This window comes from Leifsonia sp. CL147, assembly GCF_900114565.1.
GTDB lineage: Bacteria > Actinomycetota > Actinomycetes > Actinomycetales > Microbacteriaceae > Leifsonia.
In genome coordinates this window covers 55493-112703 of the sequence record NZ_FOTM01000012.1, presented here as the reverse complement: position 1 = coordinate 112703, position 57211 = coordinate 55493, and the positions used below count along the sequence as shown (strand labels likewise).

Below are 57211 nucleotides of genomic sequence, written 5' to 3'. Positions count from 1 at the left end.
TCCCGCGCTCGTAGCGCGCAGCGAAGTTGTAGACGTTCTGCGCGGTCGGCAGTGCTGCGAGCGCGACGGCGGCGAACAGCGTCTGACCGTGCAGTCCGAACACGAAGCGGGCGACGGCGAAGGCCAGGAGGGGCGCTACGGCGGACTTCAGGATCACCGCCGTGACGATCGGAGCCCGTCCGGTGCCCGGCCGCAGCGGACGGGAGCCGACCAGCGACATCCCGAACGCCATCAGCACGAGCGGGACGGCCGCCCCGCCCAGCAGCGCGAACGGCTGGAACACCGCATCCGGAAGCTTCAGCCCGCTCACATCGATGAGGATGCCGAGCAGCGAAGCGATGATCATCGGGTTGCGGACGGGCTGCGTCAGGATCGAGCCGACGGACACCGCTGCGCGCGTCGTCGTGTCGAGGACGGTGAGCGCGATCGGCGCGAACACGATCAGCTGGAGCAGGAGGACGGGCGCCACGAAGGACGCGCTTCCCAGCACGTAGACCGCGACCGGCAGGCCGATGTTGTTCGCGTTGACGTAACCGGCGCCGAGGGCGCCGACCGTCGTCTCGGGCGCGGGCAGACGGAAGAACAGCCGCGACAGCACGACGAACACGCCGGCCGAGACGAGCGCCGCGACGGCGGCGACCAGCAACTGCGTCGAGAACACGACCCGCAGGTCGGCATGGGCGAGTGTGACGAACAGCAGAGCCGGGTTCGTCACGAAGAACGCGATCCGGTTCAGCACGAACGGTGCCGTCGGCCCGCCGATCCGCAGCCGTGCCGCGACGTACCCGACGACGATGACGAAGGCGATGATGCCGAACCCGGTCAGTACGCCGCCCACCCGTCCACCCTAGAGGACCCGCCCCCTGCGCCCCCGCCCCCGCCTGGCGCTCCCGCCTCGCGCCCCACCGTCGAGTACACACAGACTGCACGCAAACTGCGCCCAAAGCGTGCAGTCTTCGTGTACTCGACGGTGGGGCGCGAGGCGTGGACGCGGGGGGCGCGAGGCGCGGGGGGCGCGAGGCGCGGGGGGTGGGGGCTAGCGGCGGCGGGTGACGCGGACGGCGAGCGCCACGAGGAGGGGAAGCGCGGCGGCCGCGAAGGCGGTGACCGCCACCGGCGCCGAGGGGAGGGAGCCGGTCAGGCGCGCGACGCCGATCCAGGCCAGCCCCCACGCGGACGCGATCGCGGGGGTGAAGCGCCCGCGACCCGCCAGCGCGAGGACGCATCCCACGACCGCGAGAAGCGCGAGAGCCCCCATCGCCCAGGCGTGCGGGTTCCCGCCCAGACGGAGCAGGTCGGAGGTGAGCAGCCAGGCCGCGACGTCGGCGGCCGTCGCCACGATGACCCAGCCCAGGTACAGGCCGACGACACCGTCGAGCAGGACCGCATCCACCCGGGATTCGGCCGGGTGGCGGCGAAGGACGGCGAACGCAGCGAGCAGCACCACCAGCAGCGCGGCGATGACGACGACGGACACGCCGAGCTGCCCGGCCTGAACCGAGAGGATCCATGCGGCATTGAGCAGAAGGGAGGCCAGCATCCAGAAACCGGCGCGGCGCTGGCGTTCGCGTGCCGCCTGCGAGGGCAGGGCCTGCCAGATCGCGTAGGCGATGAGTCCCGCGTAGATCACCGACCAGATGGCGAAGGCCGGCCCTCCCGGCGCGAGCAGGGTGGCATCCGGCCCGAGGGCGCCGCCCGCGACCTTCGGGATGGGCGTGCCTCCCGCCAGTCCCGAGCCCACCACGGCGCCGATCACCGCGACGACGGTCCCCGCGATCACCAGCGTCTGACGGACGCGATCGGCCGGTGCGGGCCGCGCGGCAGCGAGCGTGCTCATGTCGCGCACGGTAGCCCTGCAGGCCCCGCCGGTGAAGGGATGCGCTAGCCGGCGCCGGCCGAGGCGATGACCACCGTGGCGCCGGACTCCTCGTCCGACTCGATGCGCGCATCCAGGCCGGAGGCTGCGAAGAGCGCGGCGGAGACGGGCGCCTGCTCCTCACCGGCTTCGATCAGGATGGTCCCGCCGGGCGCGAGCCACGCGGAGGCCTCCGCGGCGATGCGGCGGTGGAACTCCAGCCCGTCCGCTCCTCCGTCGAGCGCTGTGGCCGGCTCGTGGTCGCGCGCCTCGGGTGGCATCAGGGCGATGGCCTCCGTCGGGACGTACGGGGCGTTCACGGCCAGCACATCCACTCGATGCCGCAGTCCGACCGGCAGCGCGGCGAAGAGGTCGCCCTCGAAGACCCGGTCGGCCGGAAGGTTCCGCCGGGCGCAGGCGACCGCGAGAGGATCGACGTCCGCCGCATACACGTCGGCCGTCGGCACCCGGGCGGCCACAACCGCGCCGATCGCGCCGACGCCGCAGCACAGGTCCACGACCACCGGCCGGCCGGGACGGCGAGCAGCGCGAGCGGCGAGCGCGGCAGCCCGCCCGGCGAGCAGTTCGGTGCGCCGCCTCGGGACGAACACCCCCGCATCCACGTGGATGCGCTGCCCGCAGAACTCCACCCAGCCCAGCAGCGGCTCCAGCGGCTCCCCGGCGACGCGGCGCGCGACGAGACGCTCCAGCTCGGCATCCGACGCCGCGGCCTCGGTCAGCAGGCGGGCCTCGTCCTCGGCGAAGACGCATCCCGCCGCGCGCAGGCGCCCGACGAGTCGGGGATCGGGTTCCAGCACCCGGCCATGCTAGCGGTGGTGAGGGCGGCCCCCGGCACCGGTCAGTACGGCCGCGCGACGAGCAGCCGGGCGAGGTGCGCCGCGTTGTTCGCGACCGTCGCGTTAGTGCGTGCGACCGCCTCCGGCGTCTCCTCCAGATCCTTGTAGTCCACGGAGCCCATCGCCTCGCCGTTCCAGTAGGTGCTGCCCTGCGATGGGATGCTGAAGCCCACGTCGTTGAGCGCCTGGAACACGTCCGCGACGATCCCGTGCGCCCCGTCCTCGTTGCCCACGACACCCACGACGGCCACCTTGCCCTCCACGAGCGGGCGGCCGTTCTCGTCGGTCTCCGACAGCTCGGCGTCGAGTCGCTCGAGTGCCCGCTGAGCGACCGACGAGAGGTGCCCCATCCAGGTCGGTGTGACGATGACGAGGATGTCGGAGGCGATGATCTGCTCGCGCAGGTGCGGCCACTGGTCGCCGCCGCCCTCGTCGAGGCTCACCCCCGGTTTGATGTCGTAGTCCACCAGCCGGACGGCCGTGCCGGTCACATCGTGGGTGGCCAGCTCGTCCAGCAGCTGCCGCGCGAGGAGCTGGCTGCTCGACTCGTTCGGCGAGGGCTTGAGGGTGCAGACGAGGGCGAGCGCAGTCAATGTTCGCGTGTCATCGGTCATGCCGCGAGTGAACGCGCGGACGCTCCGATCCGCAAGGTCCGATTGTGCACGGTCTTGCCCTGCGGTCTTGACCTCTCGCCCAGGTGATCGTATGGATAGGTGATGAAGCGCATCCACTACGCGAGCGGTTCCCTCCTCACCGGGGACGACATCGCCGACGTCATCGTGCGCTTCGCAGCGGCGCTTGCGCACAGCAACGGAGCCGCGGAGGTGCGCGCCCCCGTCGTCCGCGACGACGGCGGACGGGGAGAGGTGCTGCTCCTGCTGGGGCCTGCCAGCCAGATGCTCGCGGAAGCCGAGACGTACGCCGGCGGGGAACTCCGCGACGAGCCCTTCGTCGCCGAGTTCGAACACCGGATCGCGTCCCTCGGGCCGCAACGGGCCACCTTCGTCGAGAACGGCACTGAGGACCTGCCCGACGTCGACTTCGACCTGCTCTGACCTCGGCCGGTGTCTCCTCGGATGGCCGCTGCACTGTAACAACCGGGATGGCCGCGTACTATCGGGCGAGAAACGGACAAGCAGGAGCGGTTGATGCAGGTGTTCCACGTGTATATCGACGACCTCAGGTTCACCTTCGTCGACCGTGCGCCCGTGGAAGAACTCAAGGCTCGCGTCGTGAAGGCGAGCAGGAGCGACGGCGACTTCGTCTCCATCGCCCAGTCCAGCCGGCCGCCCAGCGAGATCTTCGTGACCGCCCAGACCCGCGTGCGCATCGAGACCGCCACGATCCCGCGCGATCCCGTGGCCTCCGGCTCGGCGTCCGGCGAGGACGACGACGACGCATTCTGGTTCGACTTCGACTCCCTGGCGTGACCTCCCCCGGCCCGACGGGGGCCTGACCCGGGGGCCTGACCGGGGCCTGATCGCGCCCGCCCTGCCGCGGTAACGGCCTCACGTCACCGCTTCCCCCCGGGCCTTCGACGGGGGATGCTCGTCTCATGCCGCCGACCTCGCTCTGGATCGACACCTCGCCCGCCATCCCGACCGACGCCTTCGAGTGGGACGGCCACTACGACACGATCGTCGTCGGCGCCGGCCTGACGGGCCTCGCGACCGCCCTGATGCTCGCCCGCTCCGGGATGCGCGTGCTCGTCCTCGAGGCGCGGACGGTCGGGGCGGTCACCACCGGCAACACCACCGGCAAGGTCAGCCTGCTGCAGGGCACGACGCTGTCCGGCATCCGCCGGCACGCGTCCGAGGCGGTGCTGTGCGCCTACGTCGACGGCAACGCGGCCGGGCAGGGCTGGCTGCTCGACTTCCTCGAGGAGCAGGGGGTGCCGTACCAGCTGCGGGACGCGGTCACCTATGCCACCACGCTCGACGGACTGGACCGATTGGATGCGGAACTCGCGGCGGCCCGCATCGCCGGCCTCGACGCGGTCGAGGAGCGGACCACGGAGCTGCCGTTCCCGGTCGAGGGCGCGCTGACGCTGGCGGGCCAGGCGCAGATCCATCCGATGGAGGTGCTGGCGGCACTCGCCGCGGAGTTCCGCCGGCTGGGCGGCCGGATCGTGGAGGGCGAGCGCGTCACCGATGTCTCCGCTGCGAAGCCGGCGGTGGTCACGAGCACGTCGGGCACGTCCCGGGCCGGCCAGGTCGTCCTCGCGACCGGGACGCCCATCCTGGACCGTGGACTCTACTTCGCCAAGGTGGAGCCGTCGCGCTCGTACCTCACGGCCTTCCGGGTGCCGGGCGAGCTCCCGCCGGGCATGTACCTGTCGGCGGAGTCCCCGGGCCGGTCGCTCCGTAGGGCGCCGGCGGCGGACGGCAGCGAGCTGCTCCTGGTCGGAGGCAACAGCCACCCGCCCGGACGCGCCGACTCCCCCGCCGGGAAGGTGGCCGACCTCACGTCCTGGGCCGAGCAGTTCTTCCCCGGCGCACAGCGCACGCACTGGTGGGCGGCGCAGGACTACCGGTCGGCGAACCGCATCCCCTTCGTCGGCTGGCTTCCCCGCGGACGGGGACGGGTCTACCTCGCGACCGGGTACGACAAGTGGGGCATGACCAATGCGGTCGCGGCAGCGCTCAGCCTCACCGCCGACCTGACCGGCGAGACCCTGGAGTGGGCGCGGGTGATGCATCGCCGGGTGACCCGCCCGGTCGACATCGCCTCCGGCGTCGCCATCAACGCCGGCGCCGGCAAGGCGGCAGTGACCGAATGGGCGGCCGCCGAGACGGGACCCGAGCTCGGGGACGAACCGGTCTCCGAAGGCACGGGGACGGTCGGACGCCGCGGCCGGACCCCGGTCGCCGTCTCCACCGTCGACGGGACGACGTGCGCGCTCACGGCGATCTGCAGTCACCTGGGCGGCGTGGTCCGCTGGAACGACGCCGAGCTGTCCTGGGATTGCCCGCTCCACGGGTCCCGGTTCGCACCCGACGGCACCGTGCTCGAGGGGCCCGCGACGCAGCCGCTCGCCGAGGCGCCGGGCGTGCGGGAGGAGGGAGCGGCCGAGGCCTCCGCCTGAGCGGTGGGGCGCGCGTGAGCGCTGGGCCCGCGGGATGCCCGGCCGCGCCGTCTGCTCCGGCCCGTCGCCGCATCCCCGCGTAAGCCCTAGTCAGGCCGATCGAGGCGGGGGTAGGGTCGCCGCATGAGCACTCCTGACGACGAGAGCACGCCGCGACCCGCCGAACCGTCCGGCGCCGGCGAGCCGAGCACCCCGCCGCACGCTGCCGGGCCCGCGGGGCCGGCCGAGCCGCCCGCCGCTCCGGCCGCTCCGGCCGCTCCGGCCGCTCCGGCCGCTCCAGCCCCGCCGGCCGCCGACCAGGGCTTCCCGGCCGCGCCGCCGCCGCCGCCCGTCGACCGGGGCTTCCCCTCGGCGCCGCCTCCGCCTCCCGTCGGCTACGGCGCACCGGCGTGGGGCGACGGCGCACCCGTCGTCGCGCCCACCGAGCCGCCGCGCACGGTCGCCATCGCGTTCTGGCTCTACATCGCCGGTGCGGTGCTCAGCGTCATCAGTGGGATCATCACGATCGTCATCGTGAGCGGTTCCCGCGACCAGTTCTTGAGCGCCTTCCAGCGGCCGGGCATCAACCTGGGGGGTGCTTCTCCGCAGCAGGCGGCGGATGCGGCGCTCGCGCTGGCCATCGTCTTCACCATCGTCACCCTGTTGTTCTGGGCGATCACGCTGGTGCTGTTCGCGTTCTTCCTGCGGCGCGGCGCCAACTGGGCGCGCATCGTCCTGACGATCCTCACCGTCCTCTCGCTGCTGAACATCATCAACGGGTACGGTGCCGGCTTCCTGGAGTTCGTGCTCGCGGTCGTCGCGGTGGTGCTGATCTGGCTGCGCCCCTCGAACGAGTACTTCGCCGCGGTGAAGGCCGCCAAGATGCCGCGCACCTGAGCCGGTCCTGACACGCGGCCGTGCCACGAGGCACGGGGGCATGCCACGGCGCCCGGCGCGTACACTCGCGGCATGGACGTGCGGGAGGTGGCCGGCGAGCTCTACGCCACCGAACCCGGCGACTTCATCGCACGGCGCAACGCCGCCGCAGCCCAGGCGGATCGCTCGACGGCGAAGCAGATCAAGGCGCTGCGCAAGCCGTCGGCCTCCGCCGCCGCGATCAACGCCCTCGTGCGTGACCAGCCGGACCTGATCGGCGACGTGCTCGAGATCGGCGCCAGGATGCGCGACGCCTTCGCCTCGCGCGACCGCGCGGAGATCCGGTCCCTCACCCAGGAGCGGCAGCGCCTGCTGCAGCGCGCCACGGAGGGTCTGGGCCTCAGCCCCGCGGTGCAGCGGGAGGTGGAGGAGACGCTGCAGGCGGCCGTGATCGACGCCGCCGCCGCAGCAGCGGTGCGCAGCGGCATGCTCGTGCGGGCGCTGGAGTCGACCGGGCTCGAGCAGGTGGATGTGACCGACGCGGTCGCGCTGCCGGTGGAGATCGAGGCCTTCCCTCCGGCCCGGGCACGCAGGCGGGCCGCACCGGAGACGCGGGCGAAGCGGGAGGAGGCTGCGGAGCCTTCGGAGTCGGGCGCGGCCGCGGAGCTATCGGAGCCCGCCGAACCGGCCGAGCCCACCGAGTCGCCGAGCGAGCGGCGGGAACGCAAGCGCCTCCTCCGCGCCGCCGAGAAAGCCGTCGAACGCGCGCACGCCGATGCGGAGGCGATCGACGACGAACTCGACGAGGCCGTGGACCGTCGCGGCGACCTCGAGGCGGAGCGCGAATCCCTGCAACGGCGGCTCCAGCGGGTCGTGGACGACCTCGCCGAGGCGCGGTCCGCCGAGCGCGACCTGCGCCGGCGGCTCTCCGAGGCCCAACGCGCCGTCCGCGAGGCCGAGAAGGACCTCCGCGACGCGCGCGAGGACTGACCCGCCCCGTCGGCCGCCCCCGCCGGCCGCCACCGCCGGCCGCCACCGCCGCGCCGCCGTCTCCACGCGGGCGACCGGCAGCTCAGCCGACCCAGCTCGCCAGCAGCTCGTCCCAGTCCGACTGGAACCGTGCGAGGCCGAACCGCTCGAGCGCCCACTCCCGCGCCCGAGCCCCCGTCTCGGCGCCGCGTCCCGGGTCGTCCACGAACGCGCGCACGGCATCGTGCAGCTCCGACACGTCGGTGGAGACCACGCCGACACCCGGGACCACGGCGCGGCGCGCGTCGGTCGCATCCAGAGCCACCACGGGGACGCCCGCGGTCATCGACTCCAGCAACGACAGCCCGAGCGATGTCCACCGGTTGGGATGGACGTAGACCCGCCGCCGTCCCACCTCGGCGAACAGTCGCGGCGCCTCCACGTCCCCGGCGGCCACGACGCGGTCGGGCGGCGCCCCCAGCGCCTGCGCGAGCCCGTCCGCCTGCATCCCGAACACGTCCACCGGTGCGATGGAGGCGAACCCGCCGAGCAGGTCGGAGCCGGTCACCCGCCAGCGGCGCACCGGCTCGTTGATGACCGCAGCTGCGCGCGGCAGCTCGCCGGTGAAGAAGTTCCCGTAGTCCACCACGCCGTGCTCGATGACCGCCGTTCGCGTCGCACCGGTGTCCCAGAAGAGCGCGTTGAAATGGGTCACGTGCGCGATCAGGAGGTCGCGCCGATCCGCGAGGGGATGCCGCGAGTCCGGCACGCCCTGCTTCGGCGTGTTGTGCTCGACGAACACGACGGGGACGTCGATGCCGGGTGTGCGTCCGGTCAGCCGCTCGACCAGGTCGAACTCCTCCAGCCGTTGCAGCACGACCGCGTCGAACGGCGTCTCCGCCAGCTGCTTCTCGGGCACATCCACCACGTTCGCCGGCCAGTCGCGGTCGCCCACCCCGCCCTCGCCGGCCGCATTCACGGGCAGCAGGTAGGTGTGGCGACCCCGCACGAACGCATCCATCCAGCCGCCGTGCACCTGCCAGACGAGCAGCCGCAGAGCACGGCTCACAGTTGCGCCCCGGCGCCGTGGTGACCCCCCACCTCCAGCGGGCCGGTCTGCGGCGCCGGGCCCCCGTCGTCCTGGCCCGCGGTGACGCCGGCGTGCGTGTGACCGGCCACGCCGTGCGCCGCGGTGTGCGGCTCCTTCCGCGGGCACAGCTTGCCGCAGTACGGGCAGATGTAGCCCTCGCCGAAGCGTGCCTCGCCGTCGAGGCGGTACTCCAGAACGTCCCCGTCGCCCTCCCCGTGCAGTGCGAACTCCACGAACGCCGGCCGCTGGAGGGAGGGGATCGGCACGCGCATCCGTCCGAAGGGGCGGCCGTCGTCGTCCAGCGGCACCCACAGCTTCTCGGGCTTCGGACCGAAGATCGACCCCGCCTTGTCGACGCGCGCAGGACGGTGATCGCCGCGGACATGGAGGATGTGGCCGTCGCGCAGCATGTCGCGCGGCATGGCCTGGTACAGCTCGGCGACACCGTAGGCGATCGCGCCGCGCCGGAGCCGCGAGAACCCCTCCTCGGTGTCGTCGCCCATCACGACGAACGGCGGCGCCTCCGGGCGGCGCAGGACGATCGCCGTTCCGCCCGACGGGGTGTCGGAGATGAGCTGGAGGATCGCGGTGCCCTCGAGCAGGGTGCGCTCAGGCATGCGCCACCGACACCTGCTCCGCCTCGCGGCGGCCGAGGACCGCGTCGAATCGCTCCGCCCAGAGGCGGTCCGCCTGCTCGATGAGGCACTCCGCCAGGCGGCCGACCACGTGGACGTCCGCGACGAGGACGTCGCCCTCCGGGCCGTGGCCGACCTCCCGTCCGCGCAGCAGCCAGGCGAACCGTTCGGGTGCGACGCCCTCCCGCGGTGCGTGACGCGGTGCGGGCAGGCGGGTGAGCTGCCGGGCGATCCACTCGGCGCGCGGCAGCGTCCACCACGATTCGGGATCGAGTGGATGCGCCGGCAGCCCGGGCAGCGGCAGCCCGCTCTCGGCGTCGGCCGGCCCCGCCTCGAGGTCGGCCGCAAAACCGGCCGAGAAGCGGACGTAGACACCAGGACCGCCGTCGTCGAGCAGCCGCTCGATCTCAGCGAGCCGATAGAGCATGGGATCCTCCTCCCGGATCGGCGTCCCCGAGGTCGGGGATGCGGTAGCGGCACTCCATCCGGGTGCGCGAGACCAGCTCGTACTCGTGCCACGAGGGCCGGTCGAGGGACGGCACCGGGACGCGGATGCGCGCGGATGCCTCCCCGTCCTCGTCGAGCGGGACGAGCACGATGATGTCGGACGCTCCGAACACCGACGCCGAGTAGGCGAAGCGAGCGTGGGCATAGCGGTCGGAGGTCACGATGAGCGCCGGCTCCGACTCGGCGGGGATGTCGTCCCGGGGCTGCTCCCGGTAGGGCTCCGCGAGTCCGTGGATGGCAACGCCCCGGCGCATCCGCACGAACAGCTCCCGGCCGCCGAAGACATCCAGACGCAGGGACGACGGGACGGCGCCCTCCACCAGCACGGCGACCGGCGTGTGTGCGCGCCGCGGCAGCATCATCAGCACGGCGCTCGCCGTCATATCGCCCATGCAAGCAAAGCTATGTCGGTACTGAGGAGGAAGGCACGGGCTTGACGCGATGCGCAGGACGTGCGGTGCGTGCAGCGCGGTGGGCGTGGAGCGCGCGACGGGCGGTGCGCGGGGTGTGCGCGTGGCCGTGCGCGACGGGCGGTGCGCGCCTCCCTTCGGTGCACTCCCTACCCGAGGTGCCGTGCCAGCTCGTCCTCCGGCATGACGACCATCCCGCCCGTGCGCTGCGAGGTGTGCATCAGGGCTTCGAGCCACTGCGGGTTGATCGCGGGCGGACGGCTGCCGCTGAACTGGAAGGCGAGGGGCACCTCGCGGCTGATCCAGAGGGAGACGCGCCCCGAGCCCTGCTCCACGGGAACATCCCAGTTCAGCAGGAAACTCTCGTGACGGCGGAGCTTGGCGACGATGGCGAGCTTGACGTGGCTGAGCACGCGGTCATCGAGGTCGTACTCCTGTCCCGCTCCGTAGACGAGTTTTCCCATGTCCACATAGTGCCTCACCCGAAGCACCGGGTTCCTCTCCCGTCATGGGGATTGACACGGAACCCGTTTCATGGTCGTCCGATGCTCAGGATCTGCCCTGCTTCGCGCAGCCGCGCGGTGAGCTCGCCGATCGGCACGTCCTGGACGGCGACTCCAGAAGCCGCGGCGAGCGCGGCAGCCGCCCCGGCCGCCTGGCCCAGCATCAGGTACTGCGGTTCCATGCGCACGGACGCGAAAGCCACCGCCGACGCCGACAGGCAGACGGGGACCAGCAGGTTGGCAGCGTGCTCCCGCTGCGGCAGGAGCGCCGGGTACGGGATGCCGTACACGGGCACCGGCACCGACAGGTACCCTTCCGTGAAGATCGTGCCGATCGGCCGCGGATGCTCGTACACCCACCTCCACACGCGCTGCACCTCCCGGATATCGATGTGATAGGAGCCGAGGGCGACGGTGTCGCCGGGGATGGACCCGGCCAGCAGATCATGCTCGGTGAGGATGCGCTCGCCGACCATGCGCCGCGCCTCGCGCACGTACAGCTGGTGCGGAAGGTGACCGGTATCGGCGAACTCGCCCGGCGGGAGTCCCCACCGCGACAGCTCCCGGCGGACCGCCGCCGGGACGGCGGGGTCGTGGGACAGGAAGTACAGGAACCCGCGCGTGTGATCCACGTGGTGGCGCCGGAGCTCGGCGCGGCGCTCGGGCGATGCGTCCGGATACTCCCAGGCCGATCCGTCCAGCACGCTCAGGGACACGGGGCCGAGGGAGTTGCCGTCCGCCATGCCGCCGGGCAGGTTGGGCTCGAGGCCGATCATCCAGCCGGCCGGGCGCTCGACGCCTTCGCGCTCGTCGCGTGCGAACAGTCGCCGCCCGAGCTCCCAGTACTCCTCGTCGTAGCCGTCGGGACGCTCGAACGGGATGCGGTCCGGCGCCGTGGTCAGGCACACCCGGAACCCGTACGACATCACGCCGCCGTCGCCCTCGCCGAGTCCGGCGAGCGGCGCATCGTGCAGCTGCGCCAGGATCGGGCCCTCGGTCAGCCCCGTGGGATCGTTCGCGAACGGAGACACCCACGGCGGCATGTTGTGCATTCCGGGAAGCAGTTCCTGCCGGCCCGCGAACCGCTCGCCATGGAGGCTGCGGTCCTCCCGCCCCACCCGGTACGGAACGCCCGCCGCAGCGAGGAGGTCGCCCTCGTAGCTCGCGTCGACGAAGACGGCGGCCTCGATGCGCTCGGCGGTCGCGACGGTGAGCGCTCGCAGGGCGCGGCCCTCGGCGGCATCGGCGGTCTCGACCGCGGTGAGCCGTGCGCCGAAGAGGACGTCGACGCCCGCCTGCTCCAGCCAGCGCCGGAAGATCCCCTCCGCGACGTGGGGCTCCGGTCCCGCGTAGTGTCCGGGAGCCGTGCCGTAGTGCTCCGCGATATCCGCACGCAGCCGCGCGGCGGCACCGCCCAGCGCGCGCACATCCCCGACGTCGGTGTAGCCGAGCCCGCCGGAGGTCATCCCGCCCAGGTGGTGGCCGGGCTCCACCAGGAGCGTGGCGGCCCCCGCCTCGGCGGCCGCCACCGCTGCGGCGACCCCTGCTGACGTCGCACCGTAGACCACGACCTCGACGGACCAGCTCATGCGCGCACGTCCGCGAACTGCGGCAGCAGCTCGCCCGCGGACTCGAACAGCCCCTTCTCGAGTGCTGTCACGAGGTCCCACTGACCGACGAGTGGATGCGCGAGCAGGGCCATCCGCACCAGCCGGCGGTGACCGGTCACGGCGGCCCGTGCCGCGAGCCGTTCGTAGGCGCTGACATGCTGGATCAGCCCGAGCAGCTCCGGCTCGACCGGGTCCTGGGGAAGTGGCGCGGCGCCCGACGCATCCACCCGGCACAGCGTCTCGATCACGTCGTCGTCCGCGAGTCCACGGATCAGACCGTCGTTGCGCACGTTCACGACATGGTTGTCGCCTGTGCCCGCCACGAGCGAGGCGAGCAGCGCCGTGGCCGCCTCGCTGTAGTACGCGCCGCCGCGCGCCTCCAGCTGCGGCGGCTTGGTGTCCACCGCCGGGTCGGCGTAGAGCCGGAGGAGCTCCCGCTCGACGTCGGCCACCACGGTCGCTCGAGGCGTTGCCGCCTTCAGCTCCCGGACCGCGGCATCGTGCCTGTAGTAGTACTTGAGGTAATAGGAAGGCAGGACGCCGAGGTCCCGGATCAGTTCGCCGGTGACGCCGCCGCGCCGGCCCAGTTCGTCCGAACGCTCCGCGATCATCCCGGGCAGCACATCCACCCCGTCGACACGGATGTGGCGCACCCACGACAGGTGGTTGAGGCCGACCGGGTCCACCTCGACGCGGCGCGGCTCCACGCCCTGCTCGCGGGCGATCCAGCGCTGCACGCCGATCGCGAAGTTGCACAGGCCGATCGCTTTGTGCCCGTCGTCGAGCAGGGCCCTCGTGTTGATGCCGACGGGGTTCGTGAAGTCGACGACCCAGGCGCCCGGTGCGGCCCGCTCGCGCGCCTCCCGCGCGATGTCGAGCACCACCGGGACCGTGCGCAGCGCCTTGGCCAGCCCGCCGGCGCCGGTCGTCTCCTGACCGACGCAGTCGCACGCGAGCGGGAACAGCTCGTCCCCCAGCCGCGCCTTCTGCCCGCCGACGCGCAACTGGATGAGGACCGCGTCCGCGCCCTCGATCGCTGCCGTGCGGTCGGTGGTGAGCGTGACCGGGACGTCCGCGCCCTGCCGCGCCAGCATCCTGCGCACCATTCCGCCGACGATCTCGAGTCGCGGTCCGTCGATGTCCATCAACCAGAGCTCGTCGACCGTGAGTCGCTCGCGCTCGTTCCACAGGCCCGAGACGAGCTCGGGCGTGTAGGTGGAGCCGGCGCCGATGACCGTGATCTTCATCGGGAATCCCCTTCTTGTCGGTGGTCGGTAACCGCGTGGTCGGTGCTCGGGTGGTCGGTGCTCGCGTGGCCGGTACCCGGGTGGTGGGTTCTCGAAGCGCTCGCGCGCTCGCGCAGCGCGCGTACCAGACCGTCGACCGGGGGGAACTCGAGCGGTCGCGGCTCGAAGCCGCGCTCGCGGAGACCGGCCGACACGCTGTCGCGGAAGCCGGGGTCGGCGAAGAGTCCACCGGCCAGGATCGCGGGGGTCCCCTCGGGGACGGAAGAGCCGTCCCACGAGCGGCGGACGACCACGTCGGCCAGCAGCAGGGCTTCGCGGGCCGAGTCCGCGAGCAGCTCCATCGCCACGGGGTCGCCGTCGGCTGCGGTCCGGGCGACCGTGGCCGCGAGCGCGCCGACCTGCCGCATCGACACTGCCCCGTCCCGGATGGCCCTCCCCAGTTCGGCGGTATCGGAGGCGACGGTCTCGGCCAGAACCCGGCCGAGGAGGAGGGTGGACGGTCCGCGGCCATCCTCGGCGCGGGCCGCTGCACGGACCGCCGCCCGCCCGAGCTCGTCGCCGCCACCCGAGTCGCCGCTCAGCCAGCCGAGCGCGGGCACGGTCGCGAGTCCCTTCGGACCCCGCGCCACGGCGTTGAGACCCGCACCGCACACGATCGCGAGCGCCTCATCCAGGCCGGCGGCCGCCTCCAGCACGGCGACGGCGTCGCCGACGACGTCCACGACCGCCCGGGGGAAGAGCTCCGACAGCGCGGCACGATATCCTGCCTCGTCCCCCGGGAAATCCAGTCCGGCCACCGCTGCGGACACCGAGCCGACGCTCGCGGGGTCGGTCCCCGTCTCGCGCAGCACGGCCGAGACGGCAGAGGCCACGGCTTCCGGGCCGGCCCCGCTCCCCGGCCCGATGGCGCGGGCCCGCTCGGTCAGCTCGCCGCCCGCCTCTGCGAGCACGACGACCTCCGTCTTGGAGTTGCCTCCGTCGATCGCCACCACCAGCGCGGGCTGTATTCCTGTGTGCGTGGATCTCACCTCGGTTCCTTCCGCCGCGCCCATCCTGCCCCATTTGTGGGATCGTTTCCACCGTTCTCGGCGAGCGGCCGCCAAAGTGCTCGTTGTTGCATCCGACACGCCGCGAGCGAGTGCAACAACGAGCACCTCGGCGAGAGGGCGGCCCGCCCCCGGGGACGCGGACTTCGCGCAGGCGGACCGCTACAGCGCGCGGGGGGCGGCCGTGGAGCCGCGCGGCAGCACCTCCGCGTCGAGCACCGTCGTCTGGGGCTCGGCCATCGGATCCTGCAGCCGCTCCAGCAGGCGGTCCAGCGCGGTCTCGCCGAGCGACACGGCATCCTGCGCCACGGCCGTGATCCCGGGACTCACCATGCTCATCCACTGGGAGTCGTCGAACGAGACGACACTGACATCCTCGGGGATGCGCAGACCCAGGTCGTTCGTCGCCCGCCACACGCCCTCGGCGAGCAGGTTGTTGGCGGCGAAGATGGCGGTCGGATGGTCGCGACGGGCCAGGATGTCGATCGCCGCCTTGCGGGCGCCGTCCGCATCCCAGCCGGCGGAGATGACGAGCGAGGGATCCGCGGGGAGGCCCGATCCCTCCAGCGAGCGGCGATAGCCCGCCGCGCGCTCGCCACCCGTCGTCCACGTCGTCTCGTCGATGAAGAGGGCGATGCGGCGGTGCCCGAGGTCGATGAGGTGGTCCGTCATCCGCTTCGCGACACCGGCGTTGTCGATGATGACCCCGTCGCAGCGGCCGGCCGAGAACTGCCGGTCGGCCTCGATGACGGGGATGTGCTGGCGCATCAGGTAGGCCGAGACCTCCCCGGACAGCGGTGTCACGATCACTCCGGCCACCCGGGTCGCCACGAAGGCGCGTGCCGCATCCATCTCGGCGTCGGTCGAGCCCTGGTCGTCGACCAGCATCATCGTGTAGCCCTCGCGGCGCGAGCGGGAGGCGATCCCGGCGGCGAGGTCCGCGTAGAAGGCATTCCGCAGGTCGGAGACGAGGACGCCGATCGTGCGGCTGTCCTGCTTGCGCAGGCTGCGTGCCATGGCGTGCGGCACGTAGCCCAGGGATTCGGCGGCGGCCAGGACACGGTCCCGCACGCCGCCCGCCACGTAGCCTTCGCCGCTGAGCGCCCGCGACGTGGTGGACTGCGACACCCCGGCCGCCTGGGCGACATCTTTCAGCGTCGCGCGCCGCGGAGCGCCGTCCGCGTCGTTCTCGATCATGGCACCCTTCCCACCCACGGGCGCCGGAGCGCCGGACGCCCGGCGCATCCACCCTAACGGTCACCGCCCCCTCCCGCTGCCCAGGCCCGTGACGAGGCGGCCAACCGGGTGTACCGTTCCGGGCACAACAGGCAGTTCCCCCGCCGGCACCGCCGCACCAAGCGGCGACCGCTCCGCCCTCGCGCCGGCGACCGCGGCCCGCGCCGAAAGGCCGGGCTCGGTTGCACCGTTCGCCCGGAAGGACTTATAGTCGCAGCTATGTGGTAACGATGCCACACCGCGCCGGCGAAGGCGGGGCATGGATCGAAAGGGTGGCGATGAGGATCACCGAGCTCGGTGGCGGAGCAGAGGGAGGCCGGTGATGGCCCTCACCGATGCGTCGCGCAGCACGACCCGAACGGGCGACGACGGTGCTGCGAAGAAGAAGCGGGCCAGCAAGTACAACCGGCGCGAGGCGATCGCGGGCTACCTCTTCATCAGCCCGTGGATCATCGGCTTCCTGGTGTTCACCCTCGGCGCCATGCTGTACAGCCTCTACATCTCGTTCAGCAACTACAACCTGGCCACGAACAGCGCCAGCCCCGCCGGATTCGACAACTACTCCGAGCTGTTCAACGACCCGAAGGTCGCACTCTCGCTCAGCAACACGCTGTTCTACGCGGTCATGGCCGTGCCGCTGGAGATCATCTTCGCGCTGCTCCTCGCGCTTCTGCTCAACTGGGTGGGACGCGGCGCCGGCGTGTTCCGCACCATCTACTACCTGCCGAAGATGACGCCCGCCGTGGCGACCGCATCCATCTTCCTGCTGCTGCTCAATGGGAACACGGGGGCGATCAACCGGTTCCTCGCGATCTTCGGCATCCAGGGCCCGCAGTGGCTGATCGACCCGAACTGGGTGAAGCCGTCCATCGTCCTGATGACCCTGTGGGGCGTCAGCGGCACGATGGTCATCTTCCTCGCGGCCCTCAAGAACGTGCCACGCGACCTGTACGAGGTGGCATCGCTCGACGGCGCCGGAGCCATCCGGAAGTTCTTCACCATCACCATCCCGATGATCTCGCCGGCGATCTTCTTCAACGTGGTGGTGCTCACCATCGCCGCCCTGCAGGTGTTCGATCAGGCGTACCTGCTGTTCTGGCGGGATCAGACGAACGCCTCGCCGGACTCGTCGCTGTTCTACGGCGTCTACCTCTTCCAGCAGGCGTTCCGTCAGTTCAACTTCGGCTTCGCGGCCGCCATGGCCTGGCTGCTGTTCATCATCATCCTGCTGATCACCCTGGTCCAGGTGAAGATCAGCAACCGGCTCGTCTACTACGAAGGAGACAAGTGATGTCGTCCGCGACCCAGTCCGCTCCGGCCTCGGCCGCACTGGTGGCCACTGAGCTGGAGGCGACCCGGCCCGGCGGCGGGACGACCCCGACCGGACCCAGCCGGCCGAAGCCGGTCGGTGACCGCTGGTACAAGCCCAAGTCGATCATCGGCAAGACGCTGCTGTGGATCGTCGCGATCGGCATGGCCCTGCTGTTCATGTACCCGTTCGTCTGGCTGCTGGCAGCAAGCCTGAAGCCCCGCGAGGAGGTCTTCGACAACTCTCTCTGGCCGAACACCTTCTCGCCGCAGAACTACATCGAGGTCTGGAACCAGCTTCCCCTGCTGTCCTGGATCGGCAACAGCGTCATCATCGCGATCCTCGCTGCGGGGCTCGTCGCGATCTCCAGCTCGATCGTCGCGTTCGGGTTCGCGTACTTCAAGTTCCCCGGGCGGAAGATACTGTTCGGGCTGATTCTGGCCACGATGATGCTGCCCGGCGCCGTCACGATGGTGCCGCAGTACCTGATCTGGAAGAACCTCGGGCTCATCGGCACCTGGATACCGATGTTCGGCATGAACCTGTTCGGGTCGGCCTTCTACATCTTCCTGCAGCGCCAGTTCTTCCTGGGGCTGCCGCGGGAGCTGTTCGAGGCGGCCCGTCTCGACGGCGCGAGCTACTGGAAGCTGTTCACGAAGATCGCCATGCCGCTCAGCATCCCGTCGTTCATCATCATCTTCCTGTTCGAGTTCCAGGCCAGCTGGAACAACCTCCAGGCTGCCCTGATCTACCTGAACGCGGGAGGCGTCGACGGCTTCACGGTCCCCCTCGGCATCTCGTACGCGATGACGACCTTCAGCCCGACGAACGGCGGACACGGAGACTACCAGTACGTCATGGTCGCCGCGCTCATCGTGACGTTGCCGATGCTGCTGCTCTTCGCCTTCGGGCAGCGGTACTTCATCGAAGGGGTCGCGTCGCAGGGCCGCAAGGGCTGAGTCCGCTCGGAACCGGGCGCGGATGGACATCGTCCACCGCGCCCGGTAATGTTTAACCCCCCTAGCGACGATTTCGCATCGAGCCGGCGGGTGGGAGGACCACCTGTTCCCGACTCGAAAGGCCGCCGTGGCATCCACTTCTCCCTCTCCCTCTCCCTCGCTGTTCGCGTCACGCGACTTCCGGCTGCTGCTCGCCGGGCAGACCACGAGCCAGCTGGGCGCGCAGGTATCGGGCGTCGCCGTGCCCCTGCTCGCCGTCGTCACATTGCATGCGACAGCGCTGGAGGTCGGGATGCTCGGCGCAGCATCCACCATCGCGTTCGCCGTCCTCGGTCTTCCCGCCGGGGCCTGGGTGGACCGGGTCCGGCGGAGGCCTCTTCTGATCGCGAGCGATCTCGCCCGCGCGGCACTCCTGGCGACCATCCCGCTCGCGGCCGTGTTCGGCATCCTGTCGCTGGGCCAGCTGCTGGCGGTGTCGTTGCTCGCCGGTGTCGCCCGCGTCTTCTTCGACGTGGGGTACCGCAGCTACCTGCCATCCGTGATCGGACGGGATCGGGTGCTCGCCGGCAACTCGTCGCTCGAGTTCGTGCGTGCTTCGGGCCAGGTCGCCGGACCTGCGCTCGGCGGGGTGCTCGTCACGCTCATCGGGGCGGCGTCCGTGCTACTCGTCCAGGCCGGGACGTTCCTGGTGTCCGCCCTGTGCCTGCTCGGGATCCGGGCCCGCGAGGAGGCACCGCCGCCGTTCCCCGCCGCCCACCCGCGGCGGATGCGCGAGGAGATCGCCGAGGGCCTGGGCTTCGTCTTCCGCTCGCGGGTGCTGCGGGCGACGGCGGTCGCGAGCGCGCTGAGCAACTTCTCGTTCGCGATCGCATCCGCGGTCAACATGGTCTTCCTGTCCCGCACTCTCGGCCTGTCGCCAGCGCTGATCGGCGTGGTGATCGCCGTCGGATCGGTCACGGTCATGATCGGCGCCGCCTTCACCACGCGGCTGTCGCGCGCCGTCGGCTCCGTGCGCATCGTGTGGCTGTCGCTCGCTTTCACGGCCCCGCTGGCGCTTCTGGGGGCGTTCGCCCAGCCGGGATGGTGGACGCTGCTGATCGTCGTCGGCATCGCGGCCGGCGAGTTCGGGCAGATCGTGTACGCGATCACCCAGGTGAGCGTCCGGCAGCAGGTCTGCCCGGACCGCATGCTCGGACGCGTGAACGCCACGATGCAGGTTGTCGTGATGGGGCTGTTCCCGCTCGGCGCGATCGTCGGAGGCGTCCTCGGCGACGCCCTCGGCGCCCGCTCGACGCTCATCCTGGCGGGCGCGCTCCTGCTCCTCTGCCCCGCGCTGCTGTGGCGGGCGCTCCGCGGCGTCCGCGACGTCTCCGAGCTTCCCGGGGTCTCCGACGTCTCCGACCTCCCCGGGGCGGTCCCGCCCCGCTGACCCGCCTCCTCTGTCCGATTCCCCCGCCGAAGTGCTCGTAGTTGCGTCCGACACGCCGCGCCTGACTGCAACAACGAGCACCTCGGCGAGGGGCTCCTCGCGGGAGCGAGCGGGACGCGGGCGCGCGACGGGGGCGCGCGCTGGCGCGCGGGCGGGGCCCCGCGGACTGGACGGCGCGGAGGCACGAGCGCGGCACACCCCGCCGAAGTGCTCGTGGGTGCATCCGACACGCCGCGACTGACTGCAACAACGAGCACCTCGGTGAGGAGTTCCTCGTGGGGCAAGCGAGGCGGGGGCGCGCCGCGAGCGGGACCGGGGCGCGGCGGCGCGAGCGGCACGGGGCGCGCGCCGCGCGAGCGGGGCCCGCGCGGACTGGACAGCGCGGAGGCACGAGCGCGGCACACCCCGCCGAAGTGCTCGTAGGTGCATCCGACACGCCGCGCGCGACTGCAACAACGAGCACCTCGGCGAGAGGTTCCTCGCAGGGGCCAGCGAGACGGAGGCGCGGGGGCGCGCCGAGACGGAGGCGCGGGGGCGGGGGGGCGCCGGGGCGGAGGCGCGCCGCCGCGCAGCGCGCGTCCGGGGACGCGGAAAGGGGCGGCCTCCCGGAGGAGACCGCCCCTGGCGGGAGCCGCGGTTACTTGCCGCTCTTCGTGGCCTGCTGGTAGGCCTTCATGGCCGCGGACTGCGCGTCCTTGAGGGCCTGGCTGGCCGACTTGTTGCCGAGGAGGTACGACGTGATCGCGTTCTGCAGCTCGGTCTGGATCTGCTGACCGGCCGGCGACGCTCCGAACGACTTGCCGTTGCCGACGACGTCGTAGTACGTCGAGATCGCCTTGTCGAAGCCGGCGTTGCCGGACGGCTTCACGTACTTGCTTCGGAGCAGCTTGTCGGCCTCGGGCGAGCCGGTGAAGAGGCCGGTGTTGATGGCACCCGGGGTCTTTGCGATCGTCTTGGCGCGGGCGGCGCCGGCGGCCTCCCATGCCTGCAGGCTGGTGAGGTCGAGCGCCCAGGCGCAGGCCGCATCCTTGTTTTTCGAGCCGGCCGGGATGACGAACGACGTACCGGACGCGACCGTGAACGGCTTGCCGGAGCTGTCCTTGAACGGAACAGCGCCGATGTCGACGCTGCTGACGAACGGGGTCAGCACGTTGACGTACCACTGCGCGTCGACCTCGGCACCGACCTGATCCTTCACGTACTGGTTGTCCTTTCCGAAGAAGTCGAACGAGTCGGTGAAGCTCTTCATCTTGGCGTAGCCGCCCTGAGCGTCCGTGATCTGCTTGAGGACCTCGAGGCCCTTCTCGTTCTTCGGGTCGTCGAGCGTCGGCTTGCCGTCGCTGCCGATGACCTCGCCGCCGTAGGCGAGCAGCCACAGGCCCGCCTGGCCGGTGGCCTGCGGGTCGAAGCCGAGGGTCGTCGGGTTGCTGCCCGACGCCTTGTACATCTTCTTGATCGCTGCGACCAGGGTGTCCGGCTTCGAGGTGTCGATGTCGGCGTCCGTGACGCCGGCCGCCTTCATGACGCGCTCGTTCGTGATGATCGCCGGCGGCTGGTAGAACTGCGGCACCGCGTAGATCTTGCCGCCGTAGGTGATGTCATCCATCACCGAGCCGTAGTACGTCGTCTTCGGGTCGACGTTGTGCGTCGAGTAGCACTGGTCGAGCGGCTGGATGAGGCCCTGCGCCGCGTAGGTCGCGACGAACTGCCGGTCCATCTGCACGACGTCCGGGACGTTGCCGCCGGCGACGCGGGTGGTGAACTTCTGCGCGTCGAACGGCGTCTGATCGATCTTGATCGTGACGCCCTTCAGCTGGTCCTTGGCGTAGGCCAGCCGCGAGGTGCCGACCTCGTCGGCGTTGTCGAATCCCCAGGCATTCAGGCTGCCCTTGACATCCTTCGAGAAGCCGCCTCCGGACGAGGTGCCGCCGCTGGAGCTGCATCCGGCGAGGAGCGCCACCGACGCGGTGATGGCCAGCGCGGCGAGGGCGGTGTGCCTCTTGTTCATCTGATTTCCCTTCAGTGGAGTCGCAGCGGGCGTCCTCGCCCGTGCGAAGAGGTAGGGGATCCCCTACTGCCGGGGTTCAGTGCGACAGTATGGAAACCTTCCCACATCGCACGCTAACGCAGCGATGCGGCTCTTCACAAGGGGACCTGCTCCCTGGGGCCTATATTCGTTACCCGATTGTTTTGTACGCTCGAACGGGGTGCTTCTCAAGCCCTCGTGTCGTATGGCAACGATGCCAGCTTTTCCTCCGAAGGGACCCGATGTCACGCATCCGCCGCTTGCTGCTGCTCGGCCGCGCTCACTTCACGAACTCCGCGGTACGGCAAGATCTCAGCGAGACCCTGCACTATCGTGTCCGGCCGGCGTCGGCGACCGCCGCCGCTAGGCTGGCCCGCGGGGTTCGACCACAGCGGGCGAACGGGGAGGGGCGCGCATGACGGGGGACGACGGCCTGGCGATCAGGATCCGCGGGCTGCACAAGCGGTTCGGCGAGAAGTATGCCGTGAACGGTATAGACCTGGATGTGCCGTCCGGCAGCTTCTACGGCCTGGTCGGCCCGAACGGCGCCGGAAAGACGACGACGCTCAGCATGGCCACCGGGCTGCTGCGGCCGGACGCCGGCGAGGTCCACATCCACGGTGTCGACATGTGGCGGCAGCCGCTCGTCGCCAAGGCGATGGTCGGCGTGCTCTCGGAGGGCGTCCGCCTGTTCGACCGGCTCACGGGCCAGCAGCTCGTCGAGTACGCGGGGCTGCTGAGCGGGATGGACCGGCCGACCGCTCAGGAGCGCACGCACGATCTGCTTCAGCTGCTGGACCTCGAGTCCGCCGGCGGGACGCTGGTCGTCGACTACTCGGCCGGTATGACCAAGAAGATCGCGCTGGCCACCGCGATGGTGCACGCGCCGCGCGTCCTGGTGCTCGACGAGCCGTTCGAGTCGGTCGACCCGGTGTCGGCGGCGAACATCCGCGACATCCTCCGCACCTATGTCGACGGCGGCGGGACGGTCGTGGTCTCGTCGCACGTGATGGACCTGGTCGAGCGGATGTGCGATCACGTCGCCGTCATCTCTGCCGGCCGCGTCCTCGCCGCCGGATCGGTGGATGAGGTGCGCGCCGGATCGACGCTGGAGGACCGCTTCGTGGAGCTCGTGGGCGGCCGCCGGGTCGGGGAGGGACCGGAGTGGTTGCGACACTCGTAAAGCTGCGGCTCCTCGTCCTCCGCAACTCGTTCCGGCGCAGCACCAGCCAGCTGGTGGCCGTCATCATCGGCGCGCTGTACGGATTAGCCGGGCTCCTCGTGGTGCTCGGCGGGCTGCTGGCGCTCTCCCTCGCGCCGGCCCAGGTCGCCACCACCGTCGTCGTGCTCGGCGGGTCGGCCGCCGTGCTCGGCTGGGCCGTGTTCCCGCTGCTGCTGTCGGGTGTCGAGCAGACGCTGGACGCCGCGCACCTCGCCGTTTACCCGATCCCGCTGCGTCCGCTCATGCTCGGGATGCTGCTGAGCGGGGCGGTCGGCGTCGCCGGCGCAGCCACCACCATCGCCGGGATCGGAACGGCCCTGCCGTGGCTGCGGTCTCCCGGTGTCGCGCTGATCGCGGCGGTGACGGGCGTGCTCGGTGCCGCGACCTGCATCGTCGTCTCGCGCGCCGTGACGTCCGTTGCGAGCGGTCTCGCATCGGGCCGGCGCTTCCGGGAGGCGAGCGGGCTGCTCATCCTCGTCCCGCTCATCCTGGCCGGGCCGATCGTCATCGGCATCACCCGGGGTCTGCGGTCCTCGGCGGATGCGCTGCCGGGAGTGGCAGCGGGCCTCGGCTGGTCGCCGCTCGGCGCCGCGTGGGCCGTTCCCGGGGCCGTCGCCGCCGGCGACGTCACCGGCGCTGCACTCCGGCTGCTGATCGCGCTCGCGACCTTTGCGCTGCTCTGGATGGTGTGGCGCTGGGGTCTCGCACGCTCGCTCGTCACTCCGGCACGCGCCTCCTCCCGGGTGCGGGCTCCGGGAAAGTCCGGGCTGTTCGGCGTGCTGCCGGGCACGCCGGCCGGCGCGATCGCCGCCCGCTGCCTGACCTACTGGTTCCGCGACCCGCGCTACCTCCGTCAGCTGCTCGTCGTGCCGCTGCTGCCCGCGGTCATGTGGTTCTACTCCAGCCTCAACCATTCAACCGGATACTTGTTCGCGGCGGGGCCGGTCGTCGCGTTCGCGCTCGGGATCGGGATGATCGCCGACGTCTCGTTCGACTCGACGGCGTTCGCCCTGCACGTCTCGAAGGCGGTCCCCGGCCGGGCCGATCGCTGGGGACGCGCGTCGGCCCTGCTGATCTTCGCGGTGCCGGCGGTCGCGCTCATCGGTGTCGGAGCCGCGGCCGTCAGGGACGACTGGCTTCCGGCGCCCGGACTGCTCGGGCTCTCGTTCGGGATCCTGCTGAGCGGCGTCGCGGTGTGCTCGGTGACCTCCGCGCGGTTCGTGTTCCCCGTCCCCGAGCCGGGCGACAACCCGTTCCGGTCCCGTCCGGGTGCGAACATCTCGCTGCTCGGCCCGACGTTCGCAGCCTGGGGCGTCATCGCGGTGCTGTGCCTTCCCGAAATCGCGCTCCTGGTCGTCTCCCTGGTCACCCGCCAGGCGGTGTGGGGCTGGCTCGGGCTTGCGGTCGGCGTGGTGCTGGGCGCGGTGTTCCTGGTGCTGGGGGTGCGGCTCGGGGGTCGCGTCCTGGATGGGCGCGCGCCGGAGCTGCTGCTGCAGCTGCGCAAGGACGGCTGAGGCGACATTCGTGACGAATGTCTCCTCTCGCCGCCTCCAGGGCGACATTCGTGACGAATGTGGCTTTTCACGGCATCCAGGGTGACATTCGTGACGAATGTGGGCGGGGCCAGGGACGGGCTCAGCCGGCGAGGGTCTGCTCGCAGGCGAGCAGGGTCACGCCGACGCTCCAGGCGTGGGAGAGCGTCAGCAGCATCCCCTTCGGCTGGAAGCACTTCGTCTGGTAGTACCGCTCGCTGACCATTCCGCGGTAGGCGTTGAAGTCGCCGTCCTCACGGGCGATGAACTGCCGGAAGCAGGCGAGGGTCTCGTCGGCGCGCCCGGCGTAGTGGGGGTCGCCGAGGGCGGCCGAGAGCTCGCGCAGCTCGCCTGTGCAGACGAGTCCGTACGCGTGGAGGTGCTGGTTCGACGGCGACGCGTTGTCCGCGCCGCGGGAACGGAAGCCGTACGCCCCCAGGAGCGTGTGCTCGGGGAACGTGACGTCGTAGCTGTAGCGGAAGGTCAGCATCCAATCGGCGGCGCGCCGGGCGACGTCCAGCCAGCGCGGGTCGCGGGTCGCGCGGTGCAGGGCGACGTAGGCCATCACCGCCGCGTAACCGTCTTCGGAGGTCGGCGCGAGGTCGACGTCCTCCGGGGCGCCGTGGAGGAACTCCCGGTCGACGAACTGCTCGTAGTAGCGGCCTGCGGCGAGCGCGGCCCGGAGGTAGCGGCCGGAGCGGCCGGCGGCCTCCACGAGTGCGGCGATCCAGGTGAGCCCGGACGCGCCCGACCACGACAGCACCTCACCGGTCTCGGCGTGATGCACCGAGCCGAGGTTGCCATCGGCGCGCTGACGTCGCACCACGGCGTCGAGGTTCGATCGGATGGCGTGCTCCCACTGGTCGTGCGGCGTCAGCGCCTGCGCGCGCACCAGGAACAGCGTCGCCTCGGCGAGCGTCCGCGAGTGCAGGCCGCGCTTCAGCTCGGTCCAGCTCTGCGTCCAGCCGTGGTCGCGGTACCAGACGCCCCAGAAGGTGCCCGAGGGCGAGAGGGATGCGGTGATGAAGTCGATGACGCGACGCGCTGCCTCCACCTCTTCGGCGCGCGCGGTGCGCAGACCATGCGCCAGCAGGGCGTACGCCCAGGGGATGCCGCTGACCCAGCCGACGTGCATCGCCTGCCGGTCGACGGTGAGTCCGTCGCGGCCGCTCACCTCGCGGTCGAAGCCGACGGTCTCCAGCAGGACTCCGGGATCGGGGTCGTAGTGCCAGGTGAGCAGTCCGTCGGCCGTGAGGTCTGCCGCGGTGGCCACATCCACCCAGGGCTCGAGGGGCGCGGCCGGCACCGACTCGGCGTGCAGGGCGCGCAGGATGGGCGCATAGGCGTGGCGGGACGGCTCCAGCTCGAAGACGCGCAGTTCGAGCTCGACGACCTCATCCGGCTCGAAGCGATGGGTCGCGGCGTCGGCCGGCCGGGGACGAGCATCGCCGTAGTACGTGACGGGGTACTCCCGGTAGGGGAAGCGGATGCCCAGGGTGGCGTCGCCGGTGGCCGGGTCGTGCGCGAGACCGAGTCCGGTGAGCCCGAGGGGTGACGTCTCGGCGGCGGCGAGCGCGAGGCCGCCTCGTCCCGAACCCGCCCAGGCGAACACGGCCGGCGTGGCGGCCCGGTCGGCGCGGAACTCCCAGGCATCGCTGACCAGAGCGGCCTGCTGCTCGGCGGAGTCGGCGCCGATCTCGAAGCGCGGGAACGCGCGCGCGTTCCCGGCCGGCCGGTTCTCGCCGTAGAACGCACCCGGGATGAGCCACCACGGATCGTCCGCGTCAGCCACCACGGCTTCGGCCAGCACCGACGCATCCACCGCCTCGCCGCCGCCATAGGAGACACGCAGCCGCAGCGTCCATCCGATCTCCGCCTGCTCCCACTCCTCCTGCACCTCGAACGCGCCGACGGGTCCGGGGACGGTGCCGGGGACGGTGCCGGGAAGGGTGCTGGGCACGACGGTCACGCGGATCCGGGGATGCGCGCTCACGAGAGGGGGCGCTCGATCAGGTCGACCTCGCGCACCGGCTCCGCGGGGTCGGCCGGCACCACGAACGTCCGCAACTGGGACGGACCGAAGTCCTCCTCGATCGTGCGTCCGAGGAGGGGCAGCTCGATGCGGGAGCGTCCGCCTTCGCCGCGCGTCTCGACGGCGCGCACGACCACGTCCGCTCCGCCGGGAGCAGCGGTCGCATCCTCCGTGCCCTTCAGCGCGGTGACCATGACCGCAGATCCGCCGTCGCTCGCGAACGAGTTCACCGGAGGCAGCATGCCGTCGTGGAACGACTCCTGCATGGCTCGCACCGGATTGCCGAGGACGAGCGCACGACGGACCGGGTCGGCCGTGCGCCAGTCGCCGCCGTGCGGCACGAGCTCGTACCGGAAGCGCTGGATGCCCTGATCCTGGAACGAGTAGATCCCGTCCGGGTCGAGCAGCCGCGGGTCGTGCCACGAGTAGACCGGGCTGCGAACCGCCGTGACGCCGATGCTCGGCTGCCGGCCGTTCTCGTCGGACCCGGGCGACACGTCGTAGGCGTGCTTGTTCGTCGTGACCACGGTCAGGCCCGCGGGCGTGCCGTCGACCGTGCCGCTGAGGTCGACCCACGACTGCGCCGGCTCCTCCGCGCCGTCCACGGGACGCTCCAGGTGCCCGAACGGGATCTCGTACGTCGCCGCCGGGTCCTCCAGGACGGTGGGGAAGCGCAGCTTCAGCAGGTGCGCCCGCTCCCGCCAGTCCAGCGTCACGTCGACGCGGAGGACGGGCGAGTCGTGGTCCAGGAGGAGCTCCTCCACCAGAGTGGATGCGCCCCAGCCGCGCTCGATCCGCACCCGCGATCGCAGCGGCCCCGTCTCGCGCACGACGATCCGCTTCAGCTCCATGGTCGCGCCCGGCCACGCATAGGAGATGACGCGGTGTCCCCAGGTGTCGGTCGGATCGTCATTGACCTGGGTGTGCTGCGCGCCGTCGACCCCGGCCATCAGATCCACGCCGGTCGCTTTGTCGAGGTAGGACGAGATCCAGCCCGTCCCCTGGTCGATGCGGATGCGGACGTGGTCGTTCTCGAGCGTGTGCCCGGTGACCGTCAGCGCACCCGAGGCGGCACCGGGACCGGCGCCCGGCCGTAACCGGTACAGGCGGTAACCGAGCGCCGGGACGTCCGCCCGGAACACCACGGCGCCGCGCGAGACGTCGTCCGTCGTCGCCGTCGACTGGGAGCTCTGGAAGAGGACCGCGTCGCCCTTCTCGTCGACCACGTGCACGCCGGCGCGCTGGCCGCCGTACTGGAAGTCGACATCCACCGACACCGGCCAGGGGTGCGGATTGAAGACGATGACCGGCTGCGTGCCGTCCTCGCGATCGACCTGCACCTGGCGGGCGATGACGTTGTGCGCCCGGGTGACGATCCGCTTGGAGATGGCTACGGCCTCCCCCAGCTGGTCGCGCGCGTCGTCGTACGACGGCTCGATCGCCGAGCCGGGGAGGATGTCGTGGAACTGGTTGAACAGCACCTGCTTCCACGCCGTCTCCAGCTGGTCGCGCGGGTACGCGACGCCGTCGCTCGCGGCGACGACGGCCGCCCAGCGCTCGGCGTTCAGCACGGCGAACTGGGCGCGGCGCTGCCAGGCCTTGATCCCGGAGTGCGACGAGTAGCAGCCGGGCGCGTGGTGCTGCAGGTCGTCGCGGTGGACCGGGAGCGCGTCCAGGAACGCCTCGCCCCGGCCGAGCACCTCGTCGAAGTAGGTGCGTGGTGAGGACATCGTCATCCTTCCGAAGGAGCCCATCCGGTCGTACCGGTGGATGGACTCGATGTTGGCGATCGTCGGCCCGCCGCCGTGGTTGCCCACCCCGTAGAAGACCATCGCGGCTGCGTTCTCGCCGAAGCCGACCCTGCGGTCGAGCGCCGCCAGCGACTTCTCCGTCTGGCCGTCGACGGAGCCGCCCGGGCTGCCGTATTCGAACGGGATGCGGTAGGCGAGCACCCGGGAGCCGTCCGGCGCCTCCCACCAGAACAGCGACAGCCCGAAATCGGACTCGTGCGGGCCCGGGCGCAGGAACGTGTACGAGTCCATGCCCTGCCCTCGGAGGATCTGCGGCAGCATCGCATTGTGGCCGAACGGATCGACGTTCATCCCGACCGTCGCAGGGATGCCGAAGCGCGACTCCAGGTAGCGCTGGCCGTACAGCCCCTGCCGCACGAAGCTCTCGCCCATCGGCATGTTGTTGTCCGGCTCGACCCACCAGCCGCCGACGTTGACCCAGCGGCCCTCGGCGACGCGGCGCCTGATCTGCTCGAACAGCTCGGGATCGGACTCCTCCACCCAGCTGAGCAGCACGATCTGGTCGCAGGTGAAGACGAAGTCCGGGTACTCCTCCATCCGCTGGATGGCGGACCGGAACGTGGCGCGCGCCTCCTGGTAGCCCTCCTGCCACGGCCAGAGCCAGACCGGGTCGAGATGGGCGTTGCCGATCATGTGGAGGGTGCGCTGGGGAGTCGCCGTGGGCCGCTTCTCCCGCGGGAGGTCGCGCGGCTGGCTCCCGGCGGGCGCGTTGGCGACGGGGGCGGCGGGGGCGACCGGGGCGACGGGGGCGGCGGCGTCCGCCGAGCTCTGCCCGGGAACGCTCTCCCGCGGGTGCTGCGCCGCATCCACCGCGACCTTCTCCGGCGTCTCTCCGCCGGCTCTCGGAGTGTCGACCGGAGAGCTGCCGGAGCTCGTGGCGCGGGTGTCCGGGGTTGTCACAGTGCGTACTCCTCGTCGCCGTCGGCCCACGCATCCACGATCTCAGAGAGCACGTGGAGCATGAAGGTGTGGAATTCCTGGATCCGCGGGGTGGTCGTGGATGGGCTCAGCAGCGCGTAGTCGGCGAACGCCCGCGCCGGCCCGCCGTCGCCTCCACCGAACAGCACCGTCGTGGCTCCGGCGGACTTCGCCGCTTCGAGCGCTGAGACGATGTTCGCACTCCGCCCGCTCGTGGTGAAGGCCGCGACCACGTCGCCCGGGCGGGCGAGGCCCAGCACCTGGCGGGAGAAGACGTCGTCGTAGGAGTAGTCGTTGGCGATGCAGGTCATCGTGGTGGGGTCGGTGCTCAGCGTGACGGCGCCGAGCGGCCGCCGGTCGCGCTTGTAGTGCCCGATGATCTCGCCCGTGAAGTGCTGGGCGTCCGCGGCGCTCCCGCCGTTGCCGAACGTGTACAGGATGTGTCCGCCGGCGAACGCGTCGCAGAGCAGCCTCCCCACTTCGCGCAGCGTCGGCAGCACCTGCTCGCCCTGCTCGGCGACGTGGATGTGCGCCTCCAGCTGTTCATGCATCCACTCAGCCACGGTGGTCTCCCTTGCGGTCGGCTGCGCCGGCACCGGCGAGCTGGTCGAGTCGGTCGAAGGCGACAGCCCCGGCGCCGACGACGCAGACGACGTCGCCGAGGCCCGCGAGGACGACGGTGGATGCGGCGGCCGCCGGCGCCATGGCGGCAGCCGCGACGCGCTCCCGCACAGGGACGACGAGGGCGTCGCCGGAGCGGGTGACGCCTCCGCCGAGGACGACGAGGTCGGGCTCGAACACGTTGACGAGGTCGGTCAGGGCGATGGAGAGCGCGTCGACCGTCTCGTCCCAGAGCTCGGTCGCCAGCGCGTCGCCCTGGGCTGCGGCCGCGACGACGTCCTCCGCGCGCACCTCGGCCAGCTGCGCGAGCGAGGAGTCCGCACCCCGCTCGGCGACGGCCTCGCGGGCGCGCTGGGCGATCGAGGTGCCCGACGCGTACCCCTCGAGGCACCCGCGCCGGCCGCAGAGACACGGACGGCCGCCCGTGCGCACGAGGACGTGGCCGAACTCGCCGCCGTTGCCCGCAGCACCGCGGTGCAGCCGGCCGTCGATGACCGCGCCTCCGCCGATCCCCGTGGAGATCGTGAGATACACCATCGTGTCCGCGTCGCGGGCGGCTCCGTACCGGAACTCGCCGAGTGCGCCTGCCGTCGCGTCGTTCTCGAGCACGGCCGGGACCCCGAACTCGCGCTCGGCGAGCTCGACGATCGGCAGATCGATCCAGCCGGGAAGGTGCAGCGGCCCTGTCAGGACGCCGGTCTTGGCGTCGAGCGGCCCACCGCAGGAGATGCCGACGGCGTCGACGCGCCGGCCGGATTCCGCGATCGCCCGATGGCCCATCGCGAACAGTCTGGGAACGATCGCACCCGGACCCTCCTCTCGGCGGGTGGGCTCGACCGTCAGTGCATGGGTTCGTCCGTCCTCCGTGACCACACCGACGGCGAGCTTGGTGCCGCCGATGTCGAGTGAGAGGACGGCGCGGGGGCCGTCTGCCATCATGTCCTTCCAAGGGAGGTACGACCGCGCCTGCGCTGGTGGATCGTGTGGGATCGTTCCCACAGATACTAGGCCGGACGCCCCCGAGCGGTCAACACGGCAGGCCGCCCGCCTCCGAAAACGACGTGCTCGTCTACGCCGGCACCACTTTTTTAGTGGTACATTATTAGGTACTACTTCGAATGAATGGGGACGCCATGACGGCGATCACAGCAACCGATGCTCGTAAGGGGCTGTTCGGGTTGATTCAGCAGGTCAATCAGGATCACACGGCGGTGGAGGTCGTCTCCAAGCACGGCAACGCGGTCATCATGTCCAAAGAGGACTACGACGCGATCACGGAGACGGCATACCTCCTGCGCAACGCGGCGAACGCGGAGCGTCTTCTCGAGTCGATCGAGCGGGCGCGGCGTGGAGAGTTCGAGAAGCACGGCCTCCTCGACGCATGAGCCGTGAGCTGGCCTTCGACGCCCACGGATGGGATGACTACCTCTACTGGCAGACCCAGGACCGCAAGACGCTGAAGCGGATCAACGCCCTGATCGCGGACGTCCTGCGGGATCCGTTCCTGGGCATAGGCAAGCCCGAACCCCTGAAGCACGTCCTTTCCGGCGCGTGGTCACGGCGGATCGATGAAGCGAATCGCCTGGTCTACTTCGTATCCGACACCCACATCGTCGTTCTGCAGGCCCGCGAGCACTACTGAGGAGTCAACGAGCGCCGGCCGAGTGGATGGTGTCGGCGACGGCGTCGGCGGCTTGGCCGTAGCGGACGGTGCCGATGGTGACGTCGGCGGCCAGGCGCTGGCGCTTGCGTGCGACGTCGGGTGCCTGCACGGCGAAGCGCAGGCAGACGGTCTCGTGCGGGGCGGCGAGCGCCGACGCCCGGGGCGGGTCGCTCCATCCTTCGGGCGTGACCAGGTCGGCTGCGATCTCGCGCTCGTCGTCGTAGGGGTTCACGACGACCACCTCGTACTCGAGCGCTGCTCCCGGCGGCACCCGCTGGTAGAAGGGCTCGAGGAGCACGACGTTCCCGTCCGCCGGCGGCAGCATCCCGTCGTCGGGCAGGAGACCGTCGTGGATGTCCGCGAGCTCGTCGCCCTGCTCGGTGAGCAGCTGCAGGTAGTCCTCGTCCACTTCGCGGCCCTGCCAGTGGCCGGTGATCATGAGACCCGGGGCGACCCGCCGGTACAGCGCTGCGCTCTGGATGAAGTCGTCGCGGCGGAACCGGTTGCGGTACTGATAGTTGAGGATCTCGCGCTGCACCCCGAGGCGCCCCTCCGCCGTCTGCTGGTCGCCCGTCGCCAGCACTCGCACGCCGTCCACCTCGAACTCGAATGCGGCCGCGTAGAGGGTGTGGCCCGGCAGCTCGTGGGTGACGATCTCGTACTCGCGCCAGCGGACGGTCTCGCCGAGACCGAGCACGCGGTCCGCGGGGATGGGCTCGAACCACTGGCAGGGCAGGTCCATCCGCATCGGGTCGGCCATGACCGGCGCCACGTTCTCGGGAAGCCAGACCTCCGTGCCCTCGACCTCGCGCAGCAGGTTGAAGCCGGCGATGTGGTCGTCGTGGTAGTGCGTGCCCAGCACGACCTCCACGGACGTGACCCCGAAGTCGCGCTTCAGAGCAGGGAGGGAGGCGAGCCACGGCCGGCGGGCGGCGCGATCCGTCCCGGCGGGCCAGCCGGTGGACATGTCGTAGCCGTAGTCGATGAACAGCGCGGCGCCGGAGTCGCTCAGCAGGACGTAGACGCAGGAGTTGGCGGTGCGGTTCAGGAGCAGGTGGTCGGTGAGGCGGACGAACGGACGCTCCAGCCAGTCGCGGAGGTCCCATGGGTTGGTGCGACGCGAGTCGACGTACCCGCTCATCCGTCGGGCGAGCTGCTCGAGGGCGTCGATCGCGTCGGGCATCGGCTCGCCGTGCGACGGCAGCAGGATGGTCGGCTCCTCCTCCTGCAGGAGCATGCAGGAGAGCACGTTCATCGCCGGGCCCTCGTTCTCGGTGTAGGACCACTGGGTCGCCGCGAGGGACCACACCTTGCCGGGCGCGTAGATGAGGTCGCCGGTGAAGGCGACCCGGGCCGGCTGCTCCCCGCCACCGCGCTCGACGAGGTAGGTGACCGAACCCATCGTGTGGCCGGGTGTCGGGACCGTCTTCACGTGGATGCCGCCGAAGACGGCCGAGCGGTACTCGGGCACGGTGCCGGCGATGGGCACGGGGTCGAGCAGCGAGAACCGGTCCTGCCGGAGGTTGTAGTCGTTGTAGAGCGCCCGCGCGGACCACATCTCGTCGACGCGGGCGAACAGGTCCTGCTCCACCGGAGGAACGAAGACCGGGATGCCGGCGGCGATCGCTCGCGGAAGGCCCTGGCCCTGGTCCCTGTGGTGGTGGGTCATCAGGATGGCGTCGAGCGTCTCGAGGCCGAGCTCGCCGAGGTGGTCCAGCACGTCGCCCGAGCCGAAGTCGATCGCGATGGCACCGCCCGCAGCGCCGGCGGCACCCGCCGCACCCGCAGCGCCGGCCGCACCCTCCACCGTCACCACATACACGTTGCAGGTGTCCACGAACCGGTGGACCCCCGGCGCCACCTGCGTGAACGCGCTCATACGGCGGTCGGCTCCTTCGCGGCGCGTTCGCCGCGGGCCGCGCGGTAGCCGCGCCACAGCGCGGCGATCTCGTCGAGGTCCGCATCGGTGACGGTCTCGCGGCTGTTGTCGATCGACTCGACGTAGTAGAGCGCCGGCACACCGAGCTCCGGCTGGAGGCGCGCGTAGGCGAGCCACTCCTCCCGGTTCGGCATCGGCCACTGGTCCGTGTCGATCGGGTGTCCCGGGAGGGACGCGGCGGCGATGTCGTGGCGGTACCGCAGCTGGTCGCCGACGGGGACCGGGTCGCCGTGCACCGAGTCCTCCAGCACGTCGTTGAGGCGCACCATGCCGGTGACGTCCGAGAACGAGGGATGCACGGTGTGCGTCACGACGAGGGCGTCCGGCTTGATCGCGCGAGCGGCGTCGTGGATCGTCTTGACGATCGCGTGCAGCCCCGCCACCCCCCAGACGCCGTCGGCGTGGGTCCGCAGGGTGACGCCGGAGGGCGCCCGCTGCGTGAAGTCGACCTTGAAGCCGTCGGCGTCGAGGCCGTCCGGCGACAGCATCCGCGTCACCTGTCCGGCGAGCGCCTCCAGGTAGGCGGGGTTGGAGGGGTCGACCGCGACCGGTCGGCCGAAGGGGTCGCGAACGGTGAGCTCCGGTGGCAGCCCCGCCGGGTCCCAGGCCTTGAACCAGAGCAGCACGCGCTGTCCGGCGGCGTGGCGCTCGTCGATCCACCCGCGCAGATCGGGCCACTTCTCGGTGTCGACCGCATTCGTGCCGTAGTCCGCCTGCCAGCGGTCGTCGATGACGATGGTGCCCGGGTGGATGCCGCGCTCGGCCAGGCGGCGCAGCCACCGGTCGTACAGGTACTGCCGGGCGAGGTCCGGCGCGAAGGCGGCGCCCGTGGGAAGGACGAACCCCTCCGGATCGTCCGTCGCCAGCGCCTCGCCCTCGTGGCTCATCCGCACGGCGAGGGCGCACTGCGCGCCCCAGCCGCAGAAGATCGGCTCGTGCCACCAGTCCGCGCCCTCCGGAGCAGGCGCCGCCCAGCCGCGCGCCGCGAGGTCGTCGCGGTAGTCGCGGATGGCGCTGAGCGGAGCGCCGGCCGGGCGCAGCACGAAGTCGGGGGACACCCATCCGCCTGCCTGCACGCGCGTGTGCCCCTCGTACGTGAGCCGGAACAGGAAGCCGCCGTCGATCGCGTCGTAGCGGAACGTGGTGAAGCCGAGCTGGGCGACCGGCGCGACGACGGAGACCCCGAGCCAGTCGCCGACCGGCATGTCGGTCGGCCCGTGCGCAGCGGTGCCCGGGATGAACGGGCGGCCCAGCGCGAAGAGGAGCGGCGGCGGCGAGAAGATCCCGTGGAGACGGCCGGGCTCCGCATCGCCGACGACGCCGAGCTGCGCCTGCGTATTGGAGGGCCGGACCACCTGGATGGGCTCGGTCGGGGTCGGCACGAACACCGACGGGAAGCGGATGCCCGAGCGGAACGTCCCGGACGCGCCGGTGGGCAGGACCGCCTGGCCGCCGAAGATCGTGAGGTCCGCGATCCGGGCGTCGTCCTCCTCGGTCGTCACCTCGATCCGGGCGCGCACCTCGCCGGGGGTGCAGTGCAGCACGACGGCCTTGGTCGCCCAGGCGCTGGAGTCCATCAGCACGGTGACCTCGACGGTCCCGTCCGCGCGCTCCTCGACGGTCACGGCCGTCGGCCCGGAGGACTCGTCGGGCACGCCGACGCGGTCCACGCTCGCGAGGAGCGAGAGGTCGCTCCACAGCTCGCCGTCTGGGCCGGCGATGGTGGCGCGCGGCCGGGCGAGGGCCACGCCCAGCGTGTAGGCCGGGGCGACGAGCACCACCTCGGTGGCGTGGCGGGTGACGGTGATGTCCTGGATGGTCTGCATGGTCCTCGGTGTGGGGGGAGTGGTGGGTCACCGGGCGGCGAGCGCTGCCACGGAGCCGGCGGTGAGCGGGCCGTCCGCACCCGTGGTGCGGATGCGGAATCCGGGTTCGGGGCCGAACCGGACCTGGAGGGTGGCGCGCTCGTCGCCGAGCACCCACTCGAGTTCGAGGGTGCCGTCTGCCTCCACACGGTAGCCGAACCCGCCGCCGAACGCGGGATGCGTCGACCGCAGCCGGACGAGCGCGAGTTGCGCGCGGGTCACCTCGGTGGCGAGCGCGGCCTCCACCTCGTCCGGCGTGTACACGTGGCGGTTGACGTCGCGGCCCTGGCCGGTGCGCTGGAACAGGGCAACGTCATCCAGTCCCCCGAGCAGCCCGACGTAGTAGAGCTGCGGGCGGCCGGGGAGCCACAGCTGCACCGCGCGGGCGAGCAGGTAGCGGTTCGCGTCCGCGCCCAGGACGGAGAAGAAGGTGGCGTTGATCTGGTGCGGGAGGCTCATCCAGGCCGGGATGACGGACGCGATCGTGGAGTGCCCGCGCGTGGCGACGGCGGCCCGCTCGAAGATCGCCGCCATCTCGGCCTCGTCGATCAGGCCGGGGAGATCGCCGGCGGGACCAGCGTCGATGATGCCGATGCCGTCGTGGGTGTCGAGCACGGTGATGGCGTTCCGCGGCCGGATGCGGAGCCACTCCAGCAGGCGGTCGGAGGTCCCGGTGCCGAGACTGTGGAGCAGGAGCGGGGCGAGGGCGAAGTCGTAGACGTCGTCGACGAGCGGGGCGATCGCGAGCTGCTGCGTGTAGTGCGCGTGCACCTCGACCAGTACGCGGAGGCCTTCCGCACGGGCGAGCGAAACGATCTCGCGGACGAACCCGAGCGTCTCCGACGTCATGAAGCTGTCGGTTCCCGGCGTCTTGACCGCATACCCCACCGCGTCGAGCCGCACGGTGCTGACCCCGCCGGCGCGGAGCGTGGCGAGGATGCGGCGGAGGTAGGCGCGCGCCCGGTCGTTCGCCACGTCGAGATCGACCTGGCTGGGGAGGAACGTCGTCCAGACCAGGCGGCGGCGCCCGTCCGCCATGCGATAGGCGGTGAACGGAAGGCCGGGCCGCGGGCGGTAGAAGGCGGTGATGTCGGCCTCGGAGGCGCCGTCCGGGAACACGGTGCCGAACGTGAGGAACATGCCGTCGTGCGCGGACTGCTCGCCGCGCGCCAGCCAATCCACGAACTCCGCGGACTCGCTGGACACGTGGTTGACGATCAGATCGGCCGTGACCTCGCGGCGGGCCGCGATCGCGCGGACGTCCTCCCAGGTGCCGAGACGCGGGTCGACGGTGCCGTGGTCGATCGGGTCGAACCCGGCGTCCGCGCCGTCGAAGGGCACGAAGAACGGCAGGATGTGCACCCCGCCGAAGTCGCGCAGCGGGCCGTCGAGCAGAGCGCGGAGCCGCGGCAGGTCGCCGCCCAGCCGGTCGGCGTAGGCCAGGAGCTCGACGCGCGTCATGCGCGGGCTCCGCGCGGCTCGTCCGGGGAGGGCCCGCCGGACCCGGGAGGCGACGGGCGGTTCGCGCTGGCGTCCGGCGATCGCGGGTCCGACGGGGTCGATGCCTCGGCCAGCCGGGCGACGCCGCCGGCCGGGGAGGTGAGCACGGGCACGTCGACGCCCGCGGCCTGCGCTGCGGCGGCCATCGACGCCTGAGCGAGGACGATGACGCGCGCGCGTTCCGCGCCCCCGACGGGACTCGCGGCAGCACGGACGGCCTGCGCGATGAGGCGGTCGTGGCCGGCCTGGTCGCCCGCCGCGCGCGTAGCCGCGGCACCTCCGACGACGGTCGCCGTCACCGTGGCCCGGACGCCCCGGGCTGCCGCCTCGCGCTCGATCAACCGCGTCGTGGGCCCGAGCGTCGCGGTGTTCGTCGCCAGCACCGCGATCCGCCCTCCCGCGAGCCCGGATTCGCCGGAGGGTGGTGTGGAGGCGAGGAGCGCGACCGCTTCGGCGGCCATGGCGGCATCCACGCGGATGACGGGGACGGGGAGGGCGCCGGCCGCGTCCTCGGCCGCCTCCCCGATCGAGGAGCACGTGACCAAGATGACGTCGGCTCCCGAGTCGGCGAGGTGACGCAGGTGGGAGGCGACGCGCTCGCGGACCGCTGGCGTGACGCCCTCGGCGATGGCGGTCTCGAGCATCCATGCGTCCACGAGGTGAATGCGGCGCGCGCCCGGGAGGGCCTCCCCGACGAGCGTGTCGAATGTCGCCGCGAGCGCGGGGACGGTGTGCAGCAGCCCGGCGATCATCGCGCCTCCCGCCACGGCCGGGCCTCACGGTCGACGACCTCGATCAGCGCCTCGAGCCGCGGGACCGACAGCTCGCGCAGCGCGGACGGCACGTCGCCGCGCCCGACGACGTCGCTCCAGAGCGCACGGCCGGCGAGGAAGCCGCTCGCGCCGGCCCGGCACGCCGCCTCGACGGCCGGAAGGAACGCCGTGCGGTCGACGCCCTGCGACAGCACCACCCAGGGACCGGTGATGGAGGCGTTCAGCCGCTCGCTCTCCAGCTGCTGCTCCTTCGCGTCGCCGGTGCCCGACAGCGGCACCTGCACCTTGTAGAGGCTCTGGCCCGACGGCGACAGCTCGGCGGCCGCCTCACGGATGGCCGCATCCAGGTCCCAGCTGCCGGCATCCAGCTCTTCCGGAGTGGCCCGCACCACGGGTTCGAGCACGGAGAGCACACCGCGGGCCCGGCACTCCTTGACGAATCGCTCGACGAGCCGGACGCGCTGCTCGCGCGCGGCGTCGCGCCGCCAGATCACGAGCAGCTTCAGCGCGGCGACGCCGGCCAGGTCGGTCTGCGTGAGCACGACGTCGTCGAGCGCGGTCTCCTCCACGGGACCGCCGTCCTCCTGGGTCAGCTCATCCGCGGCGAGGATGAGGCCGGTGCGATCCGGGAGGATGTCGCGGACGGACTCGAAGCCGTAGTGCCGGTCGATCAGGAAGCCGGACGCGAGCGGGCCCAGGGCCTCGGCGACGTCCAGCTTGAACCGGATCAGCACGTCGTCGTCGGGACGCCCGGCGCCGGCCAGGTCGAACATGTGGCGGAGGCTCTCCCGCTGGTCCATGGCGACCATCGCGAGGCCGCCGGTCGGGCGGGCGATGGCGTCGAGGTCGAGCGGGGGCCGGGTGACGGGGTCGGTCATCGGGATTGAGGTTCCTTGTCGTGGAGGGCCGCCGCACGGACGAAGGCGTCCAGCAGGGCCGGATCGCCCGCGGAGGCGACGCTGTCGGCACTGCGCAGCGGCAGTGTGGTCGTGAGGCCGGCCACCCGGTGGGCGGCCAGCATGGCGGCGCCGGTCGCGACCGGCTCGGCGGCATCCACCCGGCGGAGCACGCCGGGGACGACGCGCTGCTTGAGCCGCCACCAGGCGCCGTTCGCGGCACCGGGTCCGCCGAGGAGGACGAGTTCCGGATGCCGGGGACCGGCGAGCCGCGTCTGGGCCGCATCCATCCAGGCCAGGTGCAGCGCGAGACCGGTGAGGACGGCGGTGAGCGTCGTTGCGGGGTCGGCGAGCGAGGCGCGGGATGCGCGGGATGCGCGGGATGCGCCGGCTGCCGCGTTCGGGATGCCCGGGAGCGAGGCGGGTTCGCCTCCTGCGAGGTCGACGAGTCGCAGCGCGGCGCCCCGGTCGGGCTGCGGCGACTGGCGGCCGCGGAGGTACGGCAGCAGCACCGTGCCGATCGGGTCATCCGCGAGTCCCGCCGCGCTCTGAAGGGTCTCGCGCCGATCCGCGCCGGGGAGCAGTTCGGCGAACGCCCACTCGACGAGCGCGCCGGCCGTGGGATTGCCGGCCAGCAGCGTCTCGTACCGGCCGTCGACCGAGCGCGCCAGGCTCATCCCCTGGTGGAGCGCCTCCTCGCGGGACACACCCTCGACGACGCGGAGCAACGCCTCCGCGGTGCCGACCGAGTCGGCCGCCTCCCCCGGCTCGCGGATCCCCGCCGCCCAGGCGCCCACCGCGTGATCGTGCCCCGCAGCGATCACCGGCAGGCCGTCCGGGAGGCCGAGCGCTGCCGCGGCAGGCGTGGTCAGCCTTCCCGCGACCTCGCCGGGGAGTGCGACGCGCGGGAACCGCTCCGGGGTGAGACCGGCGAGACCGAGCAGCTCGGTGTCGAACTCGGTGGCCAACCCGTCACCGGGTGCGGGAAGCCGGTACGCCATCGTCCGGGCCGCGAGGGTGTGATCGGTGACCGGCTCTCCGGTCAGCGCCGCGATCACCAGCCCGTCGGCGCCGAGCCAGCTCGCGTCGGCGATCCGGCCATCCCCGTCGTCGGCCAGCCGGAGCCAGTGGGTGAGCGGCGACTTGGCCGGGGCCGGCACGCCGGTGGCGGTGTAGAGCGCCGAAGCACCGGCCGCCGCTACCAGCCGATCGGCGGTCGCCGCATCGCCGTCGGACCAGCGGAGGAGGTCGCCGCGCGGGGCGCCGTCCGGGGCGGTCAGGCATCCCGTCTCGCCCATGGAGGCGACGCCCAGAGCCGCGACCGGGTACGGACTGTCGGCTGCGATCTCCCGGATCGCCCCGAGCACCACGGCCTGCAATCCGGCTCCGGTGTCTGCCGTGGCCACGGTCACGATGCGCTCCTCCCGAACGCCGTCGTCGCCGAGCACGGCCAGCACCACCTTGGTGTTGGTGGTGCCGACATCCACGCCGAGGGCGGCGAGAGGAGGGGAGGTCACTGCTCCATTCTGTTCACTTCCGAACATTCACGTCAAGATTTGTCCGATTATTGACAAGCAGTGCGAGCAGCCGCTTGGATGGACGGGTGCGCTACACCGACGCTCCCGCCCGCCGCGACGAGCTCCTCCGCCGCCTCTCGGCGGAGGGCTACGTCTCGTCGTCGCGCGTCGCCGAGGAGCTCGGTGTGTCGGAGATGACGATCCGCCGCGACCTGCGCCAGCTCGAGAGCGACGGACTCGCCCGCCGGGTCGTCGGCGGCGCCAGCCTGCCCAATCTCGGCCACGGCCGGCCGTTCGATGAGCGCGCGGTGACGGGAAGCGGCGAGAAGCACGCGATCGCCGAGACCTGTCTCGACCTCCTCGACGGCGCTGCGACCGTCGCACTCGACGCGGGCACGTCGGTCGCACCCCTCGCCGGGATGCTGCGGTCGGGCACGACCATCCTCAGCCACTCCCTTCCGGTCATCCAAGCGGCCATCGAGCGGGACGATGTGGAGCTGGTCGGCGTCGGCGGCGTCTACCAGAGCGAGACGCGCAGCTTCGCCGGCGCCGCCGCCCGCCGCACGATCGCCGACTACTCGGTCGACGTCGCCGTCCTCTCCGCCACGGCGGTCGACAGCCGCGGCATCCTCTGCGCCAACGCCCTCGACGCCGAGCTCAAGCAGGAGCTGGCACGCGCCGCGCGCACCACGGTGCTGCTGGTCGACCACTCCAAGCTCGGTGCGCGGGCCCCGATCCGGGTGGGCGGCCTCGACCTCGTGGATGTGATCGTCACCGATGCCGGCGCCGATCCGGACGACCTGCAGGCCCTTCGCGACGCGGGCGCCACGGTTGTCATCGCGGGCGGAGCCGGCGCGCATCCGGTCGGCACCACTCGCCGCCGGCGGCGCGCTCGCGACGGCGTGTCGCGCCGACTCGACGGCGCGGAGAGCGACACGACCGAGGTCGGCACGGAGAGCGACACGACCGAGGTCGGCGTCTCATGATGCGGCTCGGCGTCGTCGCGGACGACGTCACCGGAGCGTGCGACCTGGCAGGCCGCGTGGTGGAAGCGGGCATCCCGGCCAGCGTTCTGCTCGGGACGCCGAGCGATTCCGCCCGCGGGGACCTGTTCCCCGCCGAGGGATCCGCGGCGGCGGTCGTCGCCCTCAAGGTGCGGACCGCCCCCGTGGACGAAGCGGTGGCCGCCTCGACCGAGGCGGCCCGCTTCCTGCTCTCCTCGGGTGCGACGCTGCTCTATCAGAAGTACTGCTCCACCTTCGACTCGACGCCGTCGGGGAACATCGGCCCGATCGCCGACGCCCTGGCCGAGATCGCCTCCGGGACGGATCGCCGGGATGCCGCCTCGACCGTCCGCACTGCCTCCGCCGTGAGCATCGGCACACCGGCGACACCGGGCGCGGGCCGCACACAGTACGAGGGCACGCTGTTCGTGAACGGCGTGCCTCTCGCGGAGTCGCCCATGCGCAGCCATCCGCTGACGCCGATGCGCGACTCGAACCTGATCCGGCTGCTCGCTCCGCAGACGTCCGCGCCGGTCGGCCTCGTGCGCTGGGAGGATGTCCAGCGCGGCGCGGAGGCTGTCGCGGCCCGAGTGGGCGACGGCCACATCCTCGTGGATGCGCTCACCGAGCACGACCTCGACATCGTCGCGCAGGCCGTTCTCCGCGTTGCGGAAGAACGACCGGTCGTCGCCGCCGGGGGTGCGGGCGTCGCGACGGCGCTTGCTCGCGTGTCGGTACCCGGCCGACCCTCGGCATCCGACTCCCCGGAGAAGGCCGACCGCCTCGTCGCCACCGCCGCCTCCGCGGTCTCCGCCGTCTCAGCCCCCGTCCTCGAGCACAGCGCGGACACCCTCCCGCCGGTGCCCGTGACGGGACGTCTCATCCTCGCCGGCAGTGCCTCGGCCGCGACGCGGGCGCAGATCGAGGCGTTCCGCGGCGAGCGCCACCTCCTCGATCCCCTGGCCCTCGCCGACGACCCGACGACGCTCGCGCGCCTCCGGGATGCGCTCGCCGCGCGTACGGACCGACGCGCGCAAGTCCTCATCCATGCCTCGCCGCACGTGGCCGTCGCGCAGCGCGAACTCGGCACCGAACGGGCCGCCGCCCTCCTCGAAGCAGCTCTCTCGGAGCTGGCGGCCTTCGCCGTCCACGAGCTCGGATACAGTCACCTGATCGTCGCCGGCGGCGAGACGTCCGGAGCGGTGACCGGCCGGCTGGGCATCACCCGCCTGCGCATCGGGGTGCAGGCCGCACCCGGCGTCCCGTGGGCGGTCACGACCAGCCCGGGCGAAGAGGGCGAGCACAGTGACCGCGGCGAACACCGCGACCGCGGCGAACACCGCGACCGCGGCGAGCACCGCGACCGCACCATCGCCGTGCTGCTCAAGTCCGGCAACTTCGGCGGTCCCGGTCTCTTCAGCGACGCGTGGGAGGTCGCACCGTGACCACGCCCGGCGACGCTCTCCGAACCCAGGAGCGGGAGGCGCGCGCGGCCATCGTGCGGGCGTGCCGTCATCTCTCGGCCGCTGGGCTCTCCCCGGGGAGCTCGGGCAACGTGAGCATGCGCGTCGGCTCCCGCATCATCGCAACGCCCACCGGACGGTCGCTGCGTTCGGTGACCGAGGAAGAACTGGCTGCGACCCCCGCCGACGGCGATGGCGCCCCGCGACCCACGAAGGAACTGCCGCTCCACGCCGCCATGTACGCCGCGCATCCCGAGGCGACCGCGGTGGTGCATCTCCACTCCCCGTCGGCGACGGCCATCGCCTGCCTGCCGCCCGGCGATGGCGGACTGGCGCAGCTGCCGCCGCTGACGCCGTACCGGGTGATGCGTCTGGGGGAGGTCCCGCTCGTCCCGTACGCGCGGCCGGGCAGCGCCGAGCTCGCGGCCGGGGTGGCCGCGGCCGCACCCCGGAATCCCGTACTCCTCCTCGCGAATCACGGTCCTGTGGTCGCGGCGCCGACTCTCGACGCGGCGATCGACCTCGTGGAGGAGCTCGAGACAGCGGCTCGGCTCACGCTCCTCCTCCGGCAGGCGCCGGCCGTCGCCCTCGATGCGGCTGCGATCGCCGCCCTCACTCCGCCGGGACGCTGAGCCGAGCCCCGAGCCCCGCCACCGACTCCCCGCCGGCCACCGCACTCCACCTCGCCGCTTCCACCGCTCGATCCCCCTCAGGAGCATCCCGTGTCCAGCGTCCGCGCTGCCCGTCCATCCCCGTCCGATCCGTCCGGTCCGTCCGATCCGTCGGGTCCGTCCGGTCCGTCCAGTCCGTCCAGTCCGTCCGCCTCGCCTCCGCCCTCCGGCCGTACGCCTCGCGGCTCCGGCATCCCGTCCGCACGGCCGTCCGAGCAGCACCTCGCCTCGGTCCCCCGGTTCCTGCTCTGGCAGGCGGCGCGGCAGCCGGCGACGCTCGGCGCCGGCGTGCTGTTCGGCGTCGTCTGGATGCTCTGCCAGGCCGTCTGGCCGTACCTGCTCGGCCGCGCCGTCGACGAGGGCGTCACGGGCGACACCGGCCGGTTGTGGTCGTGGTGCGGCGCACTGCTGGCCGTCGCCGCCGTGCAGGCCGTCGCGGGGATGCTGCGGCACCGCATGGCCGTGTCCAACTGGCTGCGCTCGTCGCTCGGTGTCGCGCGGCTGATCGGCTACCACTCGGCCGAGACCGGGCCGGCGATCACGGCGACCACCTCCTCCGGCGAGATCGTGGCGACCGTCAGCACCGACTCCCTGCGACTCGGCGCGATGTTCGACGTGACCGCGCGTCTCGGCGGCGGCGTCGTGGCGTTCATCGCGGTCTCGCTCATCATGCTGAGCGCGTCCGTTCCCCTCGGCCTCACCGTCGTGATCGGCGTCCCCGCCGTGGCGCTCGTGCTCGCGCTGCTGCTGCGTCCGCTGCGCGCCCGGCAGGCGGCGTGGCGTGAGGAGTCCGGCGGCCTCACCACCCTCGGCGCGGACACCGTCGTCGGCCTGCGCGTGCTGCGGGGCATCGGCGGCGAGCACGAGTTCGTCGAGCGCTACGCGAAGCAGTCGCAGCGGGTCCGGGCGGCCGGCGTCGGCGTGGCGAAGACGCAGAGCTGGCTGGACGGCCTCCAGGTGCTGCTGCCCGGAGCCTTCCTGGTCTTCATCGTCTGGTTCGGCGCACACCTCGCGGTCGAGGGAAGCATCACCCCCGGGCAGCTGACGGCCTTCTACGGCTACGCCGCCTTCCTCGTGCTGCCCCTGCGCACGGCCGTGGAAGCGGCGCAGACGTTCACCGCCGGCATCGTGTCGGCCCGCCGCGTGCTCTCCGTGCTGCGCACCCGGCCGGCCGCACGCGACGACGCGGAGACCGCCGCGGCGCCGGCATGGGGCTCCGCCATCGAGGACCTCGCCTCCGGCGTCGTCATCCAGCCCGGCCGGTTCACCGCGATCGTGGATGCGAACCCCGACGAGGCCGCCGCCATCGCCACCCGGATCGGACGCTTCGACGACGCGACGCTCCGCGAGGCGCCGGTGCTCTGGGGCGGCGTCGACCACACCCGCGTCCCGGTGCGCGATGTGCGCGAACGCATCGTCGTCAACGACGCCGACCCGCACCTGTTCGGCGGCCGGCTCCTCGACGGGCTCGACACGCTGCCCATCCGCGACCGCGAGTACACCGACACCTCGACGGGCCGGCTGCGCCGCGTCTCCGCCGCTCTGGATGCTGCAGCGGCGACCGAGACCGTGGATGCGCTCCCCGCCGGGGTGCACGAACGCGTGGCCGAGCGGGGCCGGACGTTCTCGGGCGGTCAGCGCCAGCGGCTCAGCCTCGCGCGCGCCCTGCTCACCGACGCGGAGGTGCTGGTGCTGATCGAGCCGACGAGCGCCGTGGATGCGCACACCGAGGCCCGGATCGCGGAGCGGCTGCGCGAGGCACGGGACGGTCGCACCACGGTCGTCGTCACCGCCAGCCCCCTGCTCCTGGACCGGATGGACACCGTCGCCGTCGTGAGGAAGGGACGCGTCGTCGGCACGGGCGGCCACCAGACGCTGCTGCGCCAGGAGGACGACTTCGGCGACCTGTACCGGGCCATCGTCTCCCGCACCATCTCCGCCGCCGAACCGGCGGACGGCGAGGATCTCGACGCTGCCTGGACCGGCTCCATCGACACGCTGTGGACGGCCACGCATCCCGTCAGCGCCCAGCGCCCTGCTCCGCCGGCGAAGAAGACGCAGCGGGCCAAGAAGGCGGACAAGCCGAAGAAGGCGGACAAGCCCAAGAAGGGACCGGGCGATGCTCCTTCCGATCGCTAGCACCCGAACCGTCCGGGCGACCGGAGCCCGGCTGATCCGCCAGCACCGGCGGGGCCTGTCGCTCGTCCTCGCGCTGCACACCCTCGCCGCGGTCGCCGGCCTCGCGGGCCCCGCCCTGATCGGCGTCATCATCGACGGCGTCACCGGCCACTCGCTCACCAGCGGCGGGATCGACACGATCGCGATCGTCCTGCTCGGTGCGATCGCCTGCCAGGCCGTCCTCATCCGCTTCGCCCAGCGCCAGTCGATGGTGCTCGGCGAGGGGGTATTCGCGCAGCTGCGGGAGGAGTTCCTCGCGACGGTCGCGCGCCTCCCGCTCTCGATCGTGGAGGCGGCCGGCACCGGCGACCTGCTCGCCCGGACCACCAACGACATCCAATCGGTCGCGCAGACCGTCCGGTTCGGCGTCCCGCGCATCCTCGTCGCCGGCGTCACGGCGGTGCTCACGGTCGTGGCGGCCTTCCTGGTGAACCCGGCGGTCGCGGTCGCGATGTTCGCCGGGGTGCCCATCCTCGTCGCCGCGGCGCGCTGGTACCTCAAGCGTTCCGGTCCCGGATACCAGCGGCAGCTCGCGTCCTACGCCACCCTGGGCGGCACGATCAGCGAGACCGTGGATGGCGTGCGCACCATCGAGGCGCTCAGCCTCGCCCCCGCCCAGCGCGCCAAGATCGACGCCGCCCTGCGGGAGCGGCGGGACTCCGAGTGGTACACGCTGTGGTTGCGCTCGTGGTTCTTCCCGAGCACCGACATCGCCTTCCTGCTGCCCGTGATCGTCGTCCTGGTCTGGGGCGCCTTCCTGGTCGGAGCCGGCGCAGCCACCATCGGAGCGGTCACGGCGGTGGCCCTGTACGCGATGCAGCTGGTGTCCCCGATCGACGAGCTCATCAGCTGGCTGGACGAGATCCAGGTCGGCACCACGGCCCTGTCGCGGATCATCGGCGTCGGCGACGTCCCGGAGGACCGCCAGGCCACAGGAGAGCAGCCCGCCGACGAGCACGTGGTGGCCGAGGATGTGCGCTTCTCGTATCGCGAGGGCACCGAGGTGCTGCACGGCGTGAGCCTCGACCTCGACGTGGGCGAGCGGGTCGCCATCGTCGGGCCCTCCGGCTCCGGAAAGTCCACCCTCGGGCGGCTGATGGCCGGGATCACCGAGCCGACCGGCGGCCGGATCACGGTGGGCGGAGTCCGCCTCGTCGACCTGCCGCTCGACGACCTCCGCAGCCACGTGGCGCTCGTCACCCAGGAGCATCACGTCTTCGTCGGCACGATCGCGGAGAATCTGTCGCTCGCGAAGCCCGGTGCCGGACGCGACGAACTCGCGCGGGCCCTCCGGGTGGTGGATGCGCTGCGCTGGGTCGCCGCCATGCCGAAGGGTCTCGACACGGTCGTCGGCTCGGGCGGGGTCGTCCTCACGCCCGCCCAGGCGCAGCAGCTCGCGCTCGCGCGGCTGGTGCTGCTCGACCCGCACACGCTCATCCTCGACGAGGCGACCTCCCTCCTCGACCCGACAGCCGCGCGCGACCTGGAGCGCGCGATGAACCGCGTGCTCCAGGGCCGCACGGTCGTCGCCATCGCGCACCGGCTGCACACCGCACACGACGCCGACCGCATCGCCGTGGTCCGCGACGGCCACGTCGAAGAGCTCGGCAGCCACGAGGAGCTGGTCGCGGCCGGCGGCGCGTACGCCGAGTTGTGGTCGTCGTGGCACGGGGCAGGACGATGAGCGCGCTGGCCTGGCGGGGCGTCGTCGAGGGCTTCTACGGGGAGCCCTGGTCGCACGCCGACCGTCTCGCCTGGTTCGAGCGCGGCGGTGCGATCGGTCTCGACCGCTACGTGTACGCCCCGAAGGACGACCGCTGGCACCGCGAGGAGTGGCGGGAGCCCTATCCCGCACCCCGGCTCGCCGAGCTGGCCGCGCTGAACCGCGCGGCCGCCGAACGCGGCGTGGACTTCGTGTACGGGATCTCGCCCGGCCTGTCCATGCGGTTCGGCGAGGACTCCGAGCACCTCGCGCTGGCCGCGAAGTGCCGTCAGCTTCTCGACGTCGGCATCCGCTCGTTCGCCCTGCTGTTCGACGACATCCCGCTGGAGGATCCGGAGGCGCTCGGCCGCGCCCACGGGGACACTGCGGCGCGCTTCCAGCGGTCGTTCCTGCGTCCCGCGGGCATCGACGAGCCGATGCTGCTGTGCCCGACCGATTACGCCGGCGTCGAGCGCACGCCGTACCGCATCGGCCTCGCCGAGACGCTGCCGCCGGACGCGCACATCCTGTGGACCGGTCCGGACATCGTGGTCGGCACCGTGACCGCGGACGATATCACCCGGGCACGGCGCAGCTTCGGCCGTGACCTCGTGCTCTGGGACAACTTCCCGGTGAACGACTTCGACCGTTCGCGCCTCTTCCTCGGTCCGCTGACCGGCCGGTCGGTGGCGCCGGGCCTCGTCGGAATCGTGTCCAACCCGATGGTGGAGGCGGCCCCCTCGCACCTCGCGCTCGAGACCGTGGCCGAGTGGGCGGCGGATCCCGACGGCTACGACGCCGCGGCCGCCGCGCAGCGCGCGTACGCGACGGTCGTCGGCGCCGACGGCGGCCTGCGCACTCTGGTGGAGGCGTGCAGCGCGTGGCCTCCCAGCGCGCCGCGCTGGCCGAGCCTCGGCGCCGCCATCGAGGCGGGCCGGTGGGAGGAGGCCGGGGCGCTGCTCGGCCGGCTCGCCGCCACGCACACGGGTGACGCCGTGCCTTCCGACCTCGTCGAGCAGCTCCGGCCCTGGACCGCCGCGGCACGCGCGGCGGGCACCGCCGGTGCGCTCGCCTGCCGGGTGCTGGCGAGAACCACAGACGACGACACCGCGGCGGACGACGCAGCGCCCGCCCTCCTGGCAGCCCGGCGCGAACTGGAGGCGGAGTACGCCGACGTCGCCCGGGCCGCCGTCCTCTCCCTGATCGACGCCGCCCTCGACCGCCTCGGGGTCTCCCACCCGCGCGTCCGCGGCGAGGGCGCCCTCGTCTCCGTGCTCAGCGGCCCGAACCCGGCTCCCGGCGACCGCGAGCTCGTGGAGTTCCTGGCCGGCTCCGGGATGCGCGCCCACCTCGGCGACCATCCCGACGCCGACCTCCACATCGTCACCCGCAACGCGCATCCCGAGGCGGCCCGCGCCGCCGCTGCCCGGCCTGTCCCGCTGCTCGGCTGGGGCCACCTGGTGTCGCTCGGCCTGGCGACGTCGGAGAGCGTCCCGCTGGCGCTGGACCGCATCCACATCCCGGACACCGGCCATCACGCGGCCGCCGGCCTCGTCGGCGAGGTGGTCGTCTACCGCGGACGCTCGAAGCTGACGGTGGTCGACCCGCCGCATTCCGCCACCGTCATCGCCCGCGACCCGGAGTCCGGGCGGGCGGTGATCGCCGTCACCCCGGCCGGCAGCCCGCTCGCCGACGGCACCGTCGCGCCCGCCGGCCGCGCCACCTTCTTCCTCGCCGCCGATGGCTTCGCCCCCTGGCTGGTGACCCCGGAGGCCCGTTCCCTGCTCCTGGCCACCATCCAGGAACTCCTCACCCCCACCATCGCCGCCTCGCACCACCCGGCTGCCGAGGGCGTGCCGACGGAGTGACCGCGAAGCGATCGTGGCGTGCAGGGCGGACGAGAGAGCGGGAGGGAGGCGGGAGAGCAGCCCGGAGAAGAGCCGCCTAGAGTAAAGGCTGTATGGCTGAGCATCCTCCCGCATCCCTCTCCGTCCAGCCCGAGCCCGTCGTCGTCACCAGCGACCCCGGCATCGGCGCGCCCCGATTCGCCCGCGACGACGTCGTGCAGCGGAAGGGGCTGTTCACGCTGGTCTCGGGTCCCTTCACGCCTCGGGAGTCGATGATCGAAGACCTCGTCGCCGTCCGGGATGCGCTCGATGCCGCAGGACTGGAGTACCTGCTCGTCCGCGACGACGACAACCGCCTGATCGTCGCCCTCGACCGACGGCGGCGGAAGGAAGTCTCCGCGGCACTGGCCGCGGCCTTCGCCGACGAGCCCTTCTACTCCCGCAGCATCGACCACGACGGTGACGGGCACGGCGACGACCTGCTGATCGCCGATGGACGGCTCTCCCGCCGCAAGGCCGACGTGCTGCGGGTGTACCGCCCCCGGCTCGAGCCGATCGGCCGGCTGCGCTACGGCGCGGACACCGCCTTCCAGCTGGAGTTCTGGAAGTTCGGCGACGACGAGATCACCGCGCCGCGCCCGAACGCCCTGATGCGTCCCCGGCTGCCGCGGGGCGAGGCCGTCGAGGCCGAGGTCGAGCTCTACGGCCGCCGCTGGCGCACCCTGCAGTACATGTTCGACCCGCTGGCGAGCGACGTGGCCTTCGACATCGACATCGTCTTCTCGTGGGTGGATGGGTCCAGCGCCGAATACCAGCGGCAGCGCGCCGCGCGGATGGCCGCCTACGTGGTCGGAGAGGGCGACGACAACGAAGCGCGCTTCCGGCAGATCGACGAGCTCAAGTACGCGCTGCGCAGCGTCCACATGTTCGCGCCGTGGATCCGCAACATCTACATCGCGACGGATTCACCGGTGCCGCCGTGGCTGGATCCCGAGCACCCGCGCATCCACATCATGCGCAGCGAGGACTTCTTCGCCGACACCTCCACTCTGCCGACGCACAACTCGCATGCCGTCGAGAGCCAACTGCACCACATCCCCGGGCTGGCGGAGCACTTCCTGTACTCGAACGACGACATGTTCATCGGCCGTCCGCTCTCGCCCGACGTGTTCTTCTCGCCGGGCGGCGTGACCAAGTTCGTGGAGGCCGGGACCCGGATCGGGCTCGGCGAGACGGACCCGGCCCGCAGCGGCTTCGAGAACGCGGCCCGCGTCAACCGCCGGCTGCTCTGGGAGCGGTTCGGCGCCGTCACCACGCGGCACCTCGAGCATTGCGCCGCGCCGCTGCGCATCGGCGTCCTGCGCGAGATGGAGCAGGAGTTCGCCGAGGACTTCCGGCGGACGGCCGCCAGCCCGTTCCGCTCCGCGACCGACATCTCGGTGACCAACTCGCTGTACCACTACTACGCGCTGATGACCGGGCGGGCGGTGACCCAGACGCAGGCGAAGGTGATGTACGTCGAGACGACGCTCCGGCAGGCGCCGGAGATGATGCGCCGCCTGCTGAAGAAGCGCGACCAGGACATGTTCTGCCTCAACGACGGCTCCAAGCCCGAGATCCAGCCGGAGGAGCGCACCCGGATCGTCACCGACTTCCTGGAGCGCTACTTCCCCTTCCCCGCCCCCTGGGAGCGCCCCGCCCCCTGACCCCGCGCCTCACCCCCACCCCCCGCGCTCACCCCCCACCGTCGAGTACGCACAGATTGCACGCGACACGCCGGGCGAGCGTGCAATCTCTGCGTACTCGACGGTGGGGGGTGAGCGCGGGGTGGGTGGGGCGCGGGGGCGGGAGCGGGGGGCGGGAGCGCGCTAGGCGAGGACGGCGATGGGCTCGGTGGGCGCCTCGTGGCGAGCAGCGGGAGGGATGCGGATGCCGTCGGCGGCCAGGCGCCGGGCCGACTCCTCCGCATCCACGTAGTCGAGCGTCGGGTAGTGGCCCAGCGGCACCACCGAGTGCAGCACGGTGTTCGGGTAGACGTGCACCAGGTTGAAGGCACGGGCTCCGTCGCGGCCGCGCGTCCCTCCCGTCGGCACGGTGAGGTCCTGCGTGTAGCAGCTGGCGGACGCGACCGAGACCGGGATGCCGGCGAACGTCGCCGTGGACGAATAGTGGAGGTGCCCGGCGATGATGCTGCGCACGTCGCTGCCCTCGAGGACCTCGCGCAGCTGCGACTGGTCCCGCAGCTCCACCGACACCGCGAGGTCGAGCACGCTCGGGATGGGCGGGTGATGCATCGCGAGGATGGTCCCCTCGGGTGCCGGCATCGCCAGCTCCGCGGCGAGCCAATCCAGCTGCGGCTCGCTGACATCCCCGTAGTGGTGCCCGGGGACGGTGGAGTCGAGCGCGATGACCCGCAGGCCGCCGATCCAGTACACGTCATCGACCGGTGTCACCTCCGGCAGCTCGTCGCGCAGCCCCGCCCGGAAGGCCGCGCGGTCGTCGTGGTTGCCCATCACCCAGATGACGCGGGCGCCCATCCGCTCGGCGACCGGCTCGACCAGGGCGCGCAACCGCGCGTAGGCGTCCGGCTGACCGCGGTCGGCCAGGTCGCCGGTGAAGACGATCGCCTCCGGCCGTCCGCCCGATGCCTCGACCTCCGTGAGGAGAGCGCGGAGGTGCCGCTCGCTGTCGACGCTGCCGTAGAGCTTCTCGCCTCCCGCCAGCACGTGCGTGTCGCTGATGTGGAGAAGAAAGTGGTCCGGCCGCGGGTACTCCGCGATTCGCGTCTTCACGGGGCTATCACACCACCTGGATCTGAACAGGCCGTGAACGTGCGCGGTGTGCCGCCTGGATCGGGTCGGGCGTCATCCACTCACCGAACCTCGATCGGAACGACGTTCCACGCTTCGACGCGCACCGGAAGACCCGGCGTGGCGGCGAGCGCCCGCTCCTCGCCGGGCAGCAGCGGACGCGGATCGCCGCCCGCCTGCAGAACCTCCGGCGCGCCGACAGGTCGCGGATCCACCAGGCGCACAGTGAGCGCCGCCATCTCACCGGTGTTCTGGATGCGCACCTCGCCGCTCGCGGTCCGGGTGACAGCGAGCTCCGGGGCCGGCGCGTCGAACAGCGCGGCGAAGTCGTCCGTCGCCGTCGCGACCATCCGCTCCACGTCGAGCAACCCTCCTCCGTTCTCTCCGGCTCCGTCGCGCCACTCCGCCTCCCAGAGGAAGACCCGGGGCAGCGCGGCGACAGCCACCCCCAGCGTCCCGACCGGCCGGGGCTCCCCGACGGCAGGGACCGCGAACTCCCGCGACGCCACCACCGCACCATCCAGCCCCCGCGCCCGCAGCACCAGCGTGGAGCCCGCCGCGACCGCATCCTCCGCCCACAGCCACGCCTCCACCGAGGCCGTCACCTCTCCGCCCCACACCGCGCGCGTCACCCGCAACGTGGCCCGGCGGCGCTCGAACGCGCGCGCGACGGCGAAGAAGGCGGGCTTCGGGTCACCGCGGAAGTCCACCGCAGCCGTGCACCACGCGTTCGGGTAGCTCTCGTTCAGCTGCCAGGGCAGCACCATGCTGCAGCGCGGGAACCGTCGCCGGTCCCCCTCCACGGCGTACTGGATTCCCGTCGCCTGCAGGAACTGGGATGCGCGGTTCAGCGTGTCCAGCGTGTCCGGCCGGCCGCCGAACAGCTCGACGACCTGCTGCGCGTTGTTCCACCACTCGCCGAGGTGGCGGTACACCGGGTTGGTGCGGTCGGCGGGCCAGCGGTCGCCCTCCGGGATGAGCGCCTCCAGAGACCGCAGGTTCGTCATCCCTTCGACGCCGAACTCCGTGTGCGCGAGACTCGTTCCCGCGTTGCTCAGCGTGTACTGACCGACCAGCCCCTGGTGCTCCCAGGGGCCGTGGACGTCGTGCTGGCCCTGCGGGTTCGCGTGGATGCGGTCGAGCCGGTTGTGGAACTCCGGTCCCGTCGGCGAGGTGGGCAGCCATCCGCGGTCCGGATCCAGCCGTCTCACGACCTTCGACACGGCGGCGAGCACGGGCGAACGGTCGTCCGACAGCGGCAGACCGCCCTCGTCGAGCTCGTTCCCGCCACCCCAGAGCAGCAGCGAGGGATGATGCACCCGCGTCGGCACCAGGGCCTCGGCCTCCGCGCGCATCAGCGCGACGAAGGCGGGATCCGTGCTGGGCGCGCTCTGCATCCCCGAGCTCGACTGCGAGAACTCCTGCCACACCAGCAGGCCCAGCCGGTCGCAGGTGGTGTAGAAGTGCTCCGATTCGACCAGGCCGCCGCCCCAGACGCGGATCAGCCGCGCCCCGGACGCCGCGGCTAGACCGAGGAGATGCTCGACCGTTCGCTCCTCGATCGACCCGAACAGGGTGTCGGCCGGGGTCCAGTTCCAGCCGAGGAGGGGGACGGTCACGCCGTTCACAACGGCCGTATACGGCAGCGCGTCTGCCGGAGCCCCGCCGTTCTGGACCAGCCCGGCGGTACGGAAGCCGACCTCGCGGAGGGTCCGGTCGGCCTCGCCGTCGGCATCCCCCAGCGCCACGGTCACCGTGTACAGCGGCTGTGCGCCGAACGTGTTGGGCCACCACAGCTCCACGTCGGGAATGCGCACGCTCGCCGACGCCTCGTCCGCCGCGACGGTGGTTGCGGCCAGAATGCGGCCAGCTCGGGCGACGCCGACGGTCACCGCGAGTGCGCCGGGATCCGCGCCCGCTGCTGTGAGGGGCGCCTCCCACGCGACGTCCACCACACCGGCCGACCGGCCGGACTCTACGTTCGACCGCACCACGACATCCCCCAGCAACGCGCGGCCCTGCCGGAGGCGGGCGCTCTTCCACACGCCCTGGTGGCGCAGTCGCGGCGAGAAGTCCCAGCCGTAGCCGAGCCGCGGCGTGTGGACCCGCACGCGTTCCGTGCGGCCCACCTGCGGCTCCGAGTCGGGCGCCGGATGCACGCGCAGGGCCAGCTTGTGCCGCCCTGCGGAACGCCGGGATGCGTCCAGCGGCAGCCGGAGCCGGTGATAGAGCCCGCGGACACTGCCGAGCAGTTCGCCGTCCCAGTACACGTCCGCGCCGGGGTCGATGCCGTCGAACTCGAGCACGGCCACCCCCTCGGCTGCGGAAGCCTCCAGCTCCACCGCCCGGCGGTACACCCACGAGCGCTCGGCCGTCCATTCCGCAGCGCGGGAGTTGCGCCCGGCACGGGGATCCGGCAGCTCCCCCGCCCGGGACAGATCGTCGATCACGGCGCCCGGCACGCGAGCCGGGAGCCATCCGGGCGCCGCCGCGATCGCCGCGGACGCCTCCGCAACGTTGTTGCCCGCCTCGGGCAGCGGCGCCCCCAGATACCACTCGGCGGTATCGCCCAGCGCCTCCCGGATACTCCAGTCATCGCCGTCGAGGCTGATCGTCATCGATGTGCTCACCCCTCGATGATGCACAATCTGGGAACGATTCCAGAAATCCGGCCACATCACTTTCGATCGCTCCCGAGCAGAAGATACGCTTGCCGGGTTCGCGCGAACCGCATCCAGGCAAGGAGGCCTCGACAGGCATGACCCCACCACTCGCTGTTGCAGCGATCGGCTTCTGGCACGTCCATGCAGGCGATTATGCGAAGAACGTCCAGGAGCACCCCGGCACCACCCTCGTCGCCGTCTGGGATGACGACGAGCAGCGCGGCCACGCGGCCGCCGCCGAGTTCGGGGTGGAGTTCGTCGCCGACCTCGACGAGCTGCTCGCGCGTCCCGGACTCGACGCGGTCACGGTCACCACGTCCACGGACCAGCACCGCGACGTCATCGGCCGGGCCATCGCGGCCGGCAAGCACGTCTTCACGGAGAAGATCCTGTGCCCCACGGTGGCCGAGTCGGAGGAGCTTGTCGAACTCGCCCGCCGGAACGGCGTGGCCCTCGTGGTCTCCCTGCCGCGGCTGTCGGACGACTACACCGGCGCTATCGAACGCATCCTCGACGAGGGGACGCTGGGCGAGCTCACGTACTCCCGCGTTCGCCTGGCCCACAACGGCTGGGTCGCCGGCTGGCTCCCGGAGCGGTTCGCCGACCCGGAGGCCGCGATCGGCGGAGCGCTCACCGACCTCGGCTGCCACCCCGCGTACCTCACCCGGCTGTTCCACCGCGCCGAACCCCTGACCATCTCGGCGACGTACGGCAGCGTCACCCATCGCGCGGTGGAGGACAGCGCGGTCGTGACCGCCTCCTTCCCTGATGGCCGCCTCGGGGTGTTCGAGGCCAGCGTGGTGACGACGCCGGGTGCCTTCACCGTGGAGTTGCGCGGGACCGAGGCGACGCTCCTGTTCGGCTTCGGCGGCGAGCGCCTGGTCGCGAAAGGCGGACGCTTCGGCGAGGAATGGCGGGAGCTGCCGCTCCCCGCGCGCCGGCCGGGGCCGTTCGCCCAGTGGGTGCAGCACATCCACGACGGCACGATCGCCGACGACAACCTGCGGCACGCGGTCGAACTGACCCGGATGGTCGTCGCCGCCAACGAGTCCGCCGCCAGCGGGCGCGCCGTCACCCTCGCCCGGGAGTCCGCATCGGTCGCCTGACCAGCCCGTCTTCTTCCACTCTGCACTTATCCTCTTCTCAGAAGGAGCCCTTCACCATGCCCAGCACCACCGTCCGCATCGGCCTCATCGGAGCCGGCGGCATCGCCGGCGCCCACATCGCCGGCTACCTGCGCAACCCCGGCACCGTGACTTTCGCCGCCGTCGCCGATCCCGTGCGCGAAGCGGCCGACCTCCGCGCCGGCGACACGGGCGCTGCGGTGTACGCCGACTACGCCACGATGCTGGCCGAGGCGGACATCGACGCCGTCGACATCTGCCTCCCCCACCACCTCCACAAGGACGCGATCGTCGCTGCGGCACGCGCCGGCAAGCACATCCTGTGCGAGAAGCCTCTCTGCCTCACGCCGGAGGAGGCGGCCGAGGTGGATGCTGCCGTCACCGCGGCCGGCGTGACGCTCATGTGCGCGCACAACCAGCTGTTCCTCCCTGCCGTAGCGAAGGCCAAAGAGCTGATCGACACCGGGGTGCTCGGCCACGTCTACGAGGTGCGCACCACCGACAGCTTCTTCAACGACTTCGATCCGTCGAACATGGGATGGCGTTCTCACGCCGCGACCAGCGGCGGCGGCGAGCTCATCGACACGGGCTACCACCCCACCTACCTGCTGCTGCACCTGGCGGGCGGCTCGCCGGTCGAGGTGACCGCGATGCTGGCGACCCATCGACTCCTGTTCATGGAGGGCGAGGACTCGGCGCAGCTGCTGGTCCGCTTCGACAACGGGGTGATCGGGAGCCTCGTCACGAGCTGGGCATACCAGCCGGCAGACGGCACCGAGAAGTTCTCGGTCGTCGGCGAGCTCGGAAGCCTGACCAGCGACGGCCTGTCTCTGAGCTACCGCCGTCGGGGCGACGCAGCGCCCACGATGGTCGAACTGCCCCCGGTCCACGAGTTCGAGGCGGAGATCGGGCACTTCGCTCGCAGCATCCTGGCGGGGACGCGTCCGCTGCACACGCAGAAGGAGGGGATCCAGGTGCTCGGCATCATTCTGGCCGCGTACGAGTCGGCGCGCGACCGGACGATCGCACCGGTCCGGTCGGTCGGCGAACTGGTGGGTTCCGGGCCTCAACCCGACTGACCGAGGCTGTCCATCGGGGCGGCGACGGCGTTAGAGTTCATCATGAGCACGCAGCGGACGGGGGCCCGCCAGAGCTTGCCGGACCCCCATCGTCAGGATGACTTCGTCGCCGTCCCCTATCTGCGACAGGGCCAGCTCATCTCGTTGATCCACTGGTCGCTGGTCTCGGACGAGTGGAAGTACTCCACCATCCTCGCGGAGTACCTGCATCGCGACGAGAACTCGTGGTACCTCGTGATCAACGGCAGTCGCGCCCGGCTGGACCGCTCGGAGTGGGCGATCTTCAACTGAGGCCGGAGCCGCTCAGCCGACGGCAGGATGCAGCAGCACGGCGACCGCGAGGTTGAGACAGACCAGGGCCCACAGAAGGATGTCGATGTAGCCGACCACGATGGCCGCCTGGGCGACGGCCAGGCCGCGTCCACCCTCGTGCTGGAGCGTGCGGATCACCCGGTGCGCGACCGGGATGGCGACGAACGGAAGCACCAGCGCAAGAAGGAGCGCGACCACCGCCAGGGGGCGGACCCGTTTGGGGAGCACTCCGGGCAAGGCGAAGTCGGTGACGAATCCCGATGCCGTGTTCGGAACGGGCACGCCGACGGCGGATTCGTCGAGTCCGTCCACTTCGTCGTGGCTCAAGGAGTGGACCTTCAGATCGGACATGTCTGGTCCGGGACCGAGGCGAACGTCTCGCGGGCGGACCCGATCGGCCCGAGCCGGTTCACAGGCCAGACCCTGGCCACGGCCTGGCCG

Annotated in this window: 50 protein-coding genes (2 of these 50 cut by a window edge); 22 read left to right on the top strand and 28 right to left on the bottom strand. The window is 72.0% G+C overall.

Going from position 1 to position 57211, the window contains the following annotated elements; all coding sequences use genetic code 11:
- The 4 genes from BM287_RS11700 to BM287_RS11685 form a co-directional block, all read right to left on the bottom strand.
- A protein-coding gene (locus BM287_RS11700; protein WP_090039739.1) for an AEC family transporter crosses the window boundary here: on the bottom strand, positions 1-838 show its 5' portion. The gene continues 86 nt to the left of window position 1, outside the view; only the first 838 of its 924 coding nucleotides appear in the window; the start codon lies at positions 836-838; its stop codon lies beyond the left edge, outside the window.
- 198 nt (positions 839-1036) lie between these two features.
- Positions 1037-1837: a tryptophan-rich sensory protein gene (locus BM287_RS11695; protein ID WP_090039737.1), complete on the bottom strand. Its 801-nt coding sequence runs from the start codon at positions 1835-1837 to the stop codon at positions 1037-1039.
- Positions 1838-1881: 44 nt separating this feature from the next.
- The gene (locus BM287_RS11690; RefSeq protein ID WP_090039735.1) at positions 1882-2673 is read right to left on the bottom strand and encodes a putative protein N(5)-glutamine methyltransferase; all 792 of its coding nucleotides are present in this window, start codon (positions 2671-2673) and stop codon (positions 1882-1884) included.
- A gap of 41 nt (positions 2674-2714) precedes the next feature.
- The gene (locus tag BM287_RS11685) at positions 2715-3326 is read right to left on the bottom strand and encodes a flavodoxin family protein (RefSeq protein WP_090039732.1); all 612 of its coding nucleotides are present in this window, start codon (positions 3324-3326) and stop codon (positions 2715-2717) included.
- 102 nt (positions 3327-3428) lie between these two features.
- On the opposite strand from BM287_RS11685, the gene BM287_RS11680 reads away from it, so the two are divergent.
- The 5 genes from BM287_RS11680 (at position 3429) to BM287_RS11660 (ending at position 7642) form a co-directional block, all read left to right on the top strand.
- Positions 3429-3767 (top strand): hypothetical protein, encoded by a 339-nt coding sequence (locus tag BM287_RS11680; RefSeq protein ID WP_090039730.1) that lies wholly within the window; start codon positions 3429-3431, stop codon positions 3765-3767.
- Positions 3768-3860: 93 nt separating this feature from the next.
- The gene (locus BM287_RS11675) at positions 3861-4142 is read left to right on the top strand and encodes a hypothetical protein (RefSeq protein WP_090039727.1); all 282 of its coding nucleotides are present in this window, start codon (positions 3861-3863) and stop codon (positions 4140-4142) included.
- Between the two features lie 125 nt (positions 4143-4267).
- A complete protein-coding gene (locus BM287_RS11670; protein WP_090039725.1) occupies positions 4268-5797 on the top strand; it encodes an FAD-dependent oxidoreductase in 1530 nt (509 codons plus the stop codon).
- 123 nt (positions 5798-5920) lie between these two features.
- Positions 5921-6673: a hypothetical protein gene (locus BM287_RS18085; protein WP_244528194.1), complete on the top strand. Its 753-nt coding sequence runs from the start codon at positions 5921-5923 to the stop codon at positions 6671-6673.
- A 72-nt stretch (positions 6674-6745) separates the two neighbouring features.
- Entirely contained in the window at positions 6746-7642 is an 897-nt protein-coding gene (locus tag BM287_RS11660; RefSeq protein ID WP_090039721.1) for a hypothetical protein, read from the top strand.
- Between the two features lie 82 nt (positions 7643-7724).
- On the opposite strand, the gene BM287_RS11655 is transcribed toward BM287_RS11660, so the two are convergent.
- The 9 genes from BM287_RS11655 to BM287_RS11615 all read right to left on the bottom strand — a co-directional run bounded on the left by BM287_RS11655 (position 7725) and on the right by BM287_RS11615 (position 15866).
- Positions 7725-8690 (bottom strand): glycosyltransferase, encoded by a 966-nt coding sequence (locus BM287_RS11655; RefSeq protein WP_090039719.1) that lies wholly within the window; start codon positions 8688-8690, stop codon positions 7725-7727.
- Positions 8687-9328, bottom strand: coding sequence for a hypothetical protein (locus tag BM287_RS11650; protein WP_090039717.1), 642 nt, complete (start codon positions 9326-9328; stop codon positions 8687-8689). Before BM287_RS11650 ends, BM287_RS11655 begins: the two co-directional genes overlap by 4 nt.
- Positions 9321-9773, bottom strand: coding sequence for a DUF6098 family protein (locus tag BM287_RS11645; RefSeq protein WP_090039714.1), 453 nt, complete (start codon positions 9771-9773; stop codon positions 9321-9323). The genes BM287_RS11650 and BM287_RS11645 overlap by 8 nt, the downstream gene beginning before the upstream one ends.
- Positions 9754-10245 (bottom strand): hypothetical protein, encoded by a 492-nt coding sequence (locus BM287_RS11640; protein ID WP_244528192.1) that lies wholly within the window; start codon positions 10243-10245, stop codon positions 9754-9756. Before BM287_RS11640 ends, BM287_RS11645 begins: the two co-directional genes overlap by 20 nt.
- A gap of 167 nt (positions 10246-10412) precedes the next feature.
- On the bottom strand, positions 10413-10727 hold the full coding sequence (locus BM287_RS11635; RefSeq protein WP_090039710.1) for a DUF7882 family protein: 315 nt from the start codon (positions 10725-10727) through the stop codon (positions 10413-10415).
- A gap of 68 nt (positions 10728-10795) precedes the next feature.
- Complete coding sequence (locus BM287_RS11630) at positions 10796-12355, bottom strand: FAD-dependent oxidoreductase (RefSeq protein ID WP_090039708.1); 1560 nt, start codon at positions 12353-12355, stop codon at positions 10796-10798.
- The gene (locus BM287_RS11625) at positions 12352-13623 is read right to left on the bottom strand and encodes a 6-phospho-beta-glucosidase (protein ID WP_090039706.1); all 1272 of its coding nucleotides are present in this window, start codon (positions 13621-13623) and stop codon (positions 12352-12354) included. Before BM287_RS11625 ends, BM287_RS11630 begins: the two co-directional genes overlap by 4 nt.
- The gene (locus BM287_RS11620; RefSeq protein ID WP_244528190.1) at positions 13620-14651 is read right to left on the bottom strand and encodes an N-acetylglucosamine kinase; all 1032 of its coding nucleotides are present in this window, start codon (positions 14649-14651) and stop codon (positions 13620-13622) included. The genes BM287_RS11625 and BM287_RS11620 overlap by 4 nt, the downstream gene beginning before the upstream one ends.
- Positions 14652-14831: 180 nt before the next feature.
- Complete coding sequence (locus BM287_RS11615) at positions 14832-15866, bottom strand: LacI family DNA-binding transcriptional regulator (protein WP_090039701.1); 1035 nt, start codon at positions 15864-15866, stop codon at positions 14832-14834.
- A gap of 361 nt (positions 15867-16227) precedes the next feature.
- On the opposite strand from BM287_RS11615, the gene BM287_RS11610 reads away from it, so the two are divergent.
- From BM287_RS11610 to BM287_RS11600, 3 genes are all read left to right on the top strand, one after another.
- Complete coding sequence (locus BM287_RS11610) at positions 16228-17196, top strand: carbohydrate ABC transporter permease (RefSeq protein WP_170857528.1); 969 nt, start codon at positions 16228-16230, stop codon at positions 17194-17196.
- Positions 17196-18173, top strand: a complete 978-nt coding sequence (locus BM287_RS11605; protein ID WP_090039696.1) for a carbohydrate ABC transporter permease — start codon at positions 17196-17198, stop codon at positions 18171-18173. Before BM287_RS11610 ends, BM287_RS11605 begins: the two co-directional genes overlap by 1 nt.
- A gap of 127 nt (positions 18174-18300) precedes the next feature.
- Positions 18301-19602 carry an MFS transporter gene (locus tag BM287_RS11600; RefSeq protein ID WP_090039694.1) on the top strand — a complete coding sequence of 434 codons (1302 nt, stop codon included), beginning with the start codon at positions 18301-18303 and terminating at the stop codon, positions 19600-19602.
- A 637-nt stretch (positions 19603-20239) separates the two neighbouring features.
- On the opposite strand, the gene BM287_RS11595 is transcribed toward BM287_RS11600, so the two are convergent.
- Positions 20240-21610 (bottom strand): ABC transporter substrate-binding protein, encoded by a 1371-nt coding sequence (locus BM287_RS11595; protein WP_090039692.1) that lies wholly within the window; start codon positions 21608-21610, stop codon positions 20240-20242.
- Positions 21611-22043: 433 nt separating this feature from the next.
- Between BM287_RS11595 and BM287_RS11590 the strand changes: the two genes are divergently transcribed.
- Both BM287_RS11590 and BM287_RS11585 read left to right on the top strand, forming a co-directional pair.
- Complete coding sequence (locus tag BM287_RS11590) at positions 22044-22811, top strand: ABC transporter ATP-binding protein (protein ID WP_090039689.1); 768 nt, start codon at positions 22044-22046, stop codon at positions 22809-22811.
- A complete protein-coding gene (locus BM287_RS11585; RefSeq protein ID WP_090039685.1) occupies positions 22793-24364 on the top strand; it encodes a transporter in 1572 nt (523 codons plus the stop codon). Before BM287_RS11590 ends, BM287_RS11585 begins: the two co-directional genes overlap by 19 nt.
- A 121-nt stretch (positions 24365-24485) precedes the next feature.
- On the opposite strand, the gene BM287_RS11580 is transcribed toward BM287_RS11585, so the two are convergent.
- From BM287_RS11580 to BM287_RS11565, 4 genes are read right to left on the bottom strand one after another with little or no spacing between them, the layout of a single operon-like run.
- Positions 24486-26351, bottom strand: a complete 1866-nt coding sequence (locus BM287_RS11580) for a YyaL domain-containing protein (RefSeq protein ID WP_244528188.1) — start codon at positions 26349-26351, stop codon at positions 24486-24488.
- Positions 26352-26371: 20 nt separating this feature from the next.
- Positions 26372-29125 (bottom strand): alpha-mannosidase, encoded by a 2754-nt coding sequence (locus BM287_RS11575; RefSeq protein ID WP_090039680.1) that lies wholly within the window; start codon positions 29123-29125, stop codon positions 26372-26374.
- The gene (locus BM287_RS11570) at positions 29122-29706 is read right to left on the bottom strand and encodes a D-sedoheptulose-7-phosphate isomerase (protein WP_090039677.1); all 585 of its coding nucleotides are present in this window, start codon (positions 29704-29706) and stop codon (positions 29122-29124) included. Before BM287_RS11570 ends, BM287_RS11575 begins: the two co-directional genes overlap by 4 nt.
- Positions 29699-30700 carry an ROK family protein gene (locus tag BM287_RS11565; RefSeq protein WP_244528186.1) on the bottom strand — a complete coding sequence of 334 codons (1002 nt, stop codon included), beginning with the start codon at positions 30698-30700 and terminating at the stop codon, positions 29699-29701. The genes BM287_RS11570 and BM287_RS11565 overlap by 8 nt, the downstream gene beginning before the upstream one ends.
- Before the next feature lie 197 nt (positions 30701-30897).
- Here BM287_RS11565 and BM287_RS11560 point away from each other — a divergent pair, with 197 nt between their 5' ends.
- Both BM287_RS11560 and BM287_RS11555 read left to right on the top strand, forming a co-directional pair.
- The gene (locus BM287_RS11560; protein ID WP_090039671.1) at positions 30898-31149 is read left to right on the top strand and encodes a type II toxin-antitoxin system Phd/YefM family antitoxin; all 252 of its coding nucleotides are present in this window, start codon (positions 30898-30900) and stop codon (positions 31147-31149) included.
- Positions 31146-31406 carry a Txe/YoeB family addiction module toxin gene (locus tag BM287_RS11555; protein ID WP_090039668.1) on the top strand — a complete coding sequence of 87 codons (261 nt, stop codon included), beginning with the start codon at positions 31146-31148 and terminating at the stop codon, positions 31404-31406. The genes BM287_RS11560 and BM287_RS11555 overlap by 4 nt, the downstream gene beginning before the upstream one ends.
- 4 nt (positions 31407-31410) lie before the next feature.
- Here the strand turns inward: BM287_RS11555 and BM287_RS11550 are convergent, their stop codons facing one another.
- From BM287_RS11550 to BM287_RS11525, 6 genes are read right to left on the bottom strand one after another with little or no spacing between them, the layout of a single operon-like run.
- Complete coding sequence (locus BM287_RS11550; RefSeq protein ID WP_090039666.1) at positions 31411-33306, bottom strand: MBL fold metallo-hydrolase; 1896 nt, start codon at positions 33304-33306, stop codon at positions 31411-31413.
- Entirely contained in the window at positions 33303-35192 is a 1890-nt protein-coding gene (locus BM287_RS11545) for an alpha-amylase family protein (RefSeq protein WP_090039663.1), read from the bottom strand. The genes BM287_RS11550 and BM287_RS11545 overlap by 4 nt, the downstream gene beginning before the upstream one ends.
- Before the next feature lie 27 nt (positions 35193-35219).
- On the bottom strand, positions 35220-36692 hold the full coding sequence (locus tag BM287_RS11540) for an alpha-amylase family glycosyl hydrolase (RefSeq protein ID WP_090039661.1): 1473 nt from the start codon (positions 36690-36692) through the stop codon (positions 35220-35222).
- Positions 36689-37498, bottom strand: a complete 810-nt coding sequence (locus BM287_RS11535) for an aspartate/glutamate racemase family protein (protein ID WP_090039658.1) — start codon at positions 37496-37498, stop codon at positions 36689-36691. Before BM287_RS11535 ends, BM287_RS11540 begins: the two co-directional genes overlap by 4 nt.
- A complete protein-coding gene (locus BM287_RS11530) occupies positions 37480-38382 on the bottom strand; it encodes a hypothetical protein (protein ID WP_090039656.1) in 903 nt (300 codons plus the stop codon). Before BM287_RS11530 ends, BM287_RS11535 begins: the two co-directional genes overlap by 19 nt.
- Positions 38379-39917 carry an FGGY-family carbohydrate kinase gene (locus BM287_RS11525; RefSeq protein ID WP_244528183.1) on the bottom strand — a complete coding sequence of 513 codons (1539 nt, stop codon included), beginning with the start codon at positions 39915-39917 and terminating at the stop codon, positions 38379-38381. The genes BM287_RS11530 and BM287_RS11525 overlap by 4 nt, the downstream gene beginning before the upstream one ends.
- A gap of 86 nt (positions 39918-40003) precedes the next feature.
- Here BM287_RS11525 and BM287_RS11520 point away from each other — a divergent pair, with 86 nt between their 5' ends.
- From BM287_RS11520 to BM287_RS11490, 7 genes are all read left to right on the top strand, one after another.
- Positions 40004-40903: a DeoR/GlpR family DNA-binding transcription regulator gene (locus BM287_RS11520; RefSeq protein WP_244528181.1), complete on the top strand. Its 900-nt coding sequence runs from the start codon at positions 40004-40006 to the stop codon at positions 40901-40903.
- The gene (locus BM287_RS11515; RefSeq protein ID WP_244528179.1) at positions 40900-42366 is read left to right on the top strand and encodes a four-carbon acid sugar kinase family protein; all 1467 of its coding nucleotides are present in this window, start codon (positions 40900-40902) and stop codon (positions 42364-42366) included. Before BM287_RS11520 ends, BM287_RS11515 begins: the two co-directional genes overlap by 4 nt.
- Complete coding sequence (locus BM287_RS11510; protein WP_090039649.1) at positions 42363-43016, top strand: class II aldolase/adducin family protein; 654 nt, start codon at positions 42363-42365, stop codon at positions 43014-43016. The genes BM287_RS11515 and BM287_RS11510 overlap by 4 nt, the downstream gene beginning before the upstream one ends.
- 90 nt (positions 43017-43106) lie before the next feature.
- Positions 43107-45194, top strand: a complete 2088-nt coding sequence (locus BM287_RS11505) for an ABC transporter transmembrane domain-containing protein (RefSeq protein WP_244528177.1) — start codon at positions 43107-43109, stop codon at positions 45192-45194.
- Positions 45175-46917: an ABC transporter ATP-binding protein gene (locus tag BM287_RS11500; protein ID WP_090039648.1), complete on the top strand. Its 1743-nt coding sequence runs from the start codon at positions 45175-45177 to the stop codon at positions 46915-46917. The genes BM287_RS11505 and BM287_RS11500 overlap by 20 nt, the downstream gene beginning before the upstream one ends.
- On the top strand, positions 46914-48803 hold the full coding sequence (locus tag BM287_RS11495; protein WP_090039765.1) for a protein O-GlcNAcase: 1890 nt from the start codon (positions 46914-46916) through the stop codon (positions 48801-48803). The genes BM287_RS11500 and BM287_RS11495 overlap by 4 nt, the downstream gene beginning before the upstream one ends.
- A 92-nt stretch (positions 48804-48895) precedes the next feature.
- Complete coding sequence (locus BM287_RS11490) at positions 48896-50488, top strand: stealth family protein (RefSeq protein WP_090039645.1); 1593 nt, start codon at positions 48896-48898, stop codon at positions 50486-50488.
- A gap of 162 nt (positions 50489-50650) precedes the next feature.
- Here the strand turns inward: BM287_RS11490 and BM287_RS11485 are convergent, their stop codons facing one another.
- Together BM287_RS11485 and BM287_RS11480 are read right to left on the bottom strand one after the other, a co-directional pair.
- Entirely contained in the window at positions 50651-51574 is a 924-nt protein-coding gene (locus tag BM287_RS11485) for a phosphodiesterase (protein WP_090039644.1), read from the bottom strand.
- An 80-nt stretch (positions 51575-51654) separates the two neighbouring features.
- Entirely contained in the window at positions 51655-54222 is a 2568-nt protein-coding gene (locus BM287_RS11480) for a glycosyl hydrolase 2 galactose-binding domain-containing protein (RefSeq protein WP_244528175.1), read from the bottom strand.
- 128 nt (positions 54223-54350) lie between these two features.
- Here BM287_RS11480 and BM287_RS11475 point away from each other — a divergent pair, with 128 nt between their 5' ends.
- Genes BM287_RS11475 through BM287_RS11465 form a run of 3 tightly spaced genes read left to right on the top strand, consistent with a single transcriptional unit; the run spans position 54351 to position 56749 of the window.
- Positions 54351-55361, top strand: coding sequence for a Gfo/Idh/MocA family protein (locus BM287_RS11475; RefSeq protein ID WP_090039640.1), 1011 nt, complete (start codon positions 54351-54353; stop codon positions 55359-55361).
- A gap of 56 nt (positions 55362-55417) precedes the next feature.
- On the top strand, positions 55418-56458 hold the full coding sequence (locus tag BM287_RS11470; RefSeq protein ID WP_090039637.1) for a Gfo/Idh/MocA family protein: 1041 nt from the start codon (positions 55418-55420) through the stop codon (positions 56456-56458).
- 42 nt (positions 56459-56500) lie between these two features.
- A complete protein-coding gene (locus BM287_RS11465; RefSeq protein WP_090039635.1) occupies positions 56501-56749 on the top strand; it encodes a hypothetical protein in 249 nt (82 codons plus the stop codon).
- Positions 56750-56761: 12 nt separating this feature from the next.
- On the opposite strand, the gene BM287_RS11460 is transcribed toward BM287_RS11465, so the two are convergent.
- Positions 56762-57121 (bottom strand): hypothetical protein, encoded by a 360-nt coding sequence (locus BM287_RS11460; protein WP_090039633.1) that lies wholly within the window; start codon positions 57119-57121, stop codon positions 56762-56764.
- Positions 57109-57211, bottom strand: partial view of a signal peptidase I gene (gene lepB, locus BM287_RS11455; protein ID WP_244528173.1) — the final stretch only. The gene runs 1226 nt beyond the window's last position; the window shows 103 of its 1329 coding nt (coding positions 1227-1329); its start codon lies beyond the right edge, outside the window; the stop codon is at positions 57109-57111. The genes BM287_RS11460 and lepB overlap by 13 nt, the downstream gene beginning before the upstream one ends.

Excerpts from the sequence above, each read along its gene's own strand:
- BM287_RS11695 (WP_090039737.1), bottom strand. The coding sequence starts at position 1,837 with ATGAGCACGCTCGCTGCCGCGCGGCCCGCACCGGCCGATCGCGTCCGT.
- BM287_RS11685 (WP_090039732.1), bottom strand. The coding sequence starts at position 3,326 with ATGACCGATGACACGCGAACATTGACTGCGCTCGCCCTCGTCTGCACC.
- BM287_RS11680 (WP_090039730.1), top strand. The coding sequence starts at position 3,429 with ATGAAGCGCATCCACTACGCGAGCGGTTCCCTCCTCACCGGGGACGAC.
- BM287_RS11675 (WP_090039727.1), top strand. The coding sequence starts at position 3,861 with ATGCAGGTGTTCCACGTGTATATCGACGACCTCAGGTTCACCTTCGTC.
- BM287_RS11670 (WP_090039725.1), top strand. The coding sequence starts at position 4,268 with ATGCCGCCGACCTCGCTCTGGATCGACACCTCGCCCGCCATCCCGACC.
- BM287_RS18085 (WP_244528194.1), top strand. The coding sequence starts at position 5,921 with ATGAGCACTCCTGACGACGAGAGCACGCCGCGACCCGCCGAACCGTCC.
- BM287_RS11660 (WP_090039721.1), top strand. The coding sequence starts at position 6,746 with ATGGACGTGCGGGAGGTGGCCGGCGAGCTCTACGCCACCGAACCCGGC.
- BM287_RS11650 (WP_090039717.1), bottom strand. The coding sequence starts at position 9,328 with ATGCCTGAGCGCACCCTGCTCGAGGGCACCGCGATCCTCCAGCTCATC.
- BM287_RS11645 (WP_090039714.1), bottom strand. The coding sequence starts at position 9,773 with ATGCTCTATCGGCTCGCTGAGATCGAGCGGCTGCTCGACGACGGCGGT.
- BM287_RS11640 (WP_244528192.1), bottom strand. The coding sequence starts at position 10,245 with ATGGGCGATATGACGGCGAGCGCCGTGCTGATGATGCTGCCGCGGCGC.
- BM287_RS11635 (WP_090039710.1), bottom strand. The coding sequence starts at position 10,727 with ATGGGAAAACTCGTCTACGGAGCGGGACAGGAGTACGACCTCGATGAC.
- BM287_RS11630 (WP_090039708.1), bottom strand. The coding sequence starts at position 12,355 with ATGAGCTGGTCCGTCGAGGTCGTGGTCTACGGTGCGACGTCAGCAGGG.
- BM287_RS11625 (WP_090039706.1), bottom strand. The coding sequence starts at position 13,623 with ATGAAGATCACGGTCATCGGCGCCGGCTCCACCTACACGCCCGAGCTC.
- BM287_RS11615 (WP_090039701.1), bottom strand. The coding sequence starts at position 15,866 with ATGATCGAGAACGACGCGGACGGCGCTCCGCGGCGCGCGACGCTGAAA.
- BM287_RS11610 (WP_170857528.1), top strand. The coding sequence starts at position 16,228 with ATGGCCCTCACCGATGCGTCGCGCAGCACGACCCGAACGGGCGACGAC.
- BM287_RS11605 (WP_090039696.1), top strand. The coding sequence starts at position 17,196 with ATGTCGTCCGCGACCCAGTCCGCTCCGGCCTCGGCCGCACTGGTGGCC.
- BM287_RS11595 (WP_090039692.1), bottom strand. The coding sequence starts at position 21,610 with ATGAACAAGAGGCACACCGCCCTCGCCGCGCTGGCCATCACCGCGTCG.
- BM287_RS11590 (WP_090039689.1), top strand. The coding sequence starts at position 22,044 with ATGACGGGGGACGACGGCCTGGCGATCAGGATCCGCGGGCTGCACAAG.
- BM287_RS11565 (WP_244528186.1), bottom strand. The coding sequence starts at position 30,700 with ATGGCAGACGGCCCCCGCGCCGTCCTCTCACTCGACATCGGCGGCACC.
- BM287_RS11560 (WP_090039671.1), top strand. The coding sequence starts at position 30,898 with ATGACGGCGATCACAGCAACCGATGCTCGTAAGGGGCTGTTCGGGTTG.
- BM287_RS11555 (WP_090039668.1), top strand. The coding sequence starts at position 31,146 with ATGAGCCGTGAGCTGGCCTTCGACGCCCACGGATGGGATGACTACCTC.
- BM287_RS11550 (WP_090039666.1), bottom strand. The coding sequence starts at position 33,306 with ATGAGCGCGTTCACGCAGGTGGCGCCGGGGGTCCACCGGTTCGTGGAC.
- BM287_RS11545 (WP_090039663.1), bottom strand. The coding sequence starts at position 35,192 with ATGCAGACCATCCAGGACATCACCGTCACCCGCCACGCCACCGAGGTG.
- BM287_RS11540 (WP_090039661.1), bottom strand. The coding sequence starts at position 36,692 with ATGACGCGCGTCGAGCTCCTGGCCTACGCCGACCGGCTGGGCGGCGAC.
- BM287_RS11530 (WP_090039656.1), bottom strand. The coding sequence starts at position 38,382 with ATGACCGACCCCGTCACCCGGCCCCCGCTCGACCTCGACGCCATCGCC.
- BM287_RS11515 (WP_244528179.1), top strand. The coding sequence starts at position 40,900 with ATGATGCGGCTCGGCGTCGTCGCGGACGACGTCACCGGAGCGTGCGAC.
- BM287_RS11500 (WP_090039648.1), top strand. The coding sequence starts at position 45,175 with ATGCTCCTTCCGATCGCTAGCACCCGAACCGTCCGGGCGACCGGAGCC.
- BM287_RS11495 (WP_090039765.1), top strand. The coding sequence starts at position 46,914 with ATGAGCGCGCTGGCCTGGCGGGGCGTCGTCGAGGGCTTCTACGGGGAG.
- BM287_RS11490 (WP_090039645.1), top strand. The coding sequence starts at position 48,896 with ATGGCTGAGCATCCTCCCGCATCCCTCTCCGTCCAGCCCGAGCCCGTC.
- BM287_RS11475 (WP_090039640.1), top strand. The coding sequence starts at position 54,351 with ATGACCCCACCACTCGCTGTTGCAGCGATCGGCTTCTGGCACGTCCAT.
- BM287_RS11470 (WP_090039637.1), top strand. The coding sequence starts at position 55,418 with ATGCCCAGCACCACCGTCCGCATCGGCCTCATCGGAGCCGGCGGCATC.
- BM287_RS11465 (WP_090039635.1), top strand. The coding sequence starts at position 56,501 with ATGAGCACGCAGCGGACGGGGGCCCGCCAGAGCTTGCCGGACCCCCAT.
- BM287_RS11460 (WP_090039633.1), bottom strand. The coding sequence starts at position 57,121 with ATGTCCGATCTGAAGGTCCACTCCTTGAGCCACGACGAAGTGGACGGA.